We start from the raw sequence: 55,522 nt of genomic DNA, 5'->3' as shown, positions 1-55,522 counted from the left end.
TTTACCATAAACCATATTTAAATTCAATAGTATAGAAAGTATTGCAACTAACTATAATTGCAACATGAATAATTCCAAATAGAAGTGCCAGGTATATCGCTCTGCGCTGATACCAGATAGCAGCAAGTACAACTAAAAGATAAATAAAATGGATGTAAACTGTGGATATTCGGAAGATGTAATGAATAAGAAATTCTAAAAAAACTGCAAGAATAATAAAAAAAATTAGAGACAGTGTTTTATACTTTATAAAAAAAACCTGACAAATGTCACTAATTTGATCCGACATAGATCTGTACTTTTTTACAGACCTTTTTGATTTAAAATGCTTTGCATCCTTTCAGGAGCGGAAAAAAACCTAAACTAATACCCATAATTAGAAAATTATAATTAATTTAGAGAGTAAATCTTTAAATATCCTAAATTGAACCTGAACAATGTCACTTTTTCAGTCCCGCTTCATCAAATACTTCCTGTGCTGCAAACAGGGCATTCAGAGCAGCAGGAAATCCGGCGTAAATACCTATTGTATTAATAATCGCAAGGATCTCTTCCTTTGAAAGTCCGACATTAAGTCCGGCATGGATATGAACTTTTAATTGTGGAATTGCATACCCAAGAGCGGTGAGTGCTCCAATAACCGCAATCTCCCTGGTTTTATCATCAATGGCCGGGATAGAATATACATCACCAAATGACTCTACTAAAAAACCCGCCATAAATGGCGAGATTTTACTAATCCTCTCATAGACCTCTTCTCCAGCCTTTCCATCCACATCTTTTAATTTTCTCAGACCGATTTCCATTCTTTCCTGGTCCATATAAAAGTGTTGGCCTCTCATCAATAAAAAGTTTGTTAGAGCTAACTAACTAATTATGAGTGTTGCTTTTTTGAGAAGAGGAGATCATGATCTGAAAAGCTTCGGCAAGTAATTTTTGCTGTTTTTCTGAGGTACAACGCTGAACCTGCAGTATAAATTTTTTGTACGCCAGTTCTTTATGGTGAAAAATGAGATGCCCTTTTTCAGTCAGGGAAAGATGATATTTTCTCTGGTCTTTTTCTGATTGTGTCCTGGAAATAAACCCGTCTTTTATGAGCCGACTGACAACCGCTGTTGCAGAAGGTTTTGAAATGGACAAAGCTTTTGCAAGCTCGGTAAGAGTGGTAACTTTTTGTCGCCGGATCTCCTGCAGGTAAAAAAACTGGTGAATCGTAATATCCGGAAGCCCGGTTGCTTTCATCTCAGCTTCGTCAGCTTCCCTGAGGACTTCGTGGTATTGTTCGATGAATAAAAGGAACAATTCTCCAAGATCCATGTGTAGTATGGGATACCTACCTCCATTAAGGTAATGAAACTTCCAAATCTTCTGAAAATTTAAGATACATTATTGAACTCCATGAAAACCCAAATTATTTAATAAAGAAGTAGTGAAAAGAGGTACCATGAGATTGAGAAAACTGCCGGTATTACTGGGACTTTCTATGTGTCTGCTGGTACTCTTCACCGGACATGTATCTTCGGTTATCCTGGAAGTTACAAGCCTTGGGACAGTATCTGAACTGAACGAAACTGAAAATACCCTCACAATTACAGAGCCCCGGACATATGGGTGTGAGTATTCAGCACAAGGGCTGACAAACTGTAGTTTTAGAAAAAGCGAAGACCTCTCCCTCACCGGAACAGTACCGGACAATGAAACATACTCTCTTATTGCACCCGGAGATCAGGTCGTTGTGACCGGATATGGAGGAGCTGATGGTACCTTTATTACCATTGCAAAGGTGGTTACCAATATGTCCGGTGCCCTTGTTGTGACCGATGCAATCGGAGATATCTCATCAATTCCGGTGCCCTTTATAGGGGGATATGAAGTCCTCCAATCAGAAATTCCGGACTGTGAAAACTGTTCAGGGACACTTTGTACTGCTTCAGGTGCACTGGTAACAATCAGGGCTGAGGGAGAAGATCTTGTAAGCAAAGAATTGATTCCGGATGAAACACTCTCTTATAACGGGAGAAATGACGGTTCAATGGTAAATGTAACCTTTGTTTCCGGAACCGCCCCGTCATCGCTTTGTAAAAACGCCACCCTCATGACCGGACCCCAATCGGTATCTGACTTCATCGTCTCAATTACTCCTCCAATTGGAGAACAGGAAGAATGTGATTCATCCGATAATCCGGATGAAAAGAAATCAGAATAATATCAGGAATCATAGGAAAGAACCATTTCCCATTTTTCCGGTTCCTTTACCTATAAGTCCAACTCAGCGGATTTTTTTTATTGATTTCGAAAAAAAACTAAAAAGTTATTAGGTTACCATTTCTCCGGTGAATTTCCCGGCATTCGAACAACTATGCTGATTCCCCCTGGTTCCTGAAAATGATGACCAGTCTTCATTAAATATGACCATGAACTGTCCGCCGACTGCTTTAGAGGGATCCTTCTCAATAACAGACCAGTTTGAAGACCAGGAACCAAACCAGACCGGGCCGTTTAATGTTCCATCTATAGTAATATCATCAGTTAAAGTCCCCTTCAGATCCTGATACAAACCCATTTTTTCAGGAGTTGTCAGATTGAGCTCTCCCATACTGGTTTTGTAATTACCAATGGGATATCCGGTCAGGTAGGCCGAAAGATTGAGATTTAAAGGCTCATATTCGGCTGAATAAACCAGATTATAATTTTGAATTGAGTCTCCCTTATCCAAGGAATTACGGAGAATAACATAATACGGGATTTGTACAGAACTGTTAATGAAGTACTTCATCACCATGTTCAAGGGAACTCCGTTTGAAAAACTTAAATCCTTTACTTCATTTCCAAACTGGTAAAATTGTGTCCCGATCATTTCAATGTCTGCAACCGGTCCATTCACATCGACTGGAGAAAATTCCACCCGGATAGGAAGAATATCTCCCTTCGGAGTCCAGAATGGCTGGATAATCTCATTTGTTGTTAGTATTCCAAGTCCTGCGGGGATATTCATGGTCCCTGCACGGGAAATGAGATCATCAGTTGCATAAGGGTTGGGTTTTACAGCCTGGTTAAAGGAGATCAAAGATTCAGCGAGAACTCCCTGCATCATCAGAAAAACCAGAAAGAAAAAAAGTGCAATAGTATACCTTTTCATGTCATATACTCCGGAGGGTATACTGATACGTTGAATTCAACAGATATATCAGTATCGAAAAAGGTTAGTATGAAAAGCCCAGGTAAACTCAGCCAGGTTTTCAAAAAAAAATTACGTTCCTTTTTCACCGGTAAATTTCCCGGCATTAGAGCTGCTCTGCCAGTTTCCTTTCGTCCCGGAAAAAGATGACCAGTCTTCATTAAACACTACCATAAATGATCCAGAGAGAGCCTTTGAAGGATCACGATCAAAAGTTGCATCATCCGGGCCCCAGGAACCAAACCAGACCGGACCGTTTACTGTTCCGCCAATAATATAGCCATCAGAAAATGTCCCATTTAGATATGGCAACCAGTCAGGTTTTTTAGAAAAGGTCAGATTGATAGCTCCCATACTGGTATGATAGTTGCCTGATGGATTTCCTGACTGGTAAGCAGTTTGGTTATACGATATCGGTTCATATTCTGCTGAATAGACATAATTAAAATCATGAATCGTATCCCCTTTATCCAGCGTATTGCGAAGAAAAAGATAATAAGGGATTGTTTCTGAGCTGTTGACAAAATACGTGGTTACGATATTCAATGGAACACCATTTGAAAAAGAAAATATATTTTTTACCTCATTTCCAAATTGGTACATATCAATTCCGACAATTGAAAGATCAGCAATAGGTCCTTTCTGATTTACCGGAGAAAAATCCATCCGGATAGGAAGAACATCATGGGCTGGTGCCCAATATGGCTGGATAATTTCATTTGTCGTAAGAATTCCAAGTCCTGCAGGAATATTAATTGTCCCTGCACGGGAGATTAGATCATCAGTTACATATAGGTCCGGCTTTATTTCCTGGTCAAAGGAAAAGAGCGATTCAGCCAGAACACCCTGCATTGTCAGAAAAACCAAACAGATAAGAACTCCAATAGAAAACCATTTCATATGACTTACTCCGGATATTACTGATACCTTGAATCCAACAGATATATCAGTATCGAAATAAATGAATCAAATGAAAAAAAGGAATCGAAAGATCTATTCCAATGACGGAACAAACATCGCAAGAAGAACCAAATCCCTGTTCCCTGCACGGACAATATGAGTTACTCCCGGAGGTGTAACAAAGGTCTGACCCTTTGTTATCGGAAAATCCCTATTATCCAATGTAAAAATCCCATTACCTCCAAGAATTACGTTCCATTCATATTGGGAATCATGACTATGTAATGGTACTTCACAATTTTCCTGTACCCGCACAAGATGATAACTGAATTTTCCATTCGTCTGGGTATCTCCGATGAGATCCTTTAGAAAAACTCCTTTCCATCCGGGGGGAGAATACCAGGGTATATCATCTGAATCAGAAACATGATCCTGAAAAAAAGAATACTGCAAAAAATAATATCTCAAAAAATTTCTCCAAAAAAATATTCAAATGAAAACTGTGTCATTTATCTGGAGATCATGAGGTTATGTGAGCCAGATAATATTTATTACCTATTTTTACTTGGATTTCCATGAAAATTCTTAATCATCGCTTGTTTATGAACTGGATTAAAACCGATACCTATTTTCATAGGTGCACCGATCAATCTATAACGAAAGGAAGTATCATCCGGATATTCTTATCACTTTCAGGATTCGACAGAAATAGCCGGGATAAAAATCCGAGCGGACGAAAAATTATTCTTACTTATCTTTTCAAACGCCCGAATATTTCCTGATATCGCCATCATTATATCTAGAATATGCATCCATGAACGCTTCACTGACTCCTGTTGTTGATACAAATACCCGCAGCCGGATATTCTTCTCACTCTACGCTGCAGTTTTTTGTGCAATGATAGGTGTTGGAATCGTCATTCCCCTGCTCCCCCGGTATGCAGTTACCATGGGAGCAACCGGTATCTGGATTGGGACAATCTTTTCTGCCTTCGCTCTTGCCCGAATACTGTTTCTTCCGGTATTTGGAAGGATGTCAGATAATTACGGGAGAAAGAAACTGATTCTTATCGGGCTTTCATCCTATGCCATCCTTTCCGCATTCTATCTTCTTGCCGGAACCGTTTATGAACTGACAGCTCTGAGGTTTTTTCACGGCATGGCCTCTGCCATGATCCTCCCAATCGCGATTGCATATATAAGTGATATCGCTCCAGTCGATGAAGAAGGGAAATTTATCGGCTCCTTTGTCAGTTCCATCTACCTTGGTATGAGTTTTGGACCATTCATCGGAGGAGTGATATCAGATCTCTTCTCCATGAACGCAGTTTTTTTTGCAATGGCATTTTTCTCTCTCCTGGCACTCACCACAAGTTTCTATTATCTCCCGGATATTTCTTGCAAACCTGCAATAAAGTCCTCTTTTAGGGACATTATCTTCCATAAGGCACTTCAGGGACCAATCCTTTACCAGCTCATGTATGCCCTTGCAAACGGAACGTTCATGGTTTTTTTGCCAATCGTCGCCATTCAGGACCCGGAGATCTCGTCATCCGAGACCGGACTTATCATTTTAGTATCTGTCATTTCCACTCCGGTATTTCAGCACTTTTTCTCCAGGATATCGGACTCTTTCCGGCATTACCATCTGATAGGAGCCGGAGTTTTAATGATAGGGATATCACTTCTCATGGTTCCGGTAACAAGCGGAATAGAATTTTATCTGTTTTCAGCCCTTCTCCTTGGAATTGGACGAGGTCTTTCCCTTCCGGCCCTGTTTGCCCTTGTAACCTGTGCAGGCCGTGAAATCGGTCAGGGTAGTGCTTCGGGAATGGTCAACACCTCACTTGCACTCGGTCTCATCATCGCCCCTCTCCTCTCCGGTCTGGTAATGGACTGTTCCGGAATTAGTATGGTCTTTTACCTGTCCGGATGTATCACCCTTGTCTGCACCGGTGTCTTCCTCAAATTGGATAGACGAAAGTAAGAAAAAAATCCTGACCTGAACCTGATTAACATCAACCCCCAGTTAAAATAAAAGAATGATTTAGAAAACTTTTCTATTACGAATATTCATAAATCGAATGTGGTTTTTCATTCTGATCTCCTAGAAACATATATTTTCTACAAAATACAAAAGGAGGTTATTTATGACAGCAGATTTTTCCCAAAAAAAGATCGACGATCTTATCTCTGCTTTGTTGAACATGGATAGACTTGCTGTCAGGGAAATACTATCTACACCCCATGAAAATGCTGAAAAACTTTACATTATTGATTCCATAGTAGTTCCTGCTTTAGAAGAGATCGGGAGAAGGTGGGAAGAAGGAACCCTTGCCATATCACAGGTATATATGGCTGGAGTCCTTATCGAGGAAGCAATTACGGCATTATATCCATATAATGAATATGATAGTAGTAAAAAATCCAAAATCGCCACGGTTGTTCTCGAGGATTATCACATGCTTGGAGAGCGGATTGTGGCAGCATACCTGATAGGTGCCGGATATTCCCCAATACGATATGGAAGGAGAGATGCTGCTGAATTACTTCCCCTCATTCAAAAGGACGAAATTAAATATCTTTTTATATCCACCCTGATGCTCCCGTCAGCGTTGAAGATCCGGGAAATATCAGATCAGATCTCAAATGAGGGCGTGAAAATCATCGTGGGAGGAGCACCATTCAGGTTTGATCCGGACCTTGGAAAAGAAGTAGGTGCAGACCGTGTTTGTTTTACCGCATCGGATGCAATCACTGCCCTTAGGGAGATGGAGGGTACATCATGACAATGAGTTCATTAGAGAGGATTCTAACAACAATTAGTCATAAAGAACCAGACAGGGTTCCACTCATTCTCAATCCTACCATGCATCCCGCCAGAGACATGGGCATACCCTTAAAAAAATATTTTACATCTTCAGAACTTGTTGCCCAGGGCCTCATTGCAACCCGTGAAAAATTCGGTACTGATGCGTATATCGGATTTCATTATTCCCCGGTGGAATACGAAGCATTTGGGGGAGAGGTAATTTTCAGGGAAGACGGGCCACCAAATAGCGGAAGGCCGATAATCAGAACCGGAGATGAAATAGACACCCTTACCGCTCCGGTAGTAGAAGAGACAGAATGCCTTCAGGTAGTGCTGGATATGATTAAGACCCTGAAAAAAGATGCTCCGGATGATGCTCCCATTTTTGGTGTTGCTATATCCCCTCTTTCACTCCCGGTCATGCAGATGGGATTTGAAGATTACATCCGCCTCATATATTCAGATGAAATCCGATTTAACCGGCTCATTGAAGTAAACAAACGCTTTTTCATGGACTGGGCAACTGCTCAGATAGAGGCGGGAGCGAGTGGAATTATCTATTATGATCCGGTCTCATCTCCAACCATCATCCCCCCGGAACTATACCGGAAAACAGGACTTAAAATTGCAAAAGAGTTAATTCCCAAAGTGCCAGGGCCAGTAGTGACGGGGTTTGCATCAGCCAGTGTTCTTCCGATTCTTGACAATGTCCTTTCCACAGGAACGGTGGGTGTTGCCGTCTGGGGCGGTGGACATGAAAAATTATCCGAGATTAAGCAAAAATGTGCCGGAAAAGCTACGGTCATTGGGAACCTCAACGGCATAGAGATGAGACACTGGACTCGGGAAAAAACTTTTTCAATAGTAAAACAGGTAATATCTGATGCAGCCCCTGGTGGAGGTTTCATTTTGAGTGATAATCACGGAGAAATTCCATTACAGGTTCCTGATGAAGTTCTCTTTGCAATCCGTGATGCCGTATATGAATATGGGAGGTATCCAATCTCTGTCTAGTGCAAAACACGGTGAACTCTGTCTTTTTTTCTGTGAGACACTAAAAGAAGAGATCACACATATTTTTCACAACCTTTCTGCCCCAAAAGGAACAAGACTGTTTTTTTACCCGCATTACTGTACAGCAGGAAAATTCAAAAATGAGCATGTTGAGACATTTTTCTCTGAACATATGCATCCTGAAAAATCCGGATTATTGTTTGGCGATAAATCCCTTTCCAAAAGAGACATTCTTCCAACAAATATTACCTCTGTCGGTCCGGATACCTGCCATGCACTGGTCGCTCCAATTGAATTGATTCAAGATTTAGCGTCAAAGGGAAATTATGTTATCTTTCCCGGGTGGCTTTTAAACTGGGAACGATATGTAACCGAAATGGGGCTTAATCCCTCAGTCCCCACGACCTTTTTTTCTTCGAGTTTGCGTGGAATTATCCTTTTAGATACCGGTCTTATCGCCGTTTCTGAGGATATCATCAGATCATTTGAGAAATTTACCGGACTTCCAGTTACTACTCTTAAAACAGGCACATCTTACCTCACAGCGATTGTAAAAACTGAGATATGCAATTGGAGAATAAAACAGATCAATGATTTGGATGAAATACGTAATCAATCTCCGCTTCAATCCTATGCTACTCAGATGGCCGTAATTTCACTTATCAGTGAGGTTGCTTCAGTAAATGAAGAATCTGAGGTCATATCCCGTATTTTTATCATGTTTCAATCACTTTTTGCACCTGAAAAAATTGAGTACCTTCCGTATACATCATCAGGGCCAGAAGAGATTCGTATTTTTCCTCCCGGCGGGAGTGTCCCATCATCTGAATTACTCTTCATCGGATTAGAAAGAGATTATTACCTCCTTGACGATAATCACGGATTTATCATTTCCATCCGACATAAAAAAATGATTCTCGGCGTTTTAGGCATATTTGGGGTTTCAGTTCCGGACAGGATACGAGAATACCTTAACCTAACCCTTTCCATGACCTCCTTCCTTGGTCTTGCCATAAACAACTCCCGGTTATGGGGTGAGATTCAGAAAATAAAAAGGGAATTAGAAGATGCAAATGACAAACTGAGAGATAATAACGAGGACCTTCTTACCTTAACTCTGAAGCTTCAGGCTTCAAATCAGGAACTCATTACGAGCCGGAAAAAAATTGAGGATAGTGAAGAGTTCATCAAAACAATTGTTAACTCAGCGAATATTGGAATCATGGTGCTCGATAAAGATGCCCGGGTTTTGTTTTACAACCCTGAAATGGAACGCATTTTCGGATTAAAGTTTGAACCAATGAAAGGAAAAGTTGTCTTTGAATTTTTCCCTCATTTAGATAAAAACGGAACATATCCTTATTTTTCCAAAGCCGTTGCCGGAGAAAAAATTGTAGCACCTGACCTTGAGATGCATTTTCAATCCAGGGATCATAGTACCTGGATTTCAAGTATTTTTGTGCCGGTTTATGACAAAGATCTTTCCATCATTGGTGTCACGAATTATGTGTTTGATATAACTGACCGGAAAGAATCTGAGCAGGAATTAATGAGAGCTTATGAAGCACTTAAAGTATCTCAGAATAAACTGGCAATCCTCAGTAGTGTGACAAGGCATGACATCCTCAATAAAGTCATGGTCATCTATGGGTATAGTGAGCTGCTTTTGGCTACTACAACAGATGAAGCAGAAAAGAAAAATCTTAAAAATATCCTGACCGCAGGAAATGACATCAAAACCCTCATCACCTTTACCAAGGAATACCAGGAGCTTGGTATGCAAAAACCGGTATGGATGAGAATAGGAGAAGTTATGAACAGACCATCAATAAAATCCATCCTAAGGGGTTTTGAACTCTCAGTTCAGGAAATTCCCATTGAAATCTATGTAGACCCTATGTTTGAAAAAGTAATGTATAACCTTATTGATAATTCACACCGGCATGGTCAGGAAGTATCCGCCATTACTATTTCAGCGGAGCAATCAGGTGACGATTATCGAATTGTTTATGCAGATGATGGTACAGGTATTTCAGAGGAGGAAAAAAATCTAATTTTTAAACAAGGCCATGGAAAGAATACCGGAATGGGATTGTTCTTAATCCGGGAAATACTGGACATTACAAAGATATCAATACGCGAATGTGGTACTCCCGGAAAAGGGGCCACGTTTGAAATGCTTATACCAAAAGACAGTTGGAGAAGAATATCCCAGAAATAATAAATTCAAAAAATTATCCACAGACTTTTCCCAAAACTGTATCCCTTGCCAGATATTTCCGGAACAGAACCTGAATGTCAGGGTCTTCTTCAATCCGCATGGTGGTATTATTACGGTAATTGGAATCTATTGGCCATCCGGCATTCCACCATACATACCCAATAAGGTCAGGCCAACTGTTTTTAGCCAGGGATAAAAATACCTCCTCAATCCAAGGGTATGCAGGAGTGTTACAATTATGTAAGTCAGTTCCTATCTCAGAAAGAATAACCGGTTTTGCGGGGGAAATATTTTTCGCTTCCTTGTATCCGATATTCATCATCTCTGAAAAGGAAAGCGTTCCGTTTTCAAACCGGGTCAGCGCTCCGTATACTGATACACCAACGATATCAATATACTCATCACCAGGGTAGTAATTATCCGGGGCATTCCAGGATTCTTCAGGATTTGAATGCCAGTTCATATGGAAGACCCAATATAGATTATTCGCCCCTTCCTCATCCATAACATCGATAATATGCCTGTAGGCTGATTTAAATAACTCTGTTCCTTCCGCCTTTCCGGTCCAGTACCCATTCCAGGAAAACCACCACCCATTCATTTCAGTTCCATATTCAATAAGAATCGGATATGAAACATCACGGGCATCTCGTGCAAAAGCCCGTAAATCTGAATCATAATAACCGTCTCTGATCCGTTTCAGGGTGTAAAAAGGCTCAGGCTGGTATTGTTTATTGTCCGTCCGGAGCATTAACCGAATGTAGGGTATCGCACCAAAGGAATGAATGGTGCTTGCCTGATCAGCAGGAAACCTACGATTTAAACTCCATTCATGAGAAAAGCATATGATTGCCAGAGGTTTGCCGGTGTGATGAATATATGAACTGATACTCTCATCAGAAATATCCATCTCATTCATATGATATTCTACCGGAGTAAAAGCACCATTCCAGAGTGTGCCATTTCCAGGAATACATAATTCCTGCATGCTTCCCTCGGTAATGGAACAAAAAATCAGGAACATTGAGAAAATAACCAACCCGGAACAATGAAAAAAACTGGATTTAGAGTTAACATGAACGATGAGCTTTTTCTTCATTGAACAAGATGGTACCATACCCAAGATACAATATGGATGCCGGTTTATGTAAGTATGCAGGTTCTGTATGAGTTCACCATAATGACGTCCATACCAGAATATCTATCCGAAATATCCGATGAGGAAAAATTTCACATACTTTTAGTTATTAGCTCAAAACCAATTGGAGCAGTAACTAAAAAATATCTTGAAATGCCCAGTCTCCTTCATGTTCATGTATGCCCTACCGGAAGGGAAGCAATAGATATTGTCAATAAAGAATCATTTGATCTCATTTTGTCTGACTATGATCTGGATGATACAGATGCCATCAATCTACACCTCAACCTTCAACAATCTGGCATTAACATTCCCTTTCAACTATTTAATATTACAGACCGTGACCGTGAAATATTAACTACTTTTGCTCAGAATCCAACCGATGAATCATCTATAAAAAATGACATCAACATCATTTTCAATGAACTATCTCAAAAAATAGCTCAATCAATAGAATTATTCCGGACTCGCAACCGTCTTGAATTATACACCCGGCATCTGGAAGAATTAGTAGAAGAAAGAACCAGACAATTACAAGAGGCACAGCGTTATGCAGTCATTGGTGAAGTTGCAACGATGATTGGCCATGATATGCGAAATCCACTTCAGGTAATCACTAACATGCAATATATTCTGGATTCCGCCTTAAACAAAATGTCTCCAGAAGAACATTCAATTTTAATGAAATATGGAATTCGTGATATTTTTAACCGGATTGGGGGAGAAATATTATACCTGAACAAGATAATATCAGACCTGCAGGATTATTCACGGGTTATTACTCCTGAGAGAGAGATTACCAATCTTGAACCCCTTTTTGAAGACCTTATTCTCAAATTATCACCTCCGGATTCAATAACAGTCATAAAAGAGATTGAATCAGGTATCAGGATCAGGGTAGATCGCTTATTATTCATGAAAGTCATGGAAAATATTATCACTAATGCAATTCAGGCTATGCAGAAAGGTGGAGTATTGACCGTAAAGGCGGGCTTGAAATCAGATAATATCAGTATATTCATTTCAGATACCGGAATAGGTATTCCCGAGGGTGTAAAGGCAAGAATTTTTGATCCTCTTTACACGACAAAACCAAAAGGAACCGGTCTTGGTCTTGCTGTCTGTAAACGACTGATTGAAGCACAGGGAGGAACAATATCTCTAAAAGAAACATCTTCAAAAGGTACAGCCTTTGAGGTAAATTTACCGGTTTAGAAATTATATAATGGGAGTATAACAATGAAAAGAATTCTTTATGTTGATGATGACCCGGCAATTCTGGACAGTTCAAAACAAATTCTTGAACTTGAAGGATATGAAGTTGATACTGCATTGACGGGCGAAGAGGCACTTTTAAAAATCGAGAATGATTTTTTCCATCTTGCCATATTTGACATCAAGCTTCCGGATATGGAAGGGACAGAGTTACTGGTAAAAGCCCATAAACTCCGTCCAGGTATGAAAAAAATCATGGTGACCGGTTATGCCAGCCTTGACAATTCAGTCTTTTCTTTAAATGCCGGAGCAGACGGATACCTTATGAAACCAGTAAACCCGAAGGATCTCATCGAAAAAATCAAGGAAAAACTTAACGAACAGGAGAAGGAAGCAGAGTTGGATGGTGAGAAGGTTGCTGAATTTTTAGAAGAGCGATTACTCTCTCTCAAATGAGAATGTGACACATCATGAGTGATATAACAAAGGATGAATTAATAAAAACCCTTCAGGAGATGGATGTCCCCAATACCGTATTACTTGAAGATCCTGAAATCACTCTTGAAATGATTATTCCTGCAATAAAAAAATTCCGAATTTCTGTCCCTGATGATTTTTATGCATTTTTGGCAAACCGGATGGGGCTTTCCTTTATGGAAGCGGATTTTCTTCTTACCCGGCCCCAGGTTGGATCCATCCTTCCCTATGCAATCGGAGACCAGGCGTTCATTGTCCTGCTTGAATCCAAGCCCTCATATTTAAAGATAGCAACCGCAAATCCACTTGATACTCCATTATTTAAAAGAATGGAGGATCTTTTCGGGAAAAAGATAGAGAGAGTGGTCACTCCTCTCAATGCTGTTCTGGCAGTTACTGATGTGAGTTATCAGGGCCCTCATGCGTACAGTGCATTAAGTGAACTGGTCAATCGTTCGCCGGACGAATCTGCATACCGGATATTACTCCCCTGGCAAAAAGCGGCAATCATCATCGGATTACTGATTGCTGCAGTCCTTGTCATATCTAACCCGTATTTCTGGTTATTTGTCTTCTTTACCATCACAAATATTGCATATTTTGTCATGAATCCTATCAAGTTTTATATCTCACTTGAAGGACTGGCCGGTACAAAAAAAGTTATCTACATCTCTGATGATGATGTAAAAGAATTAAAAGACGAGGATCTCCCGGTATATACGGTATTAGTTCCGTTGTTCCATGAACAGGAGATGCTTCCCCATATTTTACAAAACATTTCAAATATCAATTATCCACGGGACAAACTGGATGTAAAGATCCTCATGGAAGAAGAGGATACTGAAACTCTTAATAAGGCAAGAAAACTAGGCCTCTTTGGAAATATAGAAGAGATAATATCTCCGATGTCAGAGGCCGAATATCATTCATTTTTAAGTATTTTTCATCCGGTGGTCATCCCGAATGCAGAAATCAAGACCAAGCCACGTGCCTGTAATTATGGACTAAAGCGGTCCAGGGGAGAATTTGTTGTCATTTATGATGCAGAAGATTTTCCTGACCGTGACCAGCTGAAAAAAGTCGTTATTGCCTTTAACCGTCTTGGTGACAAATACGCCTGTGTCCAGTGCCTCCTTAACTTTTATAATGCCCGGAAAAATCTGCTTACCAGATGGTTCTCCATTGAATATTCTTATTATTATGACTTTTATATACAGGGGCTTGATAAAATTGATGCTCCTATCCCACTCGGCGGGACCAGCAATCATTTCCGGATGAAAACCCTGAAAGAACTTGGTGCCTGGGACCCGTACAATGTCACAGAAGATGCCGACTTAGGGATGCGGATTGCACGGAAAAAACTGCACACCGGTGTTTTAAACTCCCATACCTATGAGGAAGCGGTTACAAAGGTTCCGTCATGGATAAAGCAGCGATCACGGTGGGTAAAGGGATTTGTTATCACCTGGTTTGTCACGATGAGGCATCCGATACGGGTTTTTAAAGATATAGGATTTAAGAATTTCCTGATTTTCCAGACCGGATTTGGGGGGAACTTCTATCTTCCCTTAATGAATCTGTTTCTCTGGCTGGTTTTTATCGCGGCATTTTTTGTTCCGAATTACTTCTCCGGATGGTTTAATTTTTGGCCTTTTGCAGCTATTGCGGTATTTAATTTACTGATAGGAAACCTCTTTTTCCTCAGTATGATGATGGTTGCAACTTATAAAGAAAAACAATATGATCTGCTCCTGTATGCATTCTTTTCTCCGGCATACTGGATTCTGATGAGCATAGGGGCCTGGAAAGGAACGCTCCAGTTAATATTTAAGCCCTACAAGTGGGAGAAGACAAGTCATGGAACCGAGGTAATTCAGGAACAATTGATCATTGAACATCCGGAGCGGTTTTCACGTCCGGTAACATGGATTGAAGTGAAATCACCGGATTTTGACCGGGGAACCAGGCATGCTACAGCAACCCAGGTAGGTCTCTCTCTAGGACTTACTATTCTCTTCATACTCTTTGCATTGATTATCTTTGGAGTTATTGAGTACAAACCGATTTCAGACCATATCACAGTAACCCAGGTTCCCGGACTTGCCCAGGTATTGAAACCCTACCATGAATATAAAGCAGGAGAAGAGGTTCGATTACTCAATTATGAAACCCTTCCAAATCCTTCTTCAACCCCTCCTCCACTCGTAACTCAAAAACCTGAATTAACGAAGGTTACGCCATCTCCAACTCTTCTCGGGAAGAATAGACCTGTTCAGGCCATATCATCGCCCTTGGAACCAGGCCTTTTGCTCCGGTATGATCCCCGGGTAAACCAGATTATCATCACTGCGGAGGAGGAGATTCCGGCGGATAATTATTACGAGATTCTCCTTGGGAGTGACTCGGGTAACATGAGACAATTCAAATTATTATCAATTCCCGGATCTCTTTCCATAGACGGTGGAGAAAATAGAACTACGGTGAATATTTTCAGGGTATACCAGACCGGAGCAAAAGTTCCGGTCATGAATTCTACGGTATAAAATATTCAGGTGAGATTACAGGCCCCGGCCCCAAAGGGAAGAGTCAGGTTGTAGTAAGAAATTGCCTCATCCGGATTATTCCCTTCTGCACCGGCTTTTACCTTCCATCTCTTAAACTCTTCATTCCCCGGATCAAATGTCAATGCTTTTGTGAAATATTCATAGGCAACCGGGAAATTCCCAAGATAGTAATAACTCTGTCCTCCAAAGAACCAGGCCCACCGGTTGCATGGATATTTGTCGATTGATCTATCGAATTCTTCTGCAGCCAGAGAATACCGGCTCTGGTTCAGATAACAGTTCCCTTTTACATAGTATGTCCAGGGGATGGATGGATCAAGCTGACTGCTTCTGCTGAGATAAGGGATTGCATAGTCACATTGCCCGAGTTTTTGAAGGATATCCCCCCGGTAATAATACGCCCAGGCATTTCCAGGGTCCAGGATAATTGTCTTATCAAAACTGCATAATGCATCCTGGTACAGTCCCAATTCATATTCGCTCATTCCCCGGTAGTACCATGCCTGAGCATTCAGAGGGTAAAGGGTTACGGCTTTGTTTAGATCAGTCAGGGCATCATTATACCTCATGTCATGGTATGCTATTGCACCGGAGTAAAACCAGTATGTCCCATTATTGGGATTAGAGTCTAATTTTGCCAGGACTTTTTCTGACGACCATGCTGCCGGATCTGCCTGGGCCTGGGCTGCAAGATATTGTGTATGATAATCCGGAGAATATGCATCTATCTGCAAAGCCATACCGATTGCATCCAACGCTTTCGAGGTATTCCCATTTTGCAGATAAGCACGTGATAATTCATACCATGCTTCCGCCTGACATGGTGTTCGTGAAAGGCTGGTATCGAGTTCTTTTATCGCATTTTCATAATCACCTGACTTTGCCAGGTTTTTACCATATACATACCTGGCCCAGTCATTATCCGGATTTATCTTAAGGGAGAGTGCATAATTCTCCTCTGCAGCAGTTTTGTTCCCCTGCTTTTCAAATGCACGTCCGAGTTCATAATATGCTCCGGCATTGGAGGGATCAAGGACAATTGCCTTCCTGAGTGACGTTATTGCATCGATACTCCTTCCAAGTTCTATCAGGGATGAACCGGTGAAATACCATGCAGCACTATTTTCAGGATCGATGGCTACTGCTTTCTCAAACCAGGGGATTGCATCGGAGTATTTCTTTTCTTCATACAGGAATCTACCTTTGTTAAATGCTGACCAGGTACTGTTTGGATCTATGAGGAGATCATGTTCAACCTGGATATATGAAAGAGGTGATATATTACTCTGGACTGAAGAGAGGAACTCGAGAGCCGTTTCATTCCCGGGAATCAGGTCTAAAACCGTATACAGATCCCGTACCGCCCGTCCCTTGTCTCCAAGTGCAATGAGTGTTTTGGCTCTGAAGAGGAGAATAGTTGCATTTTCAGGACTTAATTCAGAGGCCTTTGTAATCGCTTCAAATGCCTGTTGAATATCTCCATTGGCAAAGAACAGGTCCGCTTTAGCATACCAAAGGTCAGGATTTTCCGGATTGATTCTTAATAGGTTATCCAGATCTACAGGTGCATCCTTTTGCTCACTCACAACAGGAGGTTTGTTCAAATCTGTTGAGAGGTTTTGTGAAGTACATCCACAGACCAGACAGATTATTATAAAAATGAGAAACAGACTGATTCTCAGCTGCATACCATCTCATTGATCTTTGAGGAGAAAAATACTCCCAAATCAGATAATTATTTAATTATTGTTCCGGATACATCACCTGATGATGAATATCAAAAATCCAAATAACATGGATTATTTCTTCTTTAGTACAAGATAAAAAAAATTAGATGTACCATTCTATTCATATCTTACATCTCATCTTGTAAAATATAAATCCTCAAATATTTCCATATTCTGAACAAATATAAGTACAATGCCGGATAGTAGTGGACAAAACCGTCATTTGATCTCTCTGTTTCTTATCATCGCAATCATGGTGACGATAATAATACAATTTTTGTCATGCAAAGCATGTAGTATAACTATTCCGGATTCAATTATTATTGAGTTTGCACTTCTTTTTGTTACAATACTCACATTTATTACTGCCTTTAAGCATTACCATATTTTTGTCCACCTTGGACTTGCTTGTGGGATGTATTCGCTGATAACAAATCTCTCTTCCCAGTTTATGGGAGGAACTCTCCTGATTACAACTTTCATAACACCGATATTTATTATTATCAGCCTTTTTTTCATAATCACCGGTGTCCGTATCTCTATGAAAGAATATGAAAAGAAGGTCATCAGGTACCGGTTACAGAAGGTTGAACTTAACAAGCGGCTGGCAGAACTATTTGAGATGAGTATGGCTCTTGATCAGGCAAATAAAAAAACCGCCTTCTCATCAGCCTTACCCGACATGATCTCCTGAATCAATTGACTATCATACTGGGATTAAATTCAATTGTGATAGAAGAACTTGAAACATCAGATACTACTAAAATCAGACAATATTTATCCAGAATAGAAAAGGCAGGAGAACGCATTAAGGAGATGATTGTTTCCGTCAACCAGAAAGTTGAATATCCGGTAAAATAACGGAAGAAACTTCATAATCTTCCAGGAAAAAAGTATGTAGCCTTATGATAAAAAAGATCTTTAGTGTGGCAGTTCTTGTATTCCTGACTGGAACCCTCATCGGAACCGGAACTGCAGATACCGGAAATTATTATGCCGATTATTATGGAAAGTATGGCACAAAACTTAACACAAACTTTTCCATGGACTATCCCGAATATTTTGATGCGAAATTTGATCCTAACACCGGATTAACTGTCAGCAGTACTCCTGGCGGGGCTGAAATATTTGTGAATGATGAAAGTATGGGAGTTACCCGGATACTCAAAAACAAAGTAATATCAGGCCTGATTCCCGGTGACTATACCATAAACCTGACCTATCCGGGATATACCAATTATACAACATCTTTTCCCCTGGCTGATGGCGAAGTTAAAACCATTGAAGCGGTTCTTGCACAAAAAGAAAAGGTATAATTCAATATTCAGTTTTCTTTTTTTGAACTCCGAAGAACCTGATTCAAAGACAAGGTCTTACAGGCTCCATATCATTTTTTGAGAGTTAAACCGGATAATTTTTTTGGAACCTGAAGAAGAGATAAACCCTAAAATAATCAGAAGTTTATCCCTTATCCAACTGATTTCGACATATGCCGTAAGGCTATACGTTAATTATATAACTACAGACGTATAACTATAGTATATCACACCGTCATCCTCTGATGACAGGAGTAACAGTTCATCAGGGACCTAAAATTTTCTCCAGGTTCCGGATCAACTGCAATCATGCGATCCATTCCTCCAACATTTCAGGGGGTAGTAAACCCCCTTCAACACGTATTCTCTTATTGGATGTCTCCGTCCAAAAAAAAGAATTATATATCTATCGGATTATAACCCTCTGTCCTGAAAATGGCCATTTCAGGGTAATTGTAAAAAAATATAGAATACCGGGCCGCTACTTCTGATTTGAATCGAGCAATTTCACGATACTCTGACAGAAAAATTCAATGTCATCAATTTTTGTCATAAGAACCTCAAAAATAATTTCATCATTGATTCTCCCATACTGGTGCACAAGAATATTTCTCATCCCCTTCATATTCCGGAGAGTATCTAAAAGCCGTGCATCAATAATTTCAATTTTCGCCAGATTAGTAAGGATATCCTCGTCATTTTGTGGAATCCCAAGTTTCAAATCACGATTCAATATGGCACAAATATCAAAAATGCTTTGGAGAACATATTCAAGTCGCTTATATAAGCCATCTTTTAAAAGACCGAGTGCAAGAAAATCATTTAAATCTTGATTTTCAGGCAGATTGTTACGAATCAGAGTAAGAGATTCATCAATTTCACTGAGGAGATACCGTATCTTTTCTCTCCTGACAATACGCATATTCATTATAATGCCCTTTCCCCGATATAATCCAGATAATGTGGCTTAAAGAATTCATATTCCCTTATTGTCCTGTACGCTATATCATATACTTCATCTTCGTTGGTCATGTACAGTACTTCTCCTTTAAAGACATTGATCTGAACAAATAATGGCAGATGCTCAAAAATATGAACATCAAAGATGTCAGAGACTCTTCCAAGAATATAAATACGGAATTTTTCTGCATCAAGATTAGCCAAATCCGTTGAAATTGCAATATCGATATCTGAATTCTGATCATTCGTTCCTTCGGCTACCGATCCATAGAGCATGACAAAGCGGACATGACGAAAATCCGGTGTGGTTTTAAGAGTTTTTAGAAACCCCTGAATTTTGGATCTGACTGTATCTGAATCTTTCATCATGCTCTCCGGATACTAATATTGATGTATGTACATATATTCAATTTTATCCATCAAAAAGTAACGATATCAGATAAAACTCATGAATATCAGAATGATGAGAACTTTTTTTAGAACTACCTTGGGAACATAGGTTAATATTCCCGGACTAATCTGAACATCGTGGAAATACACAATCTGAAGTCATCGCAATGGCAACTTCGTGATCTGATGTTCTCACAATAACTGTTCCATTAACTCCTCGTATATCCATAGATTCGTTTACTACCAGTGATTCAGGATATGTCCCTTCTGAAACGAAAATCCGATCTCCATCTAAAGAACCATTGATCGCTGCCTTTATACAGGGATAATCACATCCCTCCGAAAAGACCGTAATTTCAGAATGCACATGAGTTTCACCATTTTGAACTTTTTCCGCCAATTGTCCTGCATTACCTCTGAGATCCAGGATTCAAATGGCACTTCTATATGTGGGGTAAGGGCCCCCTCCGCAGCTCCCACAATGCCGCAGAAAACGAAAAGAATTACTACCCCTCCTTGTGAATATTCTTCTCATCGACATATCCCAGGGAATAATTTATCCCAAAGTATATAATTAATATGATAGAATTATACAGAGAGTATCAGAGTAAATTATTACACCTAAATCCCGTTACAGGGATATTTTTTATTCTAAAAACATTCCCATACTGGCCTAATTGATTGTTTTCAATCTGGATTTTACCATTTTGAGAAATGAACCGGCATCATGGAGAACATATTCAGCTTGTTCCCTTGTGATATCTGAATTAACAGAATAATCTGCTTTTTCTTGTAATTCTTCAGCATTGGCGAGCATTCTGCCATATTCTTTATCGATCTCTCCAGTTAGGATAAATGCCTGCCCAAATTGAGTTATCAATCCGGTATGTGTTTTCACAATAATACTTCGTGTCAGAAGAATTGCGTTCGCCACATGAAACATGGCATAATAAGCCCTGTTTACAGTATCTGAAAATAATCCTTTCTCCATAAGAAATTCAGCGGCTGTCAGCCTTTCAGAAGCAGCACGAATATTCAGTGCAATCTCCTCATTATTTGGAAACAACAAAAACACCCTCCTCGCTGACAGTCCTGAAGAAAGAAAATGACCCGGCCTTCGCAAACCTATCCTGCGGCAAATATTTTACCGATAAATAAACTCCATTTTCAAGACCAATATCAAATGCAATATTTATTAATTCCCGCTCAAATCTCCAGTCATCAAGCTTACCAGTGATAAGCAGATCGACATCTGATTCACGGGTATCCTCTCCTCTTGCAACAGAACCATATATGATAACATTATTAATTTTATCCGGATATTTTTGAGTTATTTCCTGAACAAATGAATTTATTGCATTCATCACTTCCGGACGATTCGAAGGAATATCTCCAGATAACACTATACAATACCGTATTATCACAATAATAAAAAAACTATGTGTCCATTAAAAACTTCGATTCCATATCCCAAAAGAGAATTGAAAATTCTGATTTTTCCAATCTTTGTTATCTGATGATATGGAGCTAAAAAAAAGGGAGAGATGTTATCCGGAATTATTATTTATTACTGAACACAAGTTTTCCATCCTGTTCATCAACCACAATCTCTTTCTCCCGGCTCACCTCACCGGCAAGTATCATCCTTGAGAGCTCATTGAGCAGATTTCTCTGGATGACCCGTTTGATAGGCCGGGCACCAAATTGTGGGTCAAAACCCATATCAGCAATTAAGCGGACGGCATTGTCCGTCGTAATAAACCGGACATCATTCTTTTCCAGCATCATCCGGACCAGGTTGAGCTGCAACTCCACAACCGTCCGTATCTCATCAAGAGTTAGCGGCCGGAACATGATAACTTCATCGACCCGGTTTAAAAATTCCGGACGGATGGTCTTTTTCAGCAGGTCAAATACCTGTTCACGGGTTTTATCATAGACTTCTTCCCGGTTCTTTTCGGTGGTATGTTCAAGACTCTCCTGGATGAGATGAGATCCGATATTCGAGGTCATGATGATGATGGTATTCTTAAAATCCACCGTCCGACCTTTGTTATCAGTCAGTCGTCCATCATCGAGAACCTGCAGCAGAATATTAAACACATCCGGATGGGCCTTTTCTATCTCATCAAGGAGGACCACCGAATATGGTTTTCTCCGTACTGCTTCGGTCAGTTGTCCGGACTCTTCGTACCCGATATACCCCGGAGGTGCTCCAACCAGCCGTGAGACCGTGTGCCTCTCCTGGTACTCCGACATATCTATCCGGACCATACTGTTCTCGTTATTGAACAGGAATTCTGCCAGTGCTTTGGCAAGTTCGGTCTTTCCAACCCCGGTAGTCCCGAGGAAGATAAATGATCCAATCGGACGCTTTGAATCGGACAGTCCGGCCCGGTTCCTCCGGATAGCATCAGATACCGCTGCAATCGCTTCTTCCTGACCGACCACCCGCTTATGAAGCTCGGTTTCAAGACTGAGAAGCTTTTGTTTCTCACTCTGGAGCATCCTGCTGACCGGAATTCCGGTCCACCGTGAAACCACCTCGGCAATCTCTTCTGCATCAACCTCCTCGTTCACCATTGCAGAGTCTTTCTGTAATCCGGTCAGTTGTTCCTTTAACCCTTCAATAACCTTCTCTTTCTCCGGAATCCTGCCGTACCTGATCTCTGCAACTTTTCCGAGATCACCGGTCCGGTTTGCACTGTCCGCCTCAAATTTCAGATCTTCTATCTCATTTTTTCGAAGCTGAATCTGTTCGACCAGATCCTTTTCAGACTGCCATTTTGCCTTCAGCCGGTTTCGTTCTTCACTGAGATTTCCAATCTCTTCGTTCAGGCTGTCAAGTTTTACCTGATCCTTTTCCCGTTTGATGGCTTCCCGTTCAATCTCCAGCTGCCGAATACGCCTCTCAATCATCTCCAGTTCTTCCGGAACCGAGTTAATCTCAAGCCGAAGCTTTGAAGCAGCTTCATCGATGAGATCAATCGCCTTGTCCGGAAGGAATCTGTCAGAAATATACCGCTGGGAAAGTTCTACCGCTGCAATAATTGCTTCATCTTTTATCCTGACATGGTGATGAGTTTCATACTTCTCCTTGATTCCCCGGAGGATAGAGATTGCATCAAGAGTATCAGGTTCATTAACCATTACCGGCTGGAACCGGCGTTCAAGGGCCTTATCCTTCTCAAAGTACTTCTGGTATTCCTTGAGGGTGGTTGCACCGATGACATGAAGTTCTCCTCGTGAAAGGGCAGGTTTTAAGATATTGGCGGCATCCATAGCCCCTTCACTCGCACCAGCCCCGACCAGAGTATGGATCTCATCGATAAAGAGGATAATCTCTCCATCGGAAGATACTACTTCTTTTACCACACTTTTTAGTCGTTCTTCAAATTCTCCCTTGTATTTAGCCCCGGCAATCAGGGCACCCATGTCAAGGGAGAAGAGTTGCTTTGTTTTCAGATTATCCGGCACATCTCCATCAATGATCCGGTGAGCAAGACCCTCTGCAATGGCGGTTTTACCAACACCCGGCTCTCCGATGAGAATCGGATTGTTCTTTGTCCTCCGGGAGAGAATCTGTAAAACTCTCCGGATCTCATCATCCCGGCCGATAACCGGGTCAAGTTTTCCAGAGAACGCCAGTTCGTTTAAATTTTTAGCAAACTGATTTAATGCGTTATATGTCTCTTCTGCAGTCTGACTACTGACCGTTGATCCTTTCCGGAGCTGCTTGATAGCAGTCTTCAAATCTTTTTCAGACACTCCGTTCTCTTTCAGGAGCCGGGCAGTAGCATCATTAACGGAGAGAATACCAAGCAGGAGATGTTCAATGGATACAAATTCATCCTTGAACTCCTGGGCAATTCCACTCGCTTTCTGTAGGGCTTTTGTTGTATCATGCGAGAGGTACGGTTCACCTCCCGTAATCTTTGGCAATGCATCGATATTGCGATCCAGAAGCTGGGTGAACCGGTCAAGATGAACATTGAGTTTTTTTAGAAGATAGGGAATGACATTCTCATCCACGATGAGCATACCCTTAAGGAGATGAGCTGTCTCAATGGCCTGGTTCTGTTTTCCTGCCGCAATTTCCGTTGATTTCTGGATTGCTTCCTGTGATTTCAGGGTGAAATTATTAAAGTTCATAATAAGGATCACTTTGTTATTGATTTGTAATTCTATATATAATTAACTGAAAGATCTAATACAAAAAACAAGCTAGATTTTGCCAATCAGATGGTGTATCATGAAATGAGAGAGAATTTGATGAATTTAACAGAACACAAAAACAGATTATGCCTTTCACATAAATTACCGGAATTTTTATAGCCCTTCCTAATAACTTCACTATATGACATATACCGGAAAAATACCCGTGCTGTCCGGAATAATAATTATCTCCCTGCTTCTCTTACCTATCGTGGCCTGTGCCGATTCCAGCAGCATCGACTCTGATTCAATTATTGTATATGGAATGTATCCAACATCAGGCTCGCTGACTGTCCAGGGAGAAGGATGCTTAAAAGCGTTTGAACTCGCCGTCTCGGATTTTAATAAATACCTCGCAGGTATTAACTCAAAAAAACGGATCTTTCCATACATTACTGCAATCACTTCAGATACAGAATCAGTCCTCGCAGAACTGACAAAACTGGATGATGTGAAAGCGACCACGGTTATCACCTATCTATCTGATGTGCAGGCAGATGCAGTCAGGGATTATTGTACTTCCCATGGTATCCTCCTTCTTGCAACCGGACCAGTATCTCCTCACCTTGCATCTCCGGATGACAATCTCATCAGGTTTAACCCGGACAATACCATACAGGGCCGGGTTGCAGCCAGATGGTTTGCTGAAAGAGGGATAACCCGTATTGTGCCGCTCGTCTGTGATGATCAAAGGAGTGGAGGACTCATGAATGCGGTATCACAGAGCCTTGGAGAGGGCATATCCATGGAAGAAATTACCTGGTACAGTCCGGATACGACCAATTTTACCGATATACTATTACGTCTTGACCAGAAAACCAAAACCGTCCTTACCAGTCTTGACCCGGAAAAGGTCGCGATATATGCAGTTACCTCAAACGAACTGCAGTCCATTTTCACCGAAGCTACAAAAGATGAGTATGAAAATCTGGCAAAGGTCGCCTGGATAGGTTGTGATACAAATGCCCTGCTTCCTGAACTGACCGGAACATCAAAACCGGCTGAATATGCATATGCAAGGAACTTCACAGCATTTTCCCTCGGCTCAGATCGTACCGTGAAAAATTCCCCCACATATCAGGCCCTCCCAATAATTACAGAAGGAAAATCTCCTTCTGGTTATACCCTTGCTACTTATGATACTACATGGATTGCTCTAAAAGCTCTGATTATGGACGGCTCTCCGGACAGCAGATCAATGGAAGATGCTGTTCTCAAAATGGCAGAACAACATTACGGTCTATCCGGCAAATTCAGGATGGATATAAACGGAGACCGGAATACAGCAGTGTACACGATCTGGGAGCTCTCCAAAGATGATGATGGGATAACCTGGAAAGAAACCGCAAATGCCGAGATCCAAAATGACAGAAAAGATTCAAGTGCTATCTCAATCACACCGGTTTTTAATTGAACCATTGAATTTTAGAGGGAATCCAAAACATCTTCTCCATCAGGTTTTTGTGAAAAAAAAAGAAATCATTCGTCTTTAGATTGTTATAAAAACGCTCCGGTGACTACTGATCAAACGAATCAATAAACTCAATAATTGATACATCATCATATTTTTCTATGTATTGGCTGACTTTTTTATAAAATGCCTTATAATCATTATTTTGATCAGAAAGAAGACTGACAACCTGCTCAAGCCCATGATAATCACCTTCTTTCACCAGTTTCCGGATCTTTTCACGGACATCAACTGGCGGAACAGATATTTCATGACCCTCATCCAGGTTGTTTTCTGGAATTGTCCTATTTATGTCAGGGTCTGATATCCAGGATATTCCAAGTACCCTTCCAATTCCATCAAGAAGTCGTTCATACCGAACCGGTTTATCGATGAAATCATCACAGAGTTTTACAAAGGCATCCTTTCGGTCATCTCCCTGCACTGATGCAGAGACACCAATAACTCTGATATTCATCATATCTGGATTATTTCTCAGAATTGTTACAAAATCCAGGCCATTCATCCCGGGCATCACAAAATCTAGAAGGATCAATGAGGGAGATTCCTCTTTTATCATCAAAAGAGCGTCATTTCCGTTGTAGGCAACATACATCATAAACCCAAGAGGTTCTAATAATGATACCATCAATCCTGCATTTTCCCGGTGATCATCAACCACAAGGATGCTCTTTCGTTCTCCAAGGTATCCGGTAATGAGAGGGCGGTCATCATCCAATGTTGTTCCACCAACGACTTTTGGAAGAGGTAAAGTGACCGAAAACCGGCTCCCCTTTCCTTCCTCACTATCAACATCGATGGTGCCATGCATGAGATTAATCAGTTCCTTTGTGATGGAAAGACCAAGACCTACTCCGTCAGCGGTATGTCCCTGAGCCTCAAGCCGGGTGAAAGGCTCAAATATCTGTTCCTTTTTCTCATGAGGAATGCCAATTCCGGTGTCTGAAACCGATACGGAGAGAGTATTTTCCACATAGGAGATAGCAAGGGATACTGAACCGGTATTTGTGTACCGTACTGCATTCGAAAGAAGATTTAAAAAGATTTGTTGAATTTTTCGTTCATCTCCGTTCACATACTCAGGCATCAGACCAGGTTTCTCATACTGAAAGGTTAATCCTTTTTCATCTGTTTTCACCCGAATGATGTTGATAATCTCCTGGATCATGGACGGGAGGTGAAAATCACTGACCTGTAGTTCAATATTTCTGGATTCTATCCGCCCCATATTGAGGATATCATTAATGAGCCGGAGCAGATGTTCGCCGCTTTTCTGAATAGTTCCGACCTGTTTCTTCTGTGTATCGGTTAGATTATTCTGACGGGAAAGGATCTGTGCATACCCCAGGATAGCATTAAGCGGTGTCCTGAGCTCATGGCTCATATTTGAGATGAAATCAGTCTTTGCCCGGTTTGCAAGTTCAGCCTTTTCTTTTGCAGTCTCAAGTTCCATAGTCCTGGTTTTTACAAGATTTTCAAGTTCCTCGTTTCTACGGCGGAAATTTTCAATACGTGCACGATACGCTATATAAACCAGAGCACACAGGGAAATGAGGAGAAATGACCGAAACCACCAGGTCTCCCACCATGGTGGAGTAATATTGATATACAGGGATGTTCCGGTTGTATTCCAGACATTATCATCATTTGAGGCCTCAACGATAAATTCGTACCTTCCCGGCCTCATGTTTGTATATGTTGCAGTCCTCCGGGAACTATCTACTTCGTTCCAGTCATCATCAAATCCAGCAAGTTTGTACCGATACTGATTCTCCTTTGGGTTTACAAAATTCAGAGCACAAAACTCGATTGAAAAGATACTATCCAGGTATGAGAGGATGATTTCATCGGAATACGTAACAGAGCGGGATAAAACTGATGAATTGCCAATTGGAACAGGTTTGTTTGAAAGAAGAAAATCGGTGAGGACAACCGGGGGAACATTCGGGTTAGGGACAATCCGGTCAGGATAAAATGCTGTAATCCCGGATATTCCGCCAAAAAACATCTCACCATCGGGGGCCAGATAATATGCCCCGCTATTATGCTCGTCACTTGCAATACCATCGTGTGAGGTGTAAGAATTCACTTCGCCAGATACCGGATCAAGACATGCAATTCCTCTGTTTGTTGATACCCAGATGTTCCCTTTATCATCCTCGAGAATTCCATAGATACACGCGTTTGGCAGCCCGTCTTCTATAGTATACTTCAGAAAAGAACTATTTCCATCAAACTTGTTCAGCCCGTTTCCTGTCCCAATCCAGAAGAAACCATCGCTATTCTTAAAGATTGCCAGGACTTCGTTATCTGACAGACTGGTGATGTCATTAGGATCATGCAAAAACCGGGTAAATACTCCGGTTGTAAGGTTAAAACGGTTTAAACCTCCGCCAAGCGTGCCAACCAGAAATGTTCCATCACTATCCTCAATAATTGCCCTGATGTCATTAGAACTGATACTCTCAGGATTTTCAGGGTCATGGTTCCAGGAGGTAAAATTCCCCATGGTCTGATCAAGCAAATTAAGCCCAGCATCTGTCCCGGCCCAGATATTTCCTAAAGAATCCTCATACATGCAGATAACATTATTATTATTGATACTTTGAGGATTATCCGGATCATGACTATACCGGGTAAATTTTCCCAAATGTGGGGAAAACCTGAAAAGCCCTTCACCTCCCCCGGTCCCGATCCAGATATTGCCTTTTTTGTCCGGAATAATCGGACCGAGAATTCTGCTTGGAGCAAGTGCAAGGGGATCATCTGCATCCTGCGGGATTATCAGATTTGTATTGGTCTTTCTGTCAAAACGGTTTAAGGAACCATCAGCTCCACCAATCCAGAGGATATCTCCATCTGCGTAAATACCAAAAATATCGCTTGTGCTGAGAGAATCAGGATCCAGCGGGTTATTGCGGTAAACAGTAAACTGCTCAACCCTCGGATTGTAAAGATAAACTCCGGAATCATCAGTGCCTATCCAGATAGATCCTGAAGCATCTTCATAGAGTGAACGAACTGCATTTGACTGGAGAAAACCTAGGTCATGGCTTTCACCTGGATAATAGGTAAATGTTTCAGATAATGGATCAAACACTCGAAGACCAGATCCTCTCGTCCCAATCCAGAGCTTGTTATCAGATGACTGTATTATTGCCCCTTCTTTAAGACCGATTCCACTTTCAGAACCGGAAATTGCAAAGAGGTAGTGAGTCACATTATCAGTATTAAGGTCCAGTTTATCTACGCCAAGTGGGGAAACCACCCACAAAAATCCGTTTTCGTCCCATAATGAAGCCAGGGTCTCATTCACGGACAAACTTGCAGGATTATCCGGATCATGGAAATAATGTTTGAAGATCCCTGTAACTGGAGTAAAGTAATCAAGACCTGATGGAGTATTCAGCCAGATATTTCCATTCGGATCATCAGTTATCTGCCATATCCGGTTTGAGATTATCGAATTTTCATCGTCATCACACTTTTTCCAGTGGGTAAACTGGCCGGAGTGAGTATCAAGAACATTAAGCCCTCCCTGGTCTGTTGCTATCCACAGCCTCCCTTTTTTGTCCAGGCAGAGATCATGTATCTGGTTGTCAGAGAGGGATGAGTCATTGCCATTCTGGTAAAAAAACCGGGTAAATTCTTCAGTCTTTGGATCGAACCTGTTCAGCCCGCTTAATGTCCCAATCCACATGATCCCGTCAGGACTCTCTTCCAAATCAGTTACATAACCGCTGCTGATACTGCTAACTGATGACGGATCACTTCGAAATACCCTAATAGTATAACCGTCATATCGGTTCAGACCGTCCTGGGTCCCAAACCAGAGAAATCCCCTTTCATCCTGCAAAATGGAATTAACGGTGTTCTGAGAGAGACCTTCCTGAATTGAAATTCCGGATACGGTTAAATCAGATACTTTTTCGGCAAAAACGGGATACAATAAAAAAATAACGATGATATAGATACAGGATATCCGGATTATTGGACAAGGAATACCTGTACCTATCATATCAAAAACTCTCAAATAATACTATTTAATTATAATGATTTGTAGGCAATAGTGACACTCTTCAGGTATGTATTGCAGAGAGAATAACCTTCTAAAAGCAAGCAATAAATCCTGAAATTGATAAACCAGGTTCATCAGATAACAATGGTTTTTAGATTATCAGGCGATAAGATTAGGAAAAAAGACCAGCCAATCATATTCTCTGATACTTTCACCTGTAAACGGAAAATATCCCGGATTTTACCTGACCACTCATGTATTCCTGGACCTTTAGTCCACGAGAAAAACTGCTTTCAATGGCTATTGACCGGAACCCATGTCTCTCAACCAGATAGAAAAATAGGAGGTTTCGAAATTTCAGAATATCCCTTCCTCCATGAAAGGGTTCTCCAAGTCCGAGTACCTGAAGGGACGGGCTGCAGGAGTGAATAATCCGGTCTATTGCTAAATGAAATGAACCCTCTTCATCTGGTGAAAACCCAAATCCCTCTTGTTTCACCCATTCCCGGAGAATTTTACAGGGATTATCTGATTCAGGTTCATCCACCATACATTCATTGGTATCTCTAACGGTATACCGGTTTTGACCACCGACAATCCAGGTCAGGAATGATGGCTAAAGATTATTACCTGGTGAAGAGATCATTTTATATGAAAACTCTGGTAACCGGATTTTTGGTTATAATAGCCATAGTAAGTATGGCAGGTATGGTAATGGCTGATATTCCCGATCTTGTTGGTAACTGGACCGGACCATACTCCGAGTATAATGGTGATACGGGATTTAACGAACAGGAAACCGGGTTTTTCTTCCTGAACATAACCGAACAGAAAGACCGGATTATTATTGGTCATACCAGGTTTGCCGATACCGGCACAGATGTAACGCGGGAGATTGCGGGAATCATAAGTGCGGACGGAACCCAGCTTTCCATTACAGAGGAGAATAACGGGTACTCAACCGGAAGAATCATCGGACCGGATGAGATTGAACTTACCTATCTTGACGATAAAGAACCGATTAGTGTCGCAATCGACCAGTTCTTTAGAATCCCCTGATCCTTTTTTTGTTATACAATATCCCTTCTCCGGGTAATAATTACTCCCTGAAACAAAACCCATGGATGCTCCCGGATATTTCCTCATAATCGAACAATACATCATCTGGACTCGGGTTTCTTTACTCCCCAAAAACGTATCCTCATTCATAAAGTAACCAATAGTTATATGATAACCCATAGTTATAATATTATGAAGAAAGTGTTTCCAGAAAGAATCCAGGAACTCAAAGTTCTCATGAAGAGTATTTGAACTCTTGAAACCAGAGGATTCAGGATTGATGCACAGATATGCAAAAAGGAATGAGAAAAATGGTACATGCAAAACTTGTTTGTTTCTCTCCAACGGGGACAACAAAAGCGGTTCTTAGGGGTATTGAGCGAGGGATAGAACCGGATACCTCGGAATGGATCGACATTACATCACCGGATGCAAGAAATGAACCATTGCAAACATCAGAAGATGAATTACTGGTTATCGGGGTTCCGGTATATATGGGACGAGTCCCGGCACTCATCATGGACTGGCTACAGGCGATGAAATTACAGAATAATCCGGCGATCTGTGTGGTTGTGTATGGCAACCGGACCTATGAAGATGCCTTACTTGAACTCAAAAAAACCATTCTTCAATGTGGAGGCATTCCCATTGCCGGAGGAGCCTTTATCGGGGAACATTCATTTTCAACTGAAAAAACGCCAACCGCAGCAGGACGTCCTTACAACAAAGATCTGGATTATGCAAAGGAATTCGGCCGGAATATACGTTCAAAACTTGAGTCTGTTTCATCAGAAAATCCGGTTTCTGAGGTCGAAGTGCCTGGCGAATATCCCTATAGAGGGGATTCAAAATTATGGGTTGTTGATTTTATCGCCGTCAATGACAAATGTACCTCATGTGGGCATTGTGCAGAGATATGCCCGACCGGTGCGATTGATTCAAAAAATAGTGCAAAGATTGAACTGGAAAAATGTATCACCTGCTGTGCCTGTATCAGAGCCTGTCCGGAGCATGCAAGAACCATGAAACCAGGGCCAGTACAGGATGCTTCATTAAGACTGCATACCTTGTATGCCGAACCAAAGATGCCGGAGTACTACCTCTGGAAGGGATGAAGTAATTCAGGATACCATCACCAGTATATTGAGCATTACTATGGAGCATAGTCCGTTCTATTCAGTCAGGCCTCTCCTTCCGGTCTACCCTGAACCGGATAACCTAACCGCATCAAAGAAACGGTGGATTCTGATCAGGGATAATTCAGTGATTTATCTTAAGAAAGAAGGATCCGGAACCGTCATAATTGAAGATCCTCGTCCCTCCGGTCTGATTTCAGGTGAACCGGTATACCTAGGGATCAGAGACGAAATCATCTACTATGCAGGAGAGTTATCTTCAGATACCCCTCTACCCGGAGATTGGAACCTTTCACCGGTAAGGGAACTCTCCGGGCTGATTCCGGATACCGAGATGGCAATTGCCTCGTATGCGGTCAGGATTCTTGACAATGACCGGTCGACTGCTTTTTGTGGAAGATGCGGGGCAAAAACCCACCCGCTTACAACCGAACGGGGCCGGATATGTAGAGCCTGCAACCGAATCTTTTATCCCCGGATATCTCCTGCAATCATCGTCCTGATTAAAAAAGGTGAGGAGATTCTGCTTGCCCGCTCCCCACGGTTTCCATCAGGCTTTTTTTCGATTCTTGCTGGATTCAATGAACCGGGTGAGAACCTTGAACAGACTGTTCACCGGGAAGTTTTTGAGGAAGTAGGTATTTCAGTCCAAAATATCCGTTACTTCGGAAGTGAACCCTGGCCTTTTCCTGATTCGCTCATGGTCGGATTTGTCGCAGATTATGCCGGAGGAGAAATCCGGATTGATGACGTGGAGATTATCGAGGCTGGCTGGTTTTCCCGTGATAATCTGCCCTCTTATCCACAAAAAACAAGTATCAGCCATACACTGATTAAGGCCTGGATAAATAGAGAGGTATAACAGGTATGGGGATATCGGAGAGAAGACAGCGGGAGAAAGAGAAAAGAAGGACAGAGATACTTGATGCAGCCGAACGTCTGTTTTTTTCCCGAAACTATGAAGCAGTCTCGATGGATGAGATAGCACAGGAGGTGGAACTGAATAAAGCCACATTGTACTTGTATTTTAAAAATAAGGAGGCCTTATATGCCAGCATCGTCCTCCGGGGCATTGAAATCCTGAAAGAAAAATATTCGGAATGCATGGAAAAAGACGTATTGGGAATTGAAAAAGTTACGCTCATGGGCCAGGCGTATTACCAATTTTCGAAGGAACATCCGGACTATCTTCGAATGATTCACTTTTACGGCTCTGAAAGGTTTTCAAAAGAAAATCCATGTACTGCAGAGATTGGACAAGGATATGGCACCTGTCGCCAGATTCTGCGGGATGCAATACAGGCGGGAATGAATGACGGAACAATCCGGTCTGATATTGACCCATTCCTAACCTCAATGTACCTCATGATCTCCTTTATGAACATCTTATCAATGGAAGAGAAATGGAAACTGGTAATCGAGGCAGAGGGGTTTACCTTTGAGCAGTTTACCCATGAATTTTTTCGTTTTATCACTCCGGCAATTTCGTGTAATAACCAATGATCTGTAAACGATAATGAGACCGGATTTCAGAATTAATCCGGAATATTCTCTGTTCTGTATAATACCCATATCTGCGAGCCTACCGTGTAACCCTCTTAAAGATTACCATTATGGCAATCATACAACTTTTTATTCACAGGAATTATGAAAAAAATTTAAAAATATAGCCTTTTTTAGAAGGTTTTCTTTAGGAGTAGAGATAATGTGTAATAGTATACATGAGTGAGATAAAATTTAAAGATAAAATAAAAAAGGCAACTGAGATTGCTAAAACATATGAGGGAACGAATGATGCCCGGTGTGCCGAGTTAAACGCATGGATTCAGAATGCCAAAAAATTCTATAAGAAAGGGCAGACTGAACGAGCACACGAAATAATTGATTGTATCATATAAACCCCGGCATTCCAGCCGTCCGGCCAGATAACCCAGGGGAGTTTATTCTATCTTCCAAGAGGGGCAGATATTTTAAAATTGTAAACTGAACCTTTTACTTCCCTCCGGATATTGCGTTTTAGGACTTACATGTATAAATTTTATAAAATTCCATTCAATTTGCATTATCTCTTAAATTTCTTCTGAACCTGCAGGTTTATTGAACCGGACAATTTACTCTTCTCATAATCCGGGTAAATAAACCTCTTTCATCATCACTGAACTGAAATTTAGCGCTTTATTTCAAAAAATCCGGAAATATTAAAGAGAGGACTAAGAATGCATTATACGTTTCTTGTAAGTAAGACCATTACAATATTTCACCGGAATAAGCAAACCACCGATAATTAATGATTGATAGGAGGGAAGCAGTTTTTTATATCTCCAATTAAGGTGAGATTTTTTCAGTATGTCCGGACAGGAGAGTTATAATACAATACTGATACCCCGGACCTTAATATTAAAAAAAAGGGAATTCAGACTTGTCCTACCCCAATGGATAATACAACGTGTCCCAACGAGAGATACGTGATTTTGTATCATGTAATAATATTAATAAATCAGGATCGGTTGCTTTTGTAAGTCCTTTTTTCACAGTTATTTCTGCTTCCTCAAAACTTGCAGTTCTTCGATAAAGATCCGCCAGTATTAGTTCAAAATGACCGGGTTTTTTCCAGATAATATCTCCATTGTCTTTACATAACAGTAAATACCTGATAGCCATTTTTCGACAGGTACTTCCGGAAAGATGCTCATTTATAGCATCACAAATTCTTGATGCAGTTATTGATGCAAATAAGGCATCATGATATGATGATTGTTTTTCGATACAGTATGCATATGCCATATATCTGCGGGCTATTTCCGGCATAGTCTTATCCTGTGATATCAGTCGATACTGGTCAGACCGGACAATTGTTTCCATTAATTTATCAGCCTCGGAGAGGTCAGGGGCACAATATCCACAAACTGAACATTCTTGTATATGGCATAACAGGGCATTTTGAATTGCTGATATTGATTCAAGACCCGGATAGACATAATGCCGGGTTTCAGGGATAATAATGATATTTTGCTGATTCATTGTTCCACATATTGCACAAGTGACTTTCTTTGATTCGTTATTTATCATGGTATCACCACTCGGCCCGAAAATTGCAATATATCAATTTGAATACCTTTTCCGGGAATATTTTTGATATCCCGGGATAATGTATTGAAAAAGAGTTATGAGAGATGAAATAATACGCTAAAAAAGATATTGCAATTAGGTGGGTAAAATTTTAAAAATTCAACTCAGTAGCAATTAATCTACTAAAATTAGGTGAGATTGTCTTCCCGATATTTTTTCGTATCAAAGGAAAACAATCTTCGTAATAGTAATGTTAGGCGTATAAATATTTAAAATGAGTATATCGAGAGATAGTTCTCTCATCTAAACTTTTTTTGAGAGATAGATTTTCACCCTTGGTAGTATGGACGGTTTTTTCGGTCAAGGTTTGTCTTATTGTAAAAGTAGAAATTTTTGAGGGGAGTGAAAAACCTTCTTTAAAGCACTCAAGTTCACAAAGGGTGAATAAACTCCGAATTATTGGATGGGGGATTATCGATCCTCTTATGCATTTTTAATCAGGAAAATTGAATGAGATTCAATCACGAAAACGCTTACTTTTCGTTAATCGTACAGCTTTTTTACCATAGACTTTTTCTTATATCCCAATATACCAGACTATTATTGATTTCATACATAAGTGGATTTATCCTGGCATAACGACGAATATTTTTATCTGCAAGGACTTTTTTTATTAATTCATCAAATTCTTTTTCAGAAATATCCAAAATTTCTATCATTTCAGTATTATTTTCTAATTTTTCTAATACTGTTGAGATGAGAGATTGAATTTTTTCGTCTGACATAATGAGACCGTCTCTTTATTTCTTCTTTTGTAAAGTCAACATCCGGTAAAGAAGTGGATGATGTGAATCCTGAATGCAAGTGATTTAGAGAAACTTATTATCCCGAGTTTTCGTTGGTGAGTAACCTTGTTTTCCTGGAACCCTTATGCAAGTAGGTGAACAATAAATGTCTAATTTAATCAAAGTTGAAGTTGCAGTCCTTGTTTTTTGTGGAACCCTTATGCAAGATGAAAAAATGTCTAGTTATCAGGAACACTATACATTAGTTGCAGTCCTTGTTTTTTGTGGAACCCTTATGCAAGATGAACTAAAAATTCTATTGTATTAACAACGATATTGTTGCAGTCCTTGTTTTTTGTGGAACCCTTATGCAAGTGTATGGCAACGATAAGGATAGTGCCCGGCTTGTTATGGGGTTGCAGTCCTTGTTTTTTGTGGAACCCTTATGCAAGTCTTTAAACTCATTTAATGATCTCTGAACACCTTTTGGGTTGCAGTCCTTGTTTTTTGTGGAACCCTTATGCAAGACAGACCTACAGCGTTAACCCGTATGGGTAAACATATGTTGCAGTCCTTGTTTTTTGTGGAACCCTTATGCAAGAATGGATAGCCACCTCTGATTATTAATTTACCATTAGTTGCAGTCCTTGTTTTTTGTGGAACCCTTATGCAAGATATTTACTTCGAAATAATCGGTCATGATATCGTCTTGTTGCAGTCCTTGTTTTTTGTGGAACCCTTATGCAAGATCGAATATGATGAGATAGTCGCTCAGGTGAGAAATGGTTGCAGTCCTTGTTTTTTGTGGAACCCTTATGCAAGAATGTAGCTCCTAAGGTAATCACTGAAGCCGTTAAAGTGTTGCAGTCCTTGTTTTTTGTGGAACCCTTATGCAAGATAATCACCCATTTGACAATAATCATGCATAATATAAGTTGCAGTCCTTGTTTTTTGTGGAACCCTTATGCAAGACAAAACCAAAAGGTAGATCGCCACGAGGTCTACGTGTTGCAGTCCTTGTTTTTTGTGGAACCCTTATGCAAGTACTCCCATTCCAGTGAGTGATTCACATGTTACTCGTGGTTGCAGTCCTTGTTTTTTGTGGAACCCTTATGCAAGTTAACCATTAACAATACAAATTATCCTTAAATCAATAAGTTGCAGTCCTTGTTTTTTGTGGAACCCTTATGCAAGGGCCAAAAATTTCGCCCTTTTGACAAACGAAGCACACCTAACCCCATCTTTCCGATACCTTTATCAGATCGACGAGGGGGGTTTCCGTACCTCCTTTATAACCTCGTCGCAAAATTATATAATCATTCCTTTTCTAAATTCGAACCCGGAACTCGTATTTTCAGAACCACCATTCAATTCAGACCCCCAATCTCTTCATTCCGGATATCAGATCCCGGATTCACTCTCCGGATAGTACCAAATCCCTGTGAAACACCCTTTCCAATCCCGATATACTCAGGCATCTGAAAATTTACCATAAATGACCCGGAAAAACCGGTCATATCAACGCCCTTGTATCTGATGGGAACCTGTTCAAGCATCGTCCGGACAGAAAGCCTCTCTTCAATTACAATGCCAAGTCCTTTTGCCATGCTCAGAATATTCCCGATAAGAATACGATTCAAAAACATCTTCTTATCTTTCCAGTCAGATAATTCACGAAACTTCCGGTAATTATCCTCATTCAAAGCCATCCAGGGAGAAACAAACCGGTACTTGATGGGATTTTCTACCGACATAACGGGAATCTTCTGATCATATGAGACTTTCTGGACCACACAATACCTTCCGGTTCGAAATTCAAGTTCATCAATACCATCGGCAATCTCCCCAATTACCTTGGCACCTTCTTCGATTCCGAGTATTGACGGGGTACCACCCAGAACCTTGTACTGAACTTTTGGATAAGTGAGCATTGGTGAATCCAGATGATGATGTAAAAGGGGGTATTCAGGAAACTTGTTCCCGATATATCCCCGGAGATTTGTTCCGGTCTCCGTAACCGGACGGTCGGTATGCAGAACCAGGTACCGGAGCGGAATTCTCATCGCAGATGCGGTCATTTATGCCTCAAATGAACAGGAAAGCCAACCTAAAGGATCTCCATTTGCGGTGAATTCAAGGGTCTTTGGATATGGCGGATCAATCGTATCATACACATTATGTTCCGGGTGACCTCGTGCAAGTTTATACGTATCAATAAGCCGGACAGCAAGATCCGGATCCTGCTCTTCGAGGATTCCGATCATCGTCTGGTATAATGTCCCGACTCCAAACCCAAGCCGGATATGAGAAGATTCTGATAGCCATGACTGAACCGGCTTTAGATAATCCGTACACGAATCATCATCTCTCACCAGATCTTGTTCCTTTGAAAAACACCATCTGCTCCATTCACTTAGTACCTTCTGGAGATGAGCAGGAACAGCACCTGTATCAGACAAAGAATCCATGCCTAACAGGGATATTTTATCCTTTAACTGGGGAAAATCCCGGTGAGTTGCAACTTTTTTGATCTGGTCAAGACCACCGATTGATCCGGAAAAAGATCCATTTACACATTCAGCAAAAATCTGAAAATTTTTCGGTCGAAGGTTGCCGGAATTCTGAAGAGAATAGGTAATAATGGACTCAATAGACGTCTTATTCTCAACCGGCATACAATCGCTTACCTGGAGAAACCGAAGAAGATCATATTTTGGATCGGGCTTATTTCCCGGATAATTACAGGCAAAGACCCGGTCAACATACCCGCTCCCTATGGCCCGTTTCTTTTTACCATACCGGTCATTCTCAAGATCTTGTTCAATACTATCAGTGTACCGTGAATCATCCTTGGCATACCACCAGAGAAGGGCAGTCCGTATGGCACCTTTCAGACTGCTGCCCGGAATATACGGAATATTATTGGTCTTGATACATTCACGGATTTCCTGCGGATTGTGATTGCCACTCCGGTTTTCCACCAGGTATCTTCTCAAATCCTTCGGTACCAGATTATTCTGTTTAAAGAACTCCGTCATCTTAAACGATTCATCAAGATCTGCAATAAACGAATCCCGCTGATCTTCATTAAGAACCGATGAAAATTTCCGGATATCAATCCTGCTTACAAAACCTACCCCACTCTTTCCAGTCGATGTAACATACTCATTCGGGAAATATGTCTGACCTGTCCCGATATGGACCGGAGTTCTGGCAATAAGGGCAATTTTCATGATAAACACCCCATACCAACAAGAAACGGAAGTCCGTACTCAATCACCGGTGGATCTGAACGAACGGTTGCAATCTGTCCTGAAAAGCCTTCCGGAACATTGGAAAAGACAGAACCTTCACCAAGCATCATCACCCGTTTTTTCATCACACCATCAGTACTTCTTCCCCTGATTGTAACCAGGTCATACCAGATCTTATTCCCAAACGGAGAAATATCCCTGGGCATAAACCGTGAAAGAGTCGTAAGGTATGGTGCATTCCGGTTATCCGGAATATCAATCTCTCCAAAGGACAGATCAAAATGGCCCTGTCCGGATGAAACCCGTTGCCCAATTCCCCGGTCTGCCATAAGACGAAGCGAAGCATGAACCGCCTCTTCGCAATCCCGGTCATGGTACCGGATAAGGAAAAATAACCCGCCATCATGGAACTGCATCCCACTCGTGTGAAAGAACTGTTCTGATGCGGAGGATAACCGGTTAATCTGGTTATGAGGAATATCAACAACTGCAGACGAACACCCTTTCAGGGATCCGGATCGTGAAAAGATCTTTGAATCTGTTTCTTCTGATTTCTCCAGGAGTGTAAGGATATCAGAAATCTTCAATACTCCGGATACCATCTCCATAAATGCCTGTTCATCAACATACTGGATCTTTTTCAGCTTTTTCAAGGTTTCAAATTCTGCACCAGAATTTCCGGTCGGAGGAAGATGAGGCATTGGAAACAGATGAGATTTTCCGGATTCGGTATCAATATACGGGAAACAGGAACTAATTTCAAGAGGGGGATTCTTAGAAAATCGTTCGATAAACCCTCCGGTATCATAACCAAGTTCATCCATCGTCCTGCATATAGCTCCAAAGAGGGTATTTGAATGAATGGTTGCCGGAAATGTGGAACAGGGTTTCAGGTAGACTGCCTGCATGGGTCAGCCTCCGGGTTACAACCGTTCAAGAATCTCATGGACGCTGTCAGCTCCGGACACCTTTTCATACGGATGCCAGTCCTTTCCGGTCTTATAATCATCAGAAATTTTTTCCAGAAGTTCAATATCACTGAATGTTATCTTTCCGGAACCACGACTTCCATAACCACCCAGATAATTATCCTCTAGGAGTGTCATTGCTTCAAAGACCAGTTTTAATCGGTCTTCATCCGCAGGATCGTAAATCGAAAAGACCATCTCAAAACCAAAAGCTGAACCTGCAGGGACACGTTCTATGAATCGGGGATTAGCACTTGAAGTAAGACGATTGAGAACATTTTCACCTTTCACTTCGGTACCATGGAGAACGTCATCATTGTTATCCCATTTTTCTATTGTTTCCAGAGTTGGATGAGAATCTCTGACTATTAACCTCGTTGGTCCGCTTTTTACATCATCTGTTGCTGAACGACCAAATGATACACAAAGATTACAATTCAAATCTTTACAGGAATGAACCTTGCCATCTGGATGTAACCATAAATTTCCGTGCTTTAACTCAAGCAATGAACGCATTTTTCCCTTTATGGATGAACCCGGAATATATGGCTTGTTTGTCATCCTATTCATTATCACTGGAGAATCGGTTCCACCTATTTTCAGAGCTTCTGATAAACCACCTATATGAAGTCCTGTTTCACAAACAATTTTTCCACGAATAAGATAATTTTTTATTAATTCCATCTGATTCACTCCTAATTCTTATGATATTTATTATATGCCACTATGGCTTGCATTAATTCAACAAAACGATCATAATTTTTTATTGTTTGTTTTAGATCATCAGTAACTCTAATTTTTTTACAACACAATTCAACAAGAAGGAAAAAACCCTCCGGAATTAAATTTCTTGCTTTAGCATAGGCAAGATTCGGACGAATCATGTAAAAATCCGATTCAATTGCTTCCCAGCCATAATTTTTCAGACGTTCCTGATTACTTATTATGGTATCAAATATTTTTCTCAGTTGGTTACTATTGAGGTCTTCTTTGAAACTCTTAGCTAATGTTTCTGCTATCCCATTCTCCCGGGTCACTTCGTTAATATTTAATTCAGAGAGATGAGTTATATTTCGGATTTTTTCAAGTTCCTTTTCAATTATATCTGAAAAATAAGAATCATTCACATCTTTTTTATATGGTTTTTGATAGCTTTTATTGTAACCAGGTGAATTAGACTGATAATTATTTCCTGTTCCTTTATTCCATTTTGGTCTTTCGGTCATCATTTAACCTCTTATCTTACCTGTTTTTTTCTTATCATCTGTTCGTAATGCAAGACTTGTCCAGTATACCGGAAGTTTGATCCAGGGGAAAACCGGATTTATCAGTTCTTCTACTCCCTGACGATGCCTGTCCTCGATGTTGCGTTTCATGAGATATTTCAGGTGCGGAAGATACCGTTTGCGGCTTAACCGGGTATCAGTTCTGGTTTTATGGCTCATATCCACGATATCTCCATACGTCTGGTTCCAGAGAGTAAGAAGTGAATAAACCATACCTTTGGAAATTTTCTTGTTATTCACAGCATCTATCATCTGGTCGGTGATGTCTATAAGTGACGATAATCCCCGATCACCCATTCCTTCTCTCCAGGGCAGACACTCATCAAAGAGAGATACATGATTTTTAGATACAATGCCAGAATGGTATCCTTTAGCTTCTTCGAGGAGTTCTTCTGCAATATTTACTGCTCTTGATACCGGAAGCCGGTGTGATACGATAGCAATTCCTGCAGAAAGAGTAATGTTTGGATTTTCACAGGTAAACCGTCTGAACTCTTCATAAATTCGGTTTGAAAGCCGGATGGCCGTATCCCATGGCCCGATGATGAGAAGATCATCCCCCCCGGAATAGGTAATGTAACATGAATTCACGGCTTTCTTTTTACATGCTTCACAGGGTTTATCTACCTCATACCAGGTAGATTCCACCGGTTTTTCGGTATCGTCAACCTCGGTGAAGAGAACAATTTCCCTTCCCTTTTTCTCCTTTACCTGTTCAAGACACTTGGAACAGAGAGAAGGATACACCACAAATTCATCACAGATCTGGTTTAAGTATCCGGCAAAGAAGAACTGGAGCTGGTTACTTATGGTATGTATCCGTGAGATTGTCCGGTCATCTTTAGGAAGACCTCGGGCGATGAGTTTTCCAAGATTATCCACATCTGCCTTGATGTATCCAAGTCTTGGAACTCCGTTTGAGAACTGAGCCATCTCACTAAAAGAGAGGACATCATTTTGATCAAGAGGCACCGTGTTTCCAAGAAACATGAACCCGCACCCGGATCTGTTTTTAAACTGAATATCTCCCAAGTTAGTATTATTCAGAGTAATAACCTGTGCTTTTATGTCAGCCGGAAGAGAACTCACCAGGTCGTAACTTGTCCGAAGTCCAAGATCAGAAAAACTGATACTGTGTCCTTCACCTTTCAGCATCCATTTTGCTCTGGCAATTTTCGTTCCGATATCTACGAACCGAAGACATTCCGGACATTGAGCCTGGTTGTGAGGGTGACCACATACATCACAAAACTCGCTCAAGGGCCGGACTTCATCCTCTGCTCCAAAGCAAAGTCCACAATCCAGGAATTTCTGTTTCTTCTTCTCGCTACTTAGTACAGCCAGTTCATCAAGAGCCTGTGAAAATGACAAAATCCCGTCTTCACCAACCGGATGAATCACCAGTGCAAGACTGAGAAGACCACCGTATTTCCTAAGGAGCAGTTCGTTTACTTTTCTGCTTACATAGGAGATCTGTTCCTGGTTTTTCTTCGTGTTTGGTACAAGAAGAAGAAATTTTCCTCCGGTGTTCCAGAGCACTGAGGGTTCAAAAAGGTTACATTCTGCTTTTATCTCTTCAGCTACCGCATCCATGAATAGGGAGAGCCAGAATGATCTGCCCCGGAGACGCTTTGCAGTACCTTTCCTTGCCTGTTCAGGGATTACCGTTGCAAATATGAAATTCTGTATCCCGGAAAGATCTCCCTGGACCAGAAGAAATGGTTTTTCTTTCTCACCTTCAAGAAGACAGTGGGCAATTGCAGCTGTCGTTTTCGCATGATCGTAGAGTGGAATGTCCGGTTCATTCACATATACTGCTGATGGAATTGATGAAGTATACAATTTAAGCAGTGATAGCACCGAACTTACCGGTGCCGGGGAAGGGATTTGTTCAATCCCTCCAATAAACTGTTTCCACATCGCCTTGTAATCATCAACCAGATTCCATCGGCCAAGATCCTGCTTTTTAACAGGAAATGCACCTTTATCAATTCGAACAGAATTCAGGGGATAATACCGGTTTTCAACAGAACTGCCTTCTGGTTGAAGAAGTCTCGGAAATACCGATTGTAGCGGTTCTTCCAGTACATTTCCAGTACCCTCTCTGCCTTTCCGGTCAATAGCGGATGAAAGATGGTCAGCCTTCTGTACCACGGTAGCAAGATCCGGATGTGAAGACTTTGACGGATTGTGATGATATAAGACCAGGTCTTCAATCACCGGATCCTTCAGGTAACGGGCAACAAAATCTGCACTTCCTTTTGCATGGGCTCCGTTATAACCGATCTCATTTTGATCATACTTATCATACCGGCTATCCGGAGAGATCTTCGCCCGTTGCATGAATTTGCCAATATCATGGAAGAGGGCTGCCATTACAACAATTCGGGCAACTGATTCCACATGTGAATGATTGTCTGGTATTACCGATAAAGGGGTACCATTTGAATTTTTACCTTCATTCAGAGATATCTCCTCCTTTTTCTAAATAATCATAAATTTAAACAGATTTTTCAGTCAGGCAATATTTCTACAAACAGTATTAGGTCTTGTTTTTGAAATACCTGAAACCCTTTTTTTCATGAATTCAGTATGATAATGATGTAAATCTCGAAAATAATGAATTAATTTTCTTCTGCGCAATCCTTTATATACTGGTGCAAAATGAACTATGAAATAATTAATAACAAATGAGATGCAGTGGTCAGTTCATGAAAATAAGGTCTCTTTTACCGATATGAGGTAATAAATCTGATATCGACTGAAAATAGTATCCACTATGATTACTTAGTAGCAATAGAAGTATATGATTAATCCATAAAAAATGTTTTGGTTATGAGAGATATTTGAAAAGAGTATTATTCCTTGTCTTATTAACTAATATAATTGACAAATCAAATTTCCCGATTTTTCGTTATACAAATCAGCCCAATATGCTCATATTTTCAGAAAATACGTCTATTTTTATATGAAGAAAAGTAGACCGGCTAAAGACAGATAATTCACGCTTTTTTTGACAATATCTGCAAGATGCTTGTTTTTATAAAGGGGTTATATCGTTTCTCCTAACCGGACATATAAAGTATCAACTGAAAAAAGATAGGGGGATAGCGGGCTTCTAAATGAGAGGTAGAAATCTCGACATTCTACTCTTATTTTTGATTTTTATAACCTAAATTATCCTTATTTTTGTTTAATCGGACTTTACATCTTTATTATTCCATAATGAGCCTCTCTATGAATTGTAGACATGAAAAGAATTTTTTATCTGTTAAACACATTATCCGATGATGATCAATCGGGGAATTTTAAACGAGTCAGGATCCAGTTTTTTCCCTACCTCAAGCCGGTTTTTCATACAGGTATCGCATACGGTAAATATCAAGACACTATCCTCTTTCTCTTCTGCAGCCAGCATCACATCAGAAATCTTGCTGACAAGAATTTTCAGGATCCGATCCTCGGTCTCTCCACAAAAAACACTCTTCTGATATCTTACAAATCCATAATCCTTACAGAGAGCTGCAATCTTGTTTCGGATTTTATCCTCCGTAATATCGTACAAAATCCAGGCCAGCATCATCGCCACCGCCAGTCCAGCGGATGGTATACCCCGGTTCCGGACAGGGTATGACCAGCTTTTCGGATATTGTCACGGATAAAAGATCGAAAGCTGGTTTTTTTGCCCTGTATATCACGTTCATCATCAAGTCTTCCAATAACAGCAGTAATAGCCCGGCGTCTGGCGTCGGCAACCAGCCATCCTTTCTCATCAATATCCGAAGAATCCATCTGCTCTCTCACCGCCAGGGTTACCACCACGTGATCGATTATTGGTTGTCTGAACTGCTCAATCAGGTCATACACAAGAGCTTTGTTTCCGTACCGATCTCCATGCAAAAAACCAGCATAGGGGTCAAGACCTGCCAGGATACAGGCAGTTTCCACTTCATTATAGAGAATACCATATCCATAATTCAGATATGCATTGAATACATCTGTTGCAGGGTGTTGAGAACGATGACCATGATACAATTCTGCAGGGATAACATCTGTTAATGCAGAAAAATAACGGTGAGATGCCTGTCCTTCTATCCCCCTGAGAGTTTCGGATAATTCTTTTAGAAGTCCGGCCTCCGGAATCTGTTGTGCTATTCTCTCAACAGCCTCACCTTCGGTTATCAAATCCGGGTTTTCACGCCTTTTTCCGATGATTCTCAGAAACCTCCCCACATGCTGGATTTTTGCACGAAGAATTATGGCTACAAGGGAATACCCGGCCTCTGTTCCTGCTGCTGTAATCTGGTTTCTCCGGACTGTTGCAATTCCTTTTCCATGACAAGGAACAATCCGGCAGGAGGGATCACCACTTTTTGTGCAGACAACCAGATCAATTCCTTCATCTGCAGCAAGTTTCAGTGCATCAGAAGAGATTAATGCTGAACCGGTTACCAGAAGCTGTCCGATTTGTGAGGCGGCAAACTCATATTTCTCTCCCTCATTTTCAATGATAAAACGATTTGATTTCTTCCGGACACTGGCTCCGTACCCGTTAATCACCAGATCAGACCGATCAGACATAACAGAAAAAAGATCTCATGACAGATAAAGTCTGCCTGGAAAATGATAATTGAATGATATTTCCATGAGTGGCTATGCCACCCATATTTATTTAAAACTAGAATTTAATTGTTACAACCATTACCCGGTTATCCAATCGGGTATTCAGGGTAATATTTTGAAATATCTCTTCGATATCATCCATTGCAATTTTTATCGTCTCAATATTTTTTCTCCCAATTCCATGTATCTGAAGAATTCCCGTTCCACCATATCTTCTATTAGTTGTAATTCTCTTATTGATATCCTGGATTAATTGTTTAGATGTTGTTCTTTCAGATACAAAAATAGTAAATGCACCTTTTCCTACAATTTCTTCATAAAATTCTAAAAATGTATTTTTATGCAGATTTTCTGCAATTTCTTTTAGTGCATCAAAATAGCCGGCACTACAGAGATCACTGATGTTTCTTCCTCTTCTTCCATACTTTTGAATGATCTCCATTTTAAGTTCATCAATTACCGGTCTGGTTGCTCGTTCTTTAAATCTGCTTCTTAAATAGAGAGAGGCACGTAAAGCAGTATAATCATCATCAGGGATCTTTCCTTTAAAAAAACCGAGAACATCCGTTTCTTCAGAAGAATGTTCTTTTAAAAAGATATCTTCAGTTCTTTCCCGGGCATTTTCTTCTAATAATGGAACACCATTATCAACAGAATTTTGAAGAATCTGCCTTAATTGTTCCTTTTCTTCTGAAGATAATTGATTGAGATTGATGGAGAGAACATTATCATCTTCAAAAAAAATATACTTATCAGTTATTTTGTTATTGCTGTTTATTTGAATGTGCGTGGATTTATCAATATTAATGCTAATTTTGAATAACTGAGATAATTTATCTAAAATCGCTGGAAATACCATTTATTGTAAACTGTCAATGAGCATTATCAAAGAGGGGAGATCAGATTTTATATATATCTCAGAACCTTTCCGGATTCCTGCAAATTCACTTAATTTGATTTCTTCATAGTCGGGAGTAATAACTCTTTGTGAGAGATTATCAGATTCCACAAGGTACCCTTCTTCATCCAAAGTTTTCCCAAAAAATGATAATATCTCTTTTTTGGATGCAGAATCAAAAGTAATCACCCCTTCTTTAAATACTTCAGACATCTTTCTTATCTCATTGTTTTGTGTGATATAAAATAATATATGAGAATCATGAAACCATGATATTTGTCCCGGTTCCAAAGAGATTCATGTAACTCTCTTATTACTAGTAATTCCTTAACATACTTGTGTTATACAAATATGTATAAATTTCTCATTGAAATTTGTTTTATAACTCTCCAAACAACAGATATCGTATTTTTTTAACTGTAATAATCCGAAAATTTTTTAAAATTTTTGTTTTATGTTATTTAAGTATAGCCCTTGTTTTTGTGGAACTCTTATGCAAGCCGACGTACATCACGCAACCAGTCGATATGGTTCTGAGGTTGCAGTCCTTGTTTTTTATGGAACCCTTATGCAAGCTGAAAATCTCACTACTCTAAAGGAGGTAAAACAAAATGTGGTTGCAGTCCTTGTTTTTTATGGAACCCTTATGCAAGATAGCATATCCATTAATTCATCCTTCAATGTATCGAAGTTGCAGTCCTTGTTTTTTATGGAACCCTTATGCAAGTTATTGCACATGAACCATGGAAATGTGAAGTAACATGTTGCAGTCCTTGTTTTTTATGGAACCCTTATGCAAGCGGACGGAATAGGGCTGGGGTGGATTGATAAGGCCGGGATGTTGCAGTCCTTGTTTTTTATGGAACCCTTATGCAAGTAGTAGGCTAGGATTGTTCTATGGTCGGTATTTTGCGTTGCAGTCCTTGTTTTTTATGGAACCCTTATGCAAGAATTGAATAAAAGTGGTATGGATGCAATATCAGAAAGTTGCAGTCCTTGTTTTTTATGGAACCCTTATGCAAGTTCCAAAAAACTGTCAGGTCATAGACCCAACCTAACGTTGCAGTCCTTGTTTTTTATGGAACCCTTATGCAAGCGCTACAAAAATGGACGTTCAAAAGCCATTTGTGCCGTTGCAGTCCTTGTTTTTTATGGAACCCTTATGCAAGTCATCACTGCCATAGTGATATGTTACCTGATGATTACGTTGCAGTCCTTGTTTTTTATGGAACCCTTATGCAAGGTGATATGTTACCTGATGATTACAGATACAAAATGATGTTGCAGTCCTTGTTTTTTATGGAACCCTTATGCAAGGGCCAAAAATTTTGCCCTTTTAACGAACGGAGCACTCTTACCCCCATCTTCCCGATACCTTTATCAGATCGACGAGGGGTATTTCCGTACCTCCTTTATAACGTCGTCGCAAATGGATATAATCATTCTCTTTTGAAATCCATGGCCGGATAATCAAAACCATTATCACCAGGTACATGGTAGCCATCATAATCTCCCTGAAAGAGAGATTTTGTTTAATAATTATCCGGACGAAACCTCACCAGTATTTCTTATACCAGATACCCGGTTTCACCTATATCTCTTAAAAACCTATAAAAAAATAGAATCAGGGAACTAAAAACTCAAAATATCTCTGAAGTGATCCGGTCATTCCAAGTACCCGGGCTTCAAGCCGTTTTGTCTTCTGTTTCTTCTCATTCATTCCGCAATGGGCAATCTCATTTCGTATACCTGAAACCTCATCCCAGATTCCAGTGCATTCCTTCCAGGATGGATGTTTCAGATACCATTCAGAATATATCGTACTATCAAATCTTGAATTCCGAAGTTTTTTTGATGCTCCTCCAAGAGTCCATTCACCCTCTTCACGAATATTTTTACTCAGCCACTGATTTCCGTCACCAGCTGCAAAAATCAGAACCGAGACCATCCATTCCCGGGCCAGAGTAACAGCAGGCTGATAAAGCCCTTTTTCTACCTGGAACCGAATCATTTCCAGTTGTTTTTCAAGGTACTCCCTGGAGATACCATCATCTTCATCAGGATCTGGAGCAGCATACCGGGAAACAGCAGAAATTTTACCTATCAACGGAACAAGAGCCGGAGTAAACGATGCTATCTCACTCTCTGCCATGGGAAGAGACTCTATAATCCCTGTCGCTGAACTAATCCCCTCAACAGGCCGTGATAACCTGACCGAAGAAGTAAATGCATCAAGACGGGCTGCAAAATTATTCAGATGAACCGGTCTTTCTGATGCATCCTTATCCTGATACAACTCTGCAGTAACGGACTTGATAAGCCGTAAAATCTCCCCGGCATCAACATGGGTAAGAAAAGACCTGACACCCGCCATCCATGAAAAAATCTCGATAAACCCGGACAGATCAAAAATCGGAGTTACCCCATCATCCGTAGCATCAAAAGCCCCATAAAGCAGAGCCTTCAACTGCACCCCTTTCACATCCTGCAGGTATGCAGCGGAAAGCGTAGCAATGAATGGAAGAGAGCGAAACCCATGAGTAATATCAAAAATAATCTCATCCCCCTCTTCCACCTCTCCGGCAACTGTTAGAAAAATCTGCCAGAGTTCTGCCTCACTTCTCCCCTCCGGAACACGAACAAGCCTGATATCAGGAAGGTTTTTTGAAACCTCTGAAAAATTTATACCCTCAGCTTTTTCAGTGGCAAAGATAACCACATCCGAAACAGGAAAAAAAGAACAGATAGCCTCCTGAACAACCGGAGTTTCAATCATCCGATCCCGAAACGAATACCGGGTATTTTGCAGTCTCCCGGTTCCGATAAAAGAAAGAAGTTTCATCGGTTAAAAATCACCTCTAAAAATGCTTCACCATGAGGAGTAAGATCGCAAACAGAGCCTGCCCTGTCAATCATCCCGTTCTTTTCTAAAAGTTCCTTATCTTCACCGGTAAGACCCGCTCCCCTATCACTCATTCCTGCAACAAGGTATCCAAGATAATCAGTTGGATAAGGAAGGGTTGGAATCCGGATAATCTCGTACGATTTTCTATCCGGGAAAAGAAGAGAATCATAGTTAAGAACATCCTCTTCATAGAGAGAGTTCGCTTCCTCCGGAGATGAAACATCTCCAAAACGCCCTATTTTTGCCCGGAACATCTCTAACCTCTCATTAATCCATTCAACATTATGGCTAACCAGATGGAACACACCATCAGCACCCATCAGCTGACCTACCAGTGCCAGGGTGATACACATATTCTTCCGGCCACCGGCAACATTCAGGTAAATCGTGTCGCAATGAAACTTCTCACGTTCCTCTTTAAAAATCCGGACTGCCTTTTTCATAAAAGAAAAATTTTCATTTGAAGTTGCAATATCCTCAAACGGAAGAATTTCGACATGGATACGAAGCCACTGGTACTTCCGGGTGAGACCAGCCTTAACCAGATTAACACCAGCCAGAACCTGTGGATGACTGGTTGCAATCAGAACGAGATCAGACACCGGTTCACCAATCCCGTCAATAAATTCAGTGATAACCGGTGGACTCATACCTATTGGAGCAATAACAGCAGTCTTCATACTATAGCATATGAGTCTGATTATGAAAAATTATCTGTTTCTGTCCAATTATTTTTCTGTCCGGAAAAAACACACCATATCCCCGGATAAGAAAACAAGAAAAAACCATGAAGGTGTTGTGACGAATAGTGTTATAAAAGAGACACAGCAATTCACATACTTATAGAAAACCTTACACATTATGGGGGAATATATATTTTTCATGGAAGTCAGTGAAATTTCAGATAATGGCCAGATATCCATACCACTAGAATTGCGCAAAAAATACAATCTGAATACCGGTGATACAATCATACTTAAAGAAAAAGAGGACGGCCTGTTAATTGTTCCACAAACCCGAATTTCAAAACTGATGGGCATCTATTCTGAAAACGGATTCTTAGAAGAATTAAAGAGTCTAAGAAGAGAAGAACGGATAATTCAATGAATTTTCTTTTTGATACTCATGCACTCATTACTCTTTTACATCAGGAAACTTAGGTGTAATGTGGTACAAACATTATTTGAGGAGATTGAAAAGGGCCAGGCCAGAGGATTTCTTTCAACAGTTACTCTTACGGAACTAAAATATTTATATACTAAACGTTTTGGAGAAAAAGAAGCAGACATACGTCTCCAACCAATACTTACTTCAGATCTCACAATTATTCCAGTGACTATTACTATCGCTCTTACAGCTGGATCAATAAAAAAAGCGGGAATATCAGTAGCAGATGCAATAATTGCAGCAACAGCACTGGAGATGAGTGCCATCGTTGTAACAGGAGATAAACATTTTTCCGAAATGGGTATTGATGTTAAAAATTATCTATAAATTTTTTCATTATCATACTCAATTTAAGTGATGTGAGCGTAATCAAACGATTATCAATTACAGAACTCAGCTCTCACCACCCTCATCCGAACCCGGAATCTCCCGGATTGATGCCTGTGCCCCGGATAAAGCCCCATCATGAAATATCGGGACGGCATGAATACTTACATATGACCGGGTACCATCCTTTTTGACAATCCGGAGATTCCTATCATATGTCCTTTTCCCCTTTGATTCTCCTTTCAAAACTTCATCGGCATCATGGGAAATAATATCACTACCCTCGTCAAATATCTCTTCAATAGCAAATTCATACGATTTTCCAAGCAGTTCTTCCGGCTCATACCCCAGAACCGTCCGAGCAGCAGGAGAAGCATAGGTAACGCGAAGCTGACTATCAAAAAGTAAAATCAAATCAGACGAACGCTCTGCTATCCCCCTGAACCGCTCCTCGCTCTCCCGAACTGCCTCTTTTGCCCGTACTTCCTCGGTGATATCATGGGAGATTGAACCAAACCGGAATCCCTGATTTGTTTTAATGGAAAAGATCCTCTGACGGGTAATAATCGTGGTCCCGTCCGGACGTGTACCGGTAATAATCTCAGGTTTTAGGAAAACCGGAACTCCCGTTTTTAATGAGGAAAGAATTGCCTGCTTAATCGCCTCCCGATGCTCTGCATCCTGATGCTGCATCGGTGCCATCCGGAAGGTGATATCCCACAAATACATTCCGAGGGCTTCTTCTTTTGGGATCCCGGATATCCGTTCAGAACTCAGATTCCATTCGATAACCTTGCCCTCTTCATCAACCATGGATACGGCTTCCTCGGTATTATCAATAAGAGACCGGAGCCGGGATTCACTATCCTGGAGGGCCTGCTTACTGGCGAGAAGTTCCTGATAAGAACTCTGCAGCGACTCCTCAGATGCAGAGAGCTGTTCATATGCTGCCCGAATCTCATCATCTGCCCGTTTTCGCTCGGTGATATCCCTGAAAAACCAAACCCTGCCAAAATTTTTCCCGTCCGGCCCAAGCATGGGAGAAGAAAACCGTTCAATAGTCCTCCCGCCCCGAAGGGGAATCTCCTCAAAACTCCTCTCATCCGGGTGCTCATACAGATATCGTACCCGGAAGAGAAACGAATCCCTATCTGCAGGCTGCATAGAGACATGCTGGAGAACCGGCTCATCATCCAGGGCTTCTAAAAGATCTTCAGGGATATCCCATAATACCTTAAAATTATTGTTATATCCTAAGATAGACCCTTCAGAATCAACAATAAGAATTCCATCGGGTGATGCTTCCTGCTGGGTTTTTAATATGATATTCTTAAAAGCAATCTCTTCTTCGTCCCGTTTGAGACGGGTGATATCCTTGCCTGAAACCTGGTACTCAGAAGGTTCGCCCTGCTCATCAAAAAGTGCCCGAACCGTCCATAACTGCCAGTGCTTCTCACCGTCTGCTGCCAGAATCTCCCGTTCCATATCCCTCACCGGACTTTCAACAGAGAGTGTTCGAAGAAAATCCTCAACCTTCTGAAAATTCTGAATCTGCATCAGGTCACGAATATTTTTCCCAAGAACATCCTGCAGATTCAATAAGGGAGCAAAATTCTGACGATATGCTTCGTTGATGAACGTAACCGTCCCATCCTGAGTAAAACGGGCGACATAATCGGTCTGATCATGAACAATCGAGCGATATCGCTGTTCACTGTTAAAAAGTTCACGTTCAGTATCTTTCAGGTAGGTGATGTCACGGATTGTCTCAATCGCTCCGGTAACCTCCCCTTCCTGATTGTATAACCTGCAGACCTTGATGGCAGTGAAAATCTTCTTCCCACTCAGTTGAATAGTTTCAGTCTCGGCACTAATAGACGAATCTTCCCGGAAAAATTTCGGATAGTAGGAACGGATAACCTCGTCAGGTTCGTCAATAAGATCAATAAGGAGCGGGCGATCTCTGGAATAAAAAGCAAACACATATTCATAATGCTTCTTCCCGATAAACCTGGCTCCAGAAAAACCGGTCATCTCTTCCAGAGCCTTATTCCAGGCAATTACCTCTCCTTCCCGATTTATTGCAAAGGTAGCATCAGGAAGGAAATTTATAATATCCGACACCCGCTTTTCAGACTCACGAACAGATTTTTCCGCCTGTTTTCTCCGGACTGCCTGCCTGATTTTATGTGAGAGTTCAGCAAATTGCGACTTGGGCTCACCTCCCTTCTGGAGATAAAAATCAGCCCCGTTATTGATTGCCTCAATCACTACTTCTTCCCGACCCCGGCCGGTATAAAGAATAAAAGGAATGTCTCCATACTGCCTCCGGACTTCTTTTAAAAATTCAATCCCATCCATTCCAGGCATCTGGTAATCAGAAACAATGGCATCGTAGGAGGAGATGGCGGAAGTAGAGAGGGCAGCCTTTGCAGATGCCACGGTATCAACCCTGAATGGACCGGATCGTTCCAGAAAGAGCTTTCCAATTATGAGAAGATCTTCTTCATCGTCTACATAGAGAATAGATATCAACGGAGATCCCTCATCTTCATCAGACATTGTAAAACCTATCTACTGTAACTGGTCCCGTTAGCCAATGATAGAATGAATACCTATTCATCGAATATTTATTTATTATCCGGGAACCAGATCATCAAATGAGCTGTGTATGAGTATACGTAATGCTCGGGAATAGAAAAAACTGTTTACATAAAAAAATATAAAGAAAACGAGGGTTAGTGATGGGAGAAAGCAGGGTTACTGGATTGGTTTTTCTTTCTCATCCGGATAATATCCAGAGTATTATCATCGATACTGGTCGCATTCATATTATCTGTAATAGTATCAAATACCTCTTCGGCTTCAGCCATATCCTTTTCTGAAACCGTTATTTTTTTCTTTGTAAATTTCAATGCTCCGGGAGGTGAAACATACCGATTATCCTTCATAATTAATTCCTATCTAAACCCCTGCATATACTACTTCAATCAAATGAACTATTTCGTTGTTATCAGTAATAAAGGATAAATATCCTTACCATCATCTCTACAATGACAGTTGGATATCGAAAATCACACTGATTTATACCGGAATGAGTAACTCGGTCAGCAACTCCTCTTCCGGAACATCGTTTGGATCATTCAGGTAATTATCCCTACACGGTGTTTTCGGTTCATAACCCTGGTTCGCAGCCCACTCATACAGTTTACCCCAGGATTCATGAACATCCTGGTATGGCCCTTTATGAATTGCGGATGCAAATCTGCCTCCCGGAATCGTTTTAACCTCAATACCCGGGATCTGATCAGGGAGTCTGCCGGTAACCGGAACTGCAACTTCAACATCCGCATCAAATTCCCGGTATTCACCATCATGATAGATAGTCATAAAGGGTCCGGTTACCGAAAAATTTGAAGCATTCAGATCAGGTGATCCTAAAAATTCACACAACCGGGAGATGAGCCGGGTAATAATCTCTCCATACTCTCCTTTATCCCGGAGAGAAAGGACACGAAGAGGTTCGATATCTTTGAATTTTGGTTCTGCGATAATCATTGAAAACATCTCCTTTTTTTGACGCTCTAAAAGGCGATCTATGGAACGTAACCTATCTATCTCAAAAGAAACCCGTTGCCGTTGGTCTTCAAGGAGCTGACTCATCTTCTCAGTATCACCGCTGGTTTTGGCATCAATCATCTCATTAATCCGGGCCAGGGGAAACCCAAGGTCAACAAGGGATCGAATCAATACACCACGCTCTATCTGGGAGAGTGAATAGTACCGGTATCCGGTAAACCTGTCCTTTGCTGATGGAGAAAGAAGACCGGTTTCGTCATAGAGACGAAGTGCCTTACAGGTCAGACGGGTGATCATCGAAAACCGGCCAATAGGGATCTTGTTTTGGATCATAGTGTTACTCATACATGTGAGATACAAAGAGGTATAGGTGACCGCAGTTTCCCCCGGGGAAAACTCTCGACCAGGAGTTAAAGACCCGGAATTTTCGTGAAATAACAGTGAATTATGAAATTATGGATCAAAACTCGCGAAAATATTTCACAATCTATTCTTTCCCCTGGTGATATCTATCCCGATACCAACGAAGAAATCAAGTTCTCCTGAAGGATTCAGGACCGGTCTTCCCCTCCATTCCACCAGGTAGATCTTTCCGGATTTACTCACAATCCGGTTTTCATTCAGAGTTGTAGAGGTATCGCCAACAATTTTGCGGAAAACATCAGAAACCATCTCATGATCTTCTGCAGGTACAAAGGCAGTCAGATAATCTTTCCCTATCACTTCTTCTTCAGAATACTCCAGGATATCAAGAAGCATCCGGTTCATCATGATAGTTTTTCCATCCGCACCGATTGCGACGATAAAGACCGGAGAAATATCAAGCAATAACCGAGAGAAGAGTCGTTCC

Annotated in this window: 52 protein-coding genes and 2 CRISPR repeat arrays; of the genes, 19 read left to right on the top strand and 33 right to left on the bottom strand. The window is 40.9% G+C overall.

Going from position 1 to position 55,522, the window contains the following annotated elements:
* Positions 1-440: 440 nt before the first annotated feature.
* Entirely contained in the window at positions 441-806 is a 366-nt protein-coding gene (locus tag DLD82_RS15615; RefSeq protein ID WP_219968484.1) for a carboxymuconolactone decarboxylase family protein, read from the bottom strand.
* Positions 807-870: 64 nt separating this feature from the next.
* The gene (locus tag DLD82_RS15610; RefSeq protein ID WP_109942058.1) at positions 871-1,317 is read right to left on the bottom strand and encodes a MarR family winged helix-turn-helix transcriptional regulator; all 447 of its coding nucleotides are present in this window, start codon (positions 1,315-1,317) and stop codon (positions 871-873) included.
* Between the two features lie 127 nt (positions 1,318-1,444).
* On the opposite strand from DLD82_RS15610, the gene DLD82_RS15605 reads away from it, so the two are divergent.
* Positions 1,445-2,206: a hypothetical protein gene (locus DLD82_RS15605; protein ID WP_146199834.1), complete on the top strand. Its 762-nt coding sequence runs from the start codon at positions 1,445-1,447 to the stop codon at positions 2,204-2,206.
* Between the two features lie 108 nt (positions 2,207-2,314).
* On the opposite strand, the gene DLD82_RS15600 is transcribed toward DLD82_RS15605, so the two are convergent.
* From DLD82_RS15600 to DLD82_RS15590, 3 genes are all read right to left on the bottom strand, one after another.
* On the bottom strand, positions 2,315-3,139 hold the full coding sequence (locus DLD82_RS15600; protein WP_109942056.1) for a hypothetical protein: 825 nt from the start codon (positions 3,137-3,139) through the stop codon (positions 2,315-2,317).
* Positions 3,140-3,250: 111 nt separating this feature from the next.
* A complete protein-coding gene (locus tag DLD82_RS15595) occupies positions 3,251-4,078 on the bottom strand; it encodes a hypothetical protein (protein WP_109942055.1) in 828 nt (275 codons plus the stop codon).
* A gap of 93 nt (positions 4,079-4,171) precedes the next feature.
* On the bottom strand, positions 4,172-4,531 hold the full coding sequence (locus DLD82_RS15590; protein ID WP_181391483.1) for a cupin domain-containing protein: 360 nt from the start codon (positions 4,529-4,531) through the stop codon (positions 4,172-4,174).
* A gap of 361 nt (positions 4,532-4,892) precedes the next feature.
* Between DLD82_RS15590 and DLD82_RS15580 the strand changes: the two genes are divergently transcribed.
* From DLD82_RS15580 to DLD82_RS15565, 4 genes are all read left to right on the top strand, one after another.
* On the top strand, positions 4,893-6,065 hold the full coding sequence (locus tag DLD82_RS15580; RefSeq protein ID WP_109942052.1) for an MFS transporter: 1,173 nt from the start codon (positions 4,893-4,895) through the stop codon (positions 6,063-6,065).
* A gap of 163 nt (positions 6,066-6,228) precedes the next feature.
* On the top strand, positions 6,229-6,867 hold the full coding sequence (locus DLD82_RS15575; protein ID WP_109942051.1) for a cobalamin B12-binding domain-containing protein: 639 nt from the start codon (positions 6,229-6,231) through the stop codon (positions 6,865-6,867).
* On the top strand, positions 6,864-7,904 hold the full coding sequence (locus DLD82_RS15570) for a uroporphyrinogen decarboxylase family protein (protein ID WP_109942050.1): 1,041 nt from the start codon (positions 6,864-6,866) through the stop codon (positions 7,902-7,904). Before DLD82_RS15575 ends, DLD82_RS15570 begins: the two co-directional genes overlap by 4 nt.
* Complete coding sequence (locus DLD82_RS15565) at positions 7,840-10,125, top strand: PAS domain-containing protein (protein ID WP_109942049.1); 2,286 nt, start codon at positions 7,840-7,842, stop codon at positions 10,123-10,125. The genes DLD82_RS15570 and DLD82_RS15565 overlap by 65 nt, the downstream gene beginning before the upstream one ends.
* Positions 10,126-10,138: 13 nt before the next feature.
* On the opposite strand, the gene DLD82_RS15560 is transcribed toward DLD82_RS15565, so the two are convergent.
* Positions 10,139-11,113: a glycoside hydrolase family 26 protein gene (locus DLD82_RS15560; protein ID WP_181391482.1), complete on the bottom strand. Its 975-nt coding sequence runs from the start codon at positions 11,111-11,113 to the stop codon at positions 10,139-10,141.
* 192 nt (positions 11,114-11,305) lie between these two features.
* Here DLD82_RS15560 and DLD82_RS15555 point away from each other — a divergent pair, with 192 nt between their 5' ends.
* Genes DLD82_RS15555 through DLD82_RS15545 form a run of 3 tightly spaced genes read left to right on the top strand, consistent with a single transcriptional unit; the run spans position 11,306 to position 15,498 of the window.
* Entirely contained in the window at positions 11,306-12,478 is a 1,173-nt protein-coding gene (locus tag DLD82_RS15555; protein WP_181391481.1) for a sensor histidine kinase, read from the top strand.
* A 24-nt stretch (positions 12,479-12,502) separates the two neighbouring features.
* Entirely contained in the window at positions 12,503-12,934 is a 432-nt protein-coding gene (locus tag DLD82_RS15550) for a response regulator (protein WP_109942046.1), read from the top strand.
* 14 nt (positions 12,935-12,948) lie between these two features.
* On the top strand, positions 12,949-15,498 hold the full coding sequence (locus DLD82_RS15545) for a glycosyltransferase family 2 protein (RefSeq protein WP_109942045.1): 2,550 nt from the start codon (positions 12,949-12,951) through the stop codon (positions 15,496-15,498).
* 5 nt (positions 15,499-15,503) lie between these two features.
* On the opposite strand, the gene DLD82_RS15540 is transcribed toward DLD82_RS15545, so the two are convergent.
* Positions 15,504-17,207, bottom strand: coding sequence for a tetratricopeptide repeat protein (locus DLD82_RS15540; RefSeq protein WP_109942044.1), 1,704 nt, complete (start codon positions 17,205-17,207; stop codon positions 15,504-15,506).
* A gap of 232 nt (positions 17,208-17,439) precedes the next feature.
* Here DLD82_RS15540 and DLD82_RS15535 point away from each other — a divergent pair, with 232 nt between their 5' ends.
* From DLD82_RS15535 to DLD82_RS15530, 3 genes are read left to right on the top strand one after another with little or no spacing between them, the layout of a single operon-like run.
* On the top strand, positions 17,440-17,940 hold the full coding sequence (locus tag DLD82_RS15535; RefSeq protein ID WP_146199833.1) for a hypothetical protein: 501 nt from the start codon (positions 17,440-17,442) through the stop codon (positions 17,938-17,940).
* Positions 17,941-17,945: 5 nt separating this feature from the next.
* The gene (locus tag DLD82_RS19025) at positions 17,946-18,107 is read left to right on the top strand and encodes a hypothetical protein (protein WP_219968483.1); all 162 of its coding nucleotides are present in this window, start codon (positions 17,946-17,948) and stop codon (positions 18,105-18,107) included.
* A 44-nt stretch (positions 18,108-18,151) separates the two neighbouring features.
* Complete coding sequence (locus DLD82_RS15530) at positions 18,152-18,562, top strand: PEGA domain-containing protein (RefSeq protein ID WP_109942042.1); 411 nt, start codon at positions 18,152-18,154, stop codon at positions 18,560-18,562.
* A 481-nt stretch (positions 18,563-19,043) separates the two neighbouring features.
* Here DLD82_RS15530 and hepT read toward each other — a convergent pair whose 3' ends face one another.
* The 6 genes from hepT to clpB form a co-directional block, all read right to left on the bottom strand.
* Positions 19,044-19,490, bottom strand: a complete 447-nt coding sequence (gene hepT, locus DLD82_RS15525; protein ID WP_219968481.1) for a type VII toxin-antitoxin system HepT family RNase toxin — start codon at positions 19,488-19,490, stop codon at positions 19,044-19,046.
* Complete coding sequence (locus DLD82_RS15520; protein WP_109942041.1) at positions 19,490-19,891, bottom strand: nucleotidyltransferase domain-containing protein; 402 nt, start codon at positions 19,889-19,891, stop codon at positions 19,490-19,492. The genes hepT and DLD82_RS15520 overlap by 1 nt, the downstream gene beginning before the upstream one ends.
* Positions 19,892-20,036: 145 nt before the next feature.
* Positions 20,037-20,279: a hypothetical protein gene (locus DLD82_RS15515; protein WP_146199832.1), complete on the bottom strand. Its 243-nt coding sequence runs from the start codon at positions 20,277-20,279 to the stop codon at positions 20,037-20,039.
* A 306-nt stretch (positions 20,280-20,585) separates the two neighbouring features.
* Positions 20,586-20,978: a HEPN domain-containing protein gene (locus tag DLD82_RS15510; RefSeq protein WP_109942039.1), complete on the bottom strand. Its 393-nt coding sequence runs from the start codon at positions 20,976-20,978 to the stop codon at positions 20,586-20,588.
* Complete coding sequence (locus tag DLD82_RS15505; protein ID WP_181391480.1) at positions 20,965-21,336, bottom strand: nucleotidyltransferase domain-containing protein; 372 nt, start codon at positions 21,334-21,336, stop codon at positions 20,965-20,967. The genes DLD82_RS15510 and DLD82_RS15505 overlap by 14 nt, the downstream gene beginning before the upstream one ends.
* Before the next feature lie 136 nt (positions 21,337-21,472).
* A complete protein-coding gene (gene clpB, locus DLD82_RS15500) occupies positions 21,473-24,064 on the bottom strand; it encodes an ATP-dependent chaperone ClpB (RefSeq protein WP_109942037.1) in 2,592 nt (863 codons plus the stop codon).
* A gap of 205 nt (positions 24,065-24,269) precedes the next feature.
* Here clpB and DLD82_RS15495 point away from each other — a divergent pair, with 205 nt between their 5' ends.
* Positions 24,270-25,541, top strand: a complete 1,272-nt coding sequence (locus DLD82_RS15495; protein ID WP_109942036.1) for an ABC transporter substrate-binding protein — start codon at positions 24,270-24,272, stop codon at positions 25,539-25,541.
* Between the two features lie 103 nt (positions 25,542-25,644).
* Here DLD82_RS15495 and DLD82_RS15490 read toward each other — a convergent pair whose 3' ends face one another.
* Together DLD82_RS15490 and DLD82_RS15485 are read right to left on the bottom strand one after the other, a co-directional pair.
* Positions 25,645-29,616: a two-component regulator propeller domain-containing protein gene (locus DLD82_RS15490; protein WP_109942035.1), complete on the bottom strand. Its 3,972-nt coding sequence runs from the start codon at positions 29,614-29,616 to the stop codon at positions 25,645-25,647.
* 211 nt (positions 29,617-29,827) lie between these two features.
* Positions 29,828-30,166: a hypothetical protein gene (locus tag DLD82_RS15485; RefSeq protein WP_109942034.1), complete on the bottom strand. Its 339-nt coding sequence runs from the start codon at positions 30,164-30,166 to the stop codon at positions 29,828-29,830.
* Between the two features lie 59 nt (positions 30,167-30,225).
* Between DLD82_RS15485 and DLD82_RS15480 the strand changes: the two genes are divergently transcribed.
* The 5 genes from DLD82_RS15480 to DLD82_RS18725 all read left to right on the top strand — a co-directional run bounded on the left by DLD82_RS15480 (position 30,226) and on the right by DLD82_RS18725 (position 33,709).
* A complete protein-coding gene (locus tag DLD82_RS15480; RefSeq protein WP_146199831.1) occupies positions 30,226-30,675 on the top strand; it encodes a hypothetical protein in 450 nt (149 codons plus the stop codon).
* Positions 30,676-30,986: 311 nt separating this feature from the next.
* Complete coding sequence (locus DLD82_RS15475; RefSeq protein WP_109942062.1) at positions 30,987-31,790, top strand: EFR1 family ferrodoxin; 804 nt, start codon at positions 30,987-30,989, stop codon at positions 31,788-31,790.
* Positions 31,747-32,673 (top strand): NAD(+) diphosphatase, encoded by a 927-nt coding sequence (gene nudC, locus DLD82_RS15470; RefSeq protein ID WP_109942032.1) that lies wholly within the window; start codon positions 31,747-31,749, stop codon positions 32,671-32,673. The genes DLD82_RS15475 and nudC overlap by 44 nt, the downstream gene beginning before the upstream one ends.
* Positions 32,674-32,678: 5 nt before the next feature.
* Positions 32,679-33,314: a TetR/AcrR family transcriptional regulator gene (locus tag DLD82_RS15465; RefSeq protein WP_109942031.1), complete on the top strand. Its 636-nt coding sequence runs from the start codon at positions 32,679-32,681 to the stop codon at positions 33,312-33,314.
* A 218-nt stretch (positions 33,315-33,532) separates the two neighbouring features.
* Positions 33,533-33,709, top strand: coding sequence for a hypothetical protein (locus DLD82_RS18725; protein ID WP_181391479.1), 177 nt, complete (start codon positions 33,533-33,535; stop codon positions 33,707-33,709).
* Between the two features lie 526 nt (positions 33,710-34,235).
* On the opposite strand, the gene DLD82_RS15460 is transcribed toward DLD82_RS18725, so the two are convergent.
* The 14 genes from DLD82_RS15460 to DLD82_RS15395 form a co-directional block, all read right to left on the bottom strand.
* Positions 34,236-34,880: a hypothetical protein gene (locus tag DLD82_RS15460; RefSeq protein WP_109942030.1), complete on the bottom strand. Its 645-nt coding sequence runs from the start codon at positions 34,878-34,880 to the stop codon at positions 34,236-34,238.
* Positions 34,881-35,440: 560 nt separating this feature from the next.
* Complete coding sequence (locus DLD82_RS15455; RefSeq protein WP_109942029.1) at positions 35,441-35,665, bottom strand: hypothetical protein; 225 nt, start codon at positions 35,663-35,665, stop codon at positions 35,441-35,443.
* A gap of 190 nt (positions 35,666-35,855) precedes the next feature.
* A CRISPR array of direct repeats spans positions 35,856-36,860; the repeat unit is 38 nt; unit sequence GTTGCAGTCCTTGTTTTTTGTGGAACCCTTATGCAAGA.
* A gap of 172 nt (positions 36,861-37,032) precedes the next feature.
* Positions 37,033-37,743, bottom strand: a complete 711-nt coding sequence (locus tag DLD82_RS15450; RefSeq protein ID WP_109942028.1) for a CRISPR-associated endonuclease Cas6 — start codon at positions 37,741-37,743, stop codon at positions 37,033-37,035.
* A complete protein-coding gene (csm5, locus tag DLD82_RS15445) occupies positions 37,744-38,898 on the bottom strand; it encodes a type III-A CRISPR-associated RAMP protein Csm5 (protein ID WP_109942027.1) in 1,155 nt (384 codons plus the stop codon).
* Entirely contained in the window at positions 38,895-39,827 is a 933-nt protein-coding gene (gene csm4, locus DLD82_RS15440; RefSeq protein ID WP_109942026.1) for a type III-A CRISPR-associated RAMP protein Csm4, read from the bottom strand. Before csm4 ends, csm5 begins: the two co-directional genes overlap by 4 nt.
* 15 nt (positions 39,828-39,842) lie before the next feature.
* Positions 39,843-40,571: a type III-A CRISPR-associated RAMP protein Csm3 gene (csm3, locus tag DLD82_RS15435; protein ID WP_109942025.1), complete on the bottom strand. Its 729-nt coding sequence runs from the start codon at positions 40,569-40,571 to the stop codon at positions 39,843-39,845.
* Positions 40,572-40,582: 11 nt separating this feature from the next.
* Positions 40,583-41,116, bottom strand: coding sequence for a type III-A CRISPR-associated protein Csm2 (csm2, locus tag DLD82_RS15430; RefSeq protein ID WP_109942024.1), 534 nt, complete (start codon positions 41,114-41,116; stop codon positions 40,583-40,585).
* Positions 41,117-43,576, bottom strand: a complete 2,460-nt coding sequence (gene cas10 / locus DLD82_RS15425; RefSeq protein WP_109942023.1) for a type III-A CRISPR-associated protein Cas10/Csm1 — start codon at positions 43,574-43,576, stop codon at positions 41,117-41,119.
* 877 nt (positions 43,577-44,453) lie between these two features.
* On the bottom strand, positions 44,454-44,756 hold the full coding sequence (gene cas2 / locus DLD82_RS15420; RefSeq protein ID WP_181391478.1) for a CRISPR-associated endonuclease Cas2: 303 nt from the start codon (positions 44,754-44,756) through the stop codon (positions 44,454-44,456).
* Complete coding sequence (gene cas1 / locus DLD82_RS15415) at positions 44,753-45,754, bottom strand: CRISPR-associated endonuclease Cas1 (RefSeq protein WP_109942022.1); 1,002 nt, start codon at positions 45,752-45,754, stop codon at positions 44,753-44,755. Before cas1 ends, cas2 begins: the two co-directional genes overlap by 4 nt.
* A 97-nt stretch (positions 45,755-45,851) precedes the next feature.
* Positions 45,852-46,655 carry a hypothetical protein gene (locus DLD82_RS15410; RefSeq protein WP_109942021.1) on the bottom strand — a complete coding sequence of 268 codons (804 nt, stop codon included), beginning with the start codon at positions 46,653-46,655 and terminating at the stop codon, positions 45,852-45,854.
* On the bottom strand, positions 46,656-46,907 hold the full coding sequence (locus tag DLD82_RS15405; RefSeq protein WP_146199830.1) for a hypothetical protein: 252 nt from the start codon (positions 46,905-46,907) through the stop codon (positions 46,656-46,658).
* A 325-nt stretch (positions 46,908-47,232) separates the two neighbouring features.
* Positions 47,233-48,011: a CRISPR direct-repeat array (repeat unit 37 nt; unit sequence GTTGCAGTCCTTGTTTTTTATGGAACCCTTATGCAAG).
* 307 nt (positions 48,012-48,318) lie between these two features.
* Positions 48,319-49,536 (bottom strand): TIGR02221 family CRISPR-associated protein, encoded by a 1,218-nt coding sequence (gene csx2 / locus DLD82_RS15400; protein WP_109942019.1) that lies wholly within the window; start codon positions 49,534-49,536, stop codon positions 48,319-48,321.
* Entirely contained in the window at positions 49,533-50,279 is a 747-nt protein-coding gene (locus tag DLD82_RS15395) for a CRISPR-associated protein Csx14 (protein ID WP_109942018.1), read from the bottom strand. The genes csx2 and DLD82_RS15395 overlap by 4 nt, the downstream gene beginning before the upstream one ends.
* 202 nt (positions 50,280-50,481) lie before the next feature.
* Between DLD82_RS15395 and DLD82_RS15390 the strand changes: the two genes are divergently transcribed.
* On the top strand, positions 50,482-50,706 hold the full coding sequence (locus tag DLD82_RS15390; protein ID WP_181391477.1) for an AbrB/MazE/SpoVT family DNA-binding domain-containing protein: 225 nt from the start codon (positions 50,482-50,484) through the stop codon (positions 50,704-50,706).
* Positions 50,707-50,766: 60 nt separating this feature from the next.
* Positions 50,767-51,093 (top strand): PIN domain-containing protein, encoded by a 327-nt coding sequence (locus tag DLD82_RS15385; protein WP_181391476.1) that lies wholly within the window; start codon positions 50,767-50,769, stop codon positions 51,091-51,093.
* 66 nt (positions 51,094-51,159) lie between these two features.
* On the opposite strand, the gene DLD82_RS15380 is transcribed toward DLD82_RS15385, so the two are convergent.
* The 4 genes from DLD82_RS15380 to DLD82_RS15365 all read right to left on the bottom strand — a co-directional run.
* Positions 51,160-53,655 (bottom strand): PAS domain S-box protein, encoded by a 2,496-nt coding sequence (locus DLD82_RS15380; RefSeq protein WP_109942015.1) that lies wholly within the window; start codon positions 53,653-53,655, stop codon positions 51,160-51,162.
* Positions 53,656-53,831: 176 nt separating this feature from the next.
* A complete protein-coding gene (locus DLD82_RS15375) occupies positions 53,832-54,044 on the bottom strand; it encodes a hypothetical protein (protein ID WP_109942014.1) in 213 nt (70 codons plus the stop codon).
* 133 nt (positions 54,045-54,177) lie between these two features.
* Entirely contained in the window at positions 54,178-55,005 is an 828-nt protein-coding gene (locus DLD82_RS15370) for a MerR family transcriptional regulator (RefSeq protein WP_181391475.1), read from the bottom strand.
* Between the two features lie 147 nt (positions 55,006-55,152).
* The coding region (locus DLD82_RS15365) for a PAS domain-containing protein (protein ID WP_146199828.1) at positions 55,153-55,522 on the bottom strand (370 nt) is incomplete at its 5' end.

The organism is Methanospirillum stamsii (assembly GCF_003173335.1).
In the GTDB taxonomy this organism is placed as follows: domain Archaea; phylum Halobacteriota; class Methanomicrobia; order Methanomicrobiales; family Methanospirillaceae; genus Methanospirillum; species Methanospirillum stamsii.
Note: the sequence above shows the minus strand (reverse complement) of the source record. Positions and strands in the feature narration are given on the sequence as shown.

What these genes read in the sequence shown, in the direction of transcription:
- DLD82_RS15615 (WP_219968484.1), bottom strand. Translation starts at nt 806, where the DNA reads ATGGAAATCGGTCTGAGAAAATTAAAAGATGTGGATGGAAAGGCTGGA.
- DLD82_RS15610 (WP_109942058.1), bottom strand. Translation starts at nt 1,317, where the DNA reads ATGGATCTTGGAGAATTGTTCCTTTTATTCATCGAACAATACCACGAA.
- DLD82_RS15605 (WP_146199834.1), top strand. Translation starts at nt 1,445, where the DNA reads ATGAGATTGAGAAAACTGCCGGTATTACTGGGACTTTCTATGTGTCTG.
- DLD82_RS15600 (WP_109942056.1), bottom strand. Translation starts at nt 3,139, where the DNA reads ATGAAAAGGTATACTATTGCACTTTTTTTCTTTCTGGTTTTTCTGATG.
- DLD82_RS15595 (WP_109942055.1), bottom strand. Translation starts at nt 4,078, where the DNA reads ATGAAATGGTTTTCTATTGGAGTTCTTATCTGTTTGGTTTTTCTGACA.
- DLD82_RS15580 (WP_109942052.1), top strand. Translation starts at nt 4,893, where the DNA reads ATGAACGCTTCACTGACTCCTGTTGTTGATACAAATACCCGCAGCCGG.
- DLD82_RS15575 (WP_109942051.1), top strand. Translation starts at nt 6,229, where the DNA reads ATGACAGCAGATTTTTCCCAAAAAAAGATCGACGATCTTATCTCTGCT.
- DLD82_RS15570 (WP_109942050.1), top strand. Translation starts at nt 6,864, where the DNA reads ATGACAATGAGTTCATTAGAGAGGATTCTAACAACAATTAGTCATAAA.
- DLD82_RS15565 (WP_109942049.1), top strand. Translation starts at nt 7,840, where the DNA reads ATGAAGTTCTCTTTGCAATCCGTGATGCCGTATATGAATATGGGAGGT.
- DLD82_RS15560 (WP_181391482.1), bottom strand. Translation starts at nt 11,113, where the DNA reads ATGCAGGAATTATGTATTCCTGGAAATGGCACACTCTGGAATGGTGCT.
- DLD82_RS15555 (WP_181391481.1), top strand. Translation starts at nt 11,306, where the DNA reads ATGACGTCCATACCAGAATATCTATCCGAAATATCCGATGAGGAAAAA.
- DLD82_RS15550 (WP_109942046.1), top strand. Translation starts at nt 12,503, where the DNA reads ATGAAAAGAATTCTTTATGTTGATGATGACCCGGCAATTCTGGACAGT.
- DLD82_RS15545 (WP_109942045.1), top strand. Translation starts at nt 12,949, where the DNA reads ATGAGTGATATAACAAAGGATGAATTAATAAAAACCCTTCAGGAGATG.
- DLD82_RS15540 (WP_109942044.1), bottom strand. Translation starts at nt 17,207, where the DNA reads ATGCAGCTGAGAATCAGTCTGTTTCTCATTTTTATAATAATCTGTCTG.
- DLD82_RS15535 (WP_146199833.1), top strand. Translation starts at nt 17,440, where the DNA reads ATGCCGGATAGTAGTGGACAAAACCGTCATTTGATCTCTCTGTTTCTT.
- DLD82_RS15530 (WP_109942042.1), top strand. Translation starts at nt 18,152, where the DNA reads ATGATAAAAAAGATCTTTAGTGTGGCAGTTCTTGTATTCCTGACTGGA.
- hepT (WP_219968481.1), bottom strand. Translation starts at nt 19,490, where the DNA reads ATGAATATGCGTATTGTCAGGAGAGAAAAGATACGGTATCTCCTCAGT.
- DLD82_RS15520 (WP_109942041.1), bottom strand. Translation starts at nt 19,891, where the DNA reads ATGATGAAAGATTCAGATACAGTCAGATCCAAAATTCAGGGGTTTCTA.
- clpB (WP_109942037.1), bottom strand. Translation starts at nt 24,064, where the DNA reads ATGAACTTTAATAATTTCACCCTGAAATCACAGGAAGCAATCCAGAAA.
- DLD82_RS15495 (WP_109942036.1), top strand. Translation starts at nt 24,270, where the DNA reads ATGACATATACCGGAAAAATACCCGTGCTGTCCGGAATAATAATTATC.
- DLD82_RS15490 (WP_109942035.1), bottom strand. Translation starts at nt 29,616, where the DNA reads ATGATAGGTACAGGTATTCCTTGTCCAATAATCCGGATATCCTGTATC.
- DLD82_RS15485 (WP_109942034.1), bottom strand. Translation starts at nt 30,166, where the DNA reads ATGGTGGATGAACCTGAATCAGATAATCCCTGTAAAATTCTCCGGGAA.
- DLD82_RS15480 (WP_146199831.1), top strand. Translation starts at nt 30,226, where the DNA reads ATGATGGCTAAAGATTATTACCTGGTGAAGAGATCATTTTATATGAAA.
- DLD82_RS15475 (WP_109942062.1), top strand. Translation starts at nt 30,987, where the DNA reads ATGGTACATGCAAAACTTGTTTGTTTCTCTCCAACGGGGACAACAAAA.
- nudC (WP_109942032.1), top strand. Translation starts at nt 31,747, where the DNA reads ATGCCGAACCAAAGATGCCGGAGTACTACCTCTGGAAGGGATGAAGTA.
- DLD82_RS15465 (WP_109942031.1), top strand. Translation starts at nt 32,679, where the DNA reads ATGGGGATATCGGAGAGAAGACAGCGGGAGAAAGAGAAAAGAAGGACA.
- DLD82_RS18725 (WP_181391479.1), top strand. Translation starts at nt 33,533, where the DNA reads ATGAGTGAGATAAAATTTAAAGATAAAATAAAAAAGGCAACTGAGATT.
- DLD82_RS15460 (WP_109942030.1), bottom strand. Translation starts at nt 34,880, where the DNA reads ATGATAAATAACGAATCAAAGAAAGTCACTTGTGCAATATGTGGAACA.
- DLD82_RS15455 (WP_109942029.1), bottom strand. Translation starts at nt 35,665, where the DNA reads ATGTCAGACGAAAAAATTCAATCTCTCATCTCAACAGTATTAGAAAAA.
- DLD82_RS15450 (WP_109942028.1), bottom strand. Translation starts at nt 37,743, where the DNA reads ATGACCGCATCTGCGATGAGAATTCCGCTCCGGTACCTGGTTCTGCAT.
- csm5 (WP_109942027.1), bottom strand. Translation starts at nt 38,898, where the DNA reads ATGAAAATTGCCCTTATTGCCAGAACTCCGGTCCATATCGGGACAGGT.
- csm4 (WP_109942026.1), bottom strand. Translation starts at nt 39,827, where the DNA reads ATGCAGGCAGTCTACCTGAAACCCTGTTCCACATTTCCGGCAACCATT.
- csm3 (WP_109942025.1), bottom strand. Translation starts at nt 40,571, where the DNA reads ATGGAATTAATAAAAAATTATCTTATTCGTGGAAAAATTGTTTGTGAA.
- csm2 (WP_109942024.1), bottom strand. Translation starts at nt 41,116, where the DNA reads ATGATGACCGAAAGACCAAAATGGAATAAAGGAACAGGAAATAATTAT.
- cas2 (WP_181391478.1), bottom strand. Translation starts at nt 44,756, where the DNA reads ATGATGCTGGCCTGGATTTTGTACGATATTACGGAGGATAAAATCCGA.
- cas1 (WP_109942022.1), bottom strand. Translation starts at nt 45,754, where the DNA reads ATGTCTGATCGGTCTGATCTGGTGATTAACGGGTACGGAGCCAGTGTC.
- DLD82_RS15410 (WP_109942021.1), bottom strand. Translation starts at nt 46,655, where the DNA reads ATGGTATTTCCAGCGATTTTAGATAAATTATCTCAGTTATTCAAAATT.
- DLD82_RS15405 (WP_146199830.1), bottom strand. Translation starts at nt 46,907, where the DNA reads ATGTCTGAAGTATTTAAAGAAGGGGTGATTACTTTTGATTCTGCATCC.
- csx2 (WP_109942019.1), bottom strand. Translation starts at nt 49,536, where the DNA reads ATGAAACTTCTTTCTTTTATCGGAACCGGGAGACTGCAAAATACCCGG.
- DLD82_RS15395 (WP_109942018.1), bottom strand. Translation starts at nt 50,279, where the DNA reads ATGAAGACTGCTGTTATTGCTCCAATAGGTATGAGTCCACCGGTTATC.
- DLD82_RS15390 (WP_181391477.1), top strand. Translation starts at nt 50,482, where the DNA reads ATGGAAGTCAGTGAAATTTCAGATAATGGCCAGATATCCATACCACTA.
- DLD82_RS15380 (WP_109942015.1), bottom strand. Translation starts at nt 53,655, where the DNA reads ATGTCTGATGAAGATGAGGGATCTCCGTTGATATCTATTCTCTATGTA.
- DLD82_RS15375 (WP_109942014.1), bottom strand. Translation starts at nt 54,044, where the DNA reads ATGAAGGATAATCGGTATGTTTCACCTCCCGGAGCATTGAAATTTACA.
- DLD82_RS15370 (WP_181391475.1), bottom strand. Translation starts at nt 55,005, where the DNA reads ATGATCCAAAACAAGATCCCTATTGGCCGGTTTTCGATGATCACCCGT.